This window comes from Rathayibacter sp. AY1A7 (assembly GCF_002930845.1).
Taxonomy (GTDB): domain Bacteria; phylum Actinomycetota; class Actinomycetes; order Actinomycetales; family Microbacteriaceae; genus Rathayibacter.
In genome coordinates, this window is the sequence record NZ_PSTL01000001.1 from 399,568 (window position 1) to 455,015 (window position 55,448).

Sequence of the window (55,448 nt, forward strand, 5' to 3'; positions counted from 1 at the left end):
ATGCACCTGGCCGAGAACGCCCGCCGCTTCGACGTCTCGCCGGCCTGGCAGGCGTTCGCCGGCGCCGAGGCGTCGCTCGCTCTGTTCCGCTCGCTCGACCTCGACGCGGTCTGGGCGCACGCCTCCGGCCTCGGCGACCTGCTGTGCGAGCGGCTGGACCGGGAGCCTCAGCACCGGGCGCTGGTGTCCTGGCCGGACGAGGGGGGAGCGGACCTGGAGCTGCTGCAGGCCGCGGGTCTGCGCGTCTCGGGCCGCGGCGGCCGGCTCCGCATCGCCTTCCACCTCTGGAACGACGAGTCCGACGTGGACGAGCTCGTCCGCGTGCTGCGGGAATAGCGGGGCGCCCCCTCCGTTGTCCTGGGGGTGAGTGCTGAGCCGAGCCCCCTGTCCGTCGACGTCTGGTCCGACATCGCCTGCCCCTGGTGCTACATCGGGAAGCGCCGGTTCGAGCGCGGGCTCGAGGCCTTCCGCGCCGCGCACCCCGAGGCTCCGGAGGTCGTCGTGGAGTACCGCAGCTTCGAGCTCTCGCCGGACACGCCGGAGGACTACCGCGGGGGAGAGGCGGCGTTCCTCGCCGAGCACAAGGGCATCCCGGAGGCGCAGGCGCAGCAGATGCTCGACTCCGTCACGGCGATCGCGGCGAGCGTCGGCCTCGACTACCACTTCGAGTCGGTGCGCCACGTCAAGACGGTCACCGCCCACCAGGCGCTCCACCACGCCAAGGAGAACGGACTGCAGCTCGAGCTCGTCGAGCGTCTCCTGAGCGCGTACTTCGTCGAGGGCCGCGACCTGGCCGATCCGGAGGTGCTCGCCTCGCTCGCCGGCGAGGTCGGGCTCGACCCGGCGGAGACGCGCCGCGCTCTCGAGGACCGGCGCTACCTCGGGCGGGTGCAGTCCGACATCGCCCAGGCCCGCGAGTACGGGATCTCGGGGGTGCCGTTCTTCGTCCTCGACGGGCGCTTCGGCGTCTCCGGCGCCCAGGAGCCGGCGGCGTTCACCGAGGTCCTCGAGCACGTGCTGGAGCAGCGGGCGGCCGTCGCGTGAGCGGGCCGTTCGAGATGCTGGGCGACTCCGGCGTGCCGCTGTGCGAGGACGGCGTCTGCGCCGTGCCGCCGGCCACGGAAGCGGAACCGCAGGCCGAGGTGCCGCCGATCAGCGCGGAGGCTCCTCCACGGTGATGTCGGCCACGGTCGCGCCGTAGGCGGCCACGAGGGCGTCCGCGTCGACGAAGGCGCTGCGCCCGTCGGCGCCGGCTCCCATCGCCACGCGGCGGCCGAGGATCCGCTCGTCGGCGTAGACCGGCCAGTCCGTCGTGGAGCCGATCGGGGTGATGGTGCCGCGCCGGTAGCCGGTCGCCTCGAGGGCGGCCGTCTCGTCCGGGAGGCGGAGCTTGTTCACTCCGACCACCGCGCGCAGCTTCGGCCACGCGATCTGCCGCCCGCCGGGGACGAGGGCGAACAGGTAGCCGCCGTCGTGGCGCTTCACCACGAGCGACTTCACGATGTCGCCGGGCTCGATGCCGAGCAGCGCGGCCGCCTCGTGCAGGCTGCCGGCAGCGGGCCTCCCCACGATCTCGACCGCCAGGCCGCGGGCGGACGCGTCCGCCTCCAGCCGCTGCGAACCGTCCTCCACAGGTGTGCTCCCGTTCATCTCTCCACCTCTCTGCTCGTCACTCCGCCTTCCCCAACACAGGATCTGGGAGAATCGATACCGATGTCCTCCACTCTCACGGCCGCCCCGCCCGCGCGCACCGCGCCGGCGCTCCGGATCGGCCCCCTCGAACTCGACGCGCCGGTGGTGCTCGCCCCCATGGCGGGCATCACCAACACGGCGTTCCGCCGCCTCTGCCGCGAGTTCGGCAACGGCCTCTACGTGAGCGAGATGATCACCTCCCGCGCGCTCGTCGAGCGCACGCCGGAGTCGATGCGCCTCATCCGCCACCACCCCAGCGAGTCGGTGCGCTCGATCCAGCTCTACGGAGTGGACCCGGTCACGGTCGCCGAGGCGGTCACCATGCTCGTCGCCGAGGACCGGGCCGACCACATCGACCTCAACTTCGGCTGCCCCGTGCCCAAGGTCACCCGGAAGGGCGGGGGAGCGGCCCTGCCGTGGAAGCTCCCGCTGTTCCGGCAGATCGTCGAGGGCGCTGTGAAGGCCGCCGGCGACGTCCCGCTCACCGTCAAGATGCGCAAGGGCATCGACCCGGACCACCTCACCTACCTCGAGGCCGCCCGTGCCGCCGAGGGCGCCGGGGTCGCGTCGATCGCGCTGCACGCGCGCACCGCCTCCGAGTTCTACAGCGGGCACGCCGACTGGTCGGCGATCGCCACGCTCAAGGAGACGGTCACGAGCGTGCCCGTGCTGGGCAACGGCGACATCTGGTCGGCCGAGGACGCGCTGCGGATGATGGCCGAGACGGGCTGCGACGGAGTCGTCGTCGGTCGCGGCTGCCTCGGGCGCCCCTGGCTCTTCGGCGACCTCGCCGCCGCGTTCGCCGGCTCCGACGAGCGGTTCCGCCCTTCGCTCGGACAGGTCGCCGAGGCGTTCCGCCGCCACGCGGAGCTGCTCGTCGACTTCTTCGAGAGCGAGGAGCGCGGCTGCCGCGACATCCGCAAGCACGTCGCCTGGTACTTCAAGGGCTACGCCGTCGGCGGCGACCTCCGCGCTCGCCTGGCCACCGTCGAGTCGCTCGCGCAGCTCGACGAGCTCCTGGCGACGCTCGACTGGACGCAGCCCTATCCAGGCGAGGCGGCCGAGGGGCAGCGGGGCCGCGCCGGCTCGCCCAAGGTCCCCTCTCTCCCGGACCGCTGGCTCGAGTCCCGCGAGCTCGACGCCGGGCAGCGCGACGCGGTCTCGGCCGCCGAGATCCACAACAGCGGTGGATGACCGCGCGCTCTGGGGGTACTCGCTCGTCGACACCGAGCGATTCCTGCCGGAGGACCACTCGACCCGCCGCTCCGACTTCGCCCGCGACCGCGCCCGGCTCTTCCACTCCAGCGCGCTCCGCCGCCTGGCCGCGAAGACCCAGGTGCTCAGCCCCACGGCGGGCGTCGACTTCGCGCGCAACCGCCTGACCCACTCGCTCGAGGTGGCGCAGATCGGCCGGGAGCTCGCCACGAGCCTCGACCTCGACCCCGACGTCGTCGACACGGCCTGCCTCGCGCACGACATCGGGCATCCGCCGTTCGGGCACAACGGCGAGCGCGCGCTCAACACCTGGGCCGAGGGGATCGGCGGCTTCGAGGGCAACGCGCAGACCTTCCGGCTGCTCACGCGGCTCGAGCCGAAGGTGTTCGGCGACGACGCCCGCCCCTACGGGCTGAACCTCACCCGCGCCAGCATCGACGCGAGCTGCAAGTACCCCTGGCCCGACACGCGCTCGGTCGCGGACCCGTCGGGGCGCGCCAAGTTCGGGTTCTACGCCGACGACGCTCCCGCGTTCGCCTGGATGCGCGAGGGCGCCCCCGAGGGGGTGCGCTGCATCGAGGCCGAGGTGATGGACCTCTCGGACGACATCGCGTACTCCGTGCACGACTTCGAGGACGCGGTGGTCTCCGGCTACATCGACGTCGAAGCACTCGGCTCCCGCGCCGACCACGAGGACCTCGTGCAGTCGATGCACTCCTGGGTCGGCGGGGAGGTCGGACACGACGAGCTCGTCGCCGCCTTCGACCGTCTCGACTCGCTCGACGTGTGGGTCTCCTCCTGGGACGGCTCCCGCCGCGACCAGGCCCGGCTCAAGAACCTCACCAGCCAGCTCATCGGCCGCTTCGCCGCCGCCGCCACCGAGGCCACCCGCGAGGCGTACCAGCACCCCGACCTCGTCCGCTTCGGCGGCCACGTCGTCGTCCCCCGCGAGCAGCAGGCCGAGATCGCCGTGCTCAAGGGGATCGTCGCGACGTTCGTGATGTCGCGGAACACCCGCCAGCCCATCTACACCCAGCAGCGCGAAGTCCTCACCCGCCTCGCCGACACCCTCCTCGACCGCGGCCCGGGAACCCTCGAGCCCGGCTTCGCCGAGGACTGGCACGCCGCCCCCGACGACGACGCCCGCCGCCGCGTCGTCGTCGACCAGGTCGCCAACCTCACCGACCAGAGCGCCCTCGCCTGGTTCGAGAGGCTGTGCTGATGCGCTGAGCCGGGCGGCGCCCGGCTCAGCTGTGCCGCCGGTCCCTGCTGGCGTCACCGCGGTCGGCTTGTCGAGGTGGTGCGTTCCAGGGAGCGGGGTGCGTCCGCCTAGGGCGATCCGCTGGGACGCGGATCGGCCGTTCGGCGGTGCCGGTGGCACGCCGGTCTCTGCCCGGCTCGGCGCGGTCGGCGGTGCTCGATTCCACGCCGGTCCCTGCCCGGCGTGGCGCGGTCGGCTTGGCGACGTGGTGCGATTCGTGGAGCGGGGTGCGTCCGCCTGGGGCGATCCGCTGGCACGCGGATCGGCCGTTCAGCGGTGCCGGTGCACGCCGGTCACCGCCAGGCGTCACCGCGGTCGGCTTGTCGGGGTGGTGGGTTCCAGGGAGCCGGGTGCGTCGTCTGAGGCGATGTGCTGGTGTGCGGGTCGGACGGTCGGCTCGGAGGGCGGGGAGGGCACCGCACCGCGAGGCGCGGAGGGGCGCGGGGCGGCGGGTACGGTGAGGGCGTGGGAGCGGAGCGGACACGGCAGCGGATCCTCGAGGCGGCGACGGAGGAGTTCGCGGCGCACGGGCTGGCGGGAGCGCCGGTCGACCGCATCGCGGCACGGTCGGGGATGAGCAAGCCGATGCTGTACTCGCACCGGCCGACGGCGCGCGAGGCCGTCGCCGCCGTCGTCCGAGTCAGTGCGGAGGGGTACTCCGCGCCCGGCACTCCTGCCGGCTGCTTCGTGCTGAGCGAGCCGCGGCTCGAGGCCCGTCGCCGCGAGATGGAGGCGCTCGTCGCCGCACGAGTCGAGCGCGGGATCGAGGAGGGCGACGTGCCGCCGGAGACGGACGCCGGATCCGTCGCCGCCTTCGTCGTCGCCGTGCTCAGCGGGATGTCGACGCAGGCCCGCGACGGAGCACCGGCGGACCGCATCGCGGTCATCGGCGAGCTCGCACTCGGCGCGCTGCCGGCGGCCACGGGCGTGCGAGCCGCAGGGCGCACGCCGGGAGCTCCCGGATGAGGCCGCGTCGGCCCCGGCTCGGCCTCCTCGCCCTGGTCGTCGCGGGGCTGCTGCTGATCCAGCCCGCCGCGGCCTCGGCGGCACCGCTGCTCCCTCCCGCGAACGGCGTCCTCGACTACCAGCTGGGAGGCGCCTACGCTCCGGCGTCGAGCGTCACCATCGTCGACCGCGACCGCACGGACGCGCCCGCCGCCGGCCGCTACAGCATCTGCTACGTGAACGCCTTCCAGACCCAGCCCGGCGAGAGCGCCGCCTTCGCGAAGCGGCACCCCGAGCTCCTGGTGAGGCGAGCGGACGGGAAGCCCCTCGCCGATCCGGGCTGGCCGGACGAGTACCTCTTCGACGTCTCGACCTCCGCGAAGCGGACCGCTCTGCTCGCGATCGTCGGCGCCTGGATCGACGGCTGCGCCGAGGACGGCTTCGACGCCGTCGAGGCCGACAATCTGGACAGCTACACCCGCTCGGGCGGGAGGCTGACGAAGTCGCAGGCGCTGGCGTTCGCCACCCTCCTGACGGCGCGCGCTCACCGCTCCGGCCTGGCGATCGGCCAGAAGAACGGAGCCGACCTCGCCGCTGCCGGGAAGAGGACGGTCGGCTTCGACTTCGCCGTCGTCGAGGAGTGCCAGGTCTACGACGAGTGCGCGGCGTACACGGACGTCTACGGGCGCCAGGTCTACGAGATCGAGTACACCGACAACGGCCGGTCCGCCTACTCCGAGGCCTGCGCCGCGCAGGGCCGGAGCATCTCGGTCACCCTCCGCGACCGCGACGTCGTCCCCCGTGGCGCACCGGGCTACGTGAACCGGCACTGCTGACGCCGGGCGGACGCTACCGCAGGGCTCCCAGCACGACGGCCGCGGCTCGGGCGACCAGCGCGTCGTCGTAGTCCGCCTCGGGGTCGTTGCGCGACGAGAGGATCGACAGCACGACCGCGTCCCGCCCGGGAGGCGTCACCACGGCGACGTCGTTGCGGATCCCGCCGGCGCCCCCGGACTTGTCCGCGACGCTCCAGCCGGCCGGAGCGCCCGCCCGGACGAGAGTGTCGCCGGTCGCGTTGCCGCTCATCCAGTCGAGCAGGAGTGCCCGGTCCTCCGCGGACAGCACGTCACCTGTGGCGACCGCGACGAGGTCCGCCGTGAATGCGGCCGGGGTGGTGGTGTCGTCGATGCTGCCGGGCTCGATCGTGTTCAGAGCGGGCTCCTCGTTCACCACCTCGGTGGTGGTGTCGCCGAGAGCCTCCAGTCCTCGGTCGAGGGCGGAGGGTCCGCCGAGGCGCCGGAGGACGAGATTCAGCGCTGTGCTGTCGCTCCGGCGGACGGCCGCCTCGGCGAGCTGCGACAGCGGCAGGCCGGTGGCGGTGCTCTCCTCCGTGACGGGGGAGTAGCCCGCCGCCTCGACGTCGGCCACGGTCCAGGTGACCACCTCGTCCCGCTCGGCGGCGGGGACGGTGCGCAGGAACTCCGCCGCGGCGAGGGCTTTGAGGCTCGAGGCGAAGCCGAAGCGCTCGTCGGCCCGGTGATCGACCCGGCGACCCGAGCCGGTGTCGACGGCGCTGACGCCGATCCGGGCGTCGAACTCGTTCTCGAGCACGGCCAGCTCGGCGGAGACGTCGATCGGAGGAGGGGTGGCGGAGGACGCCGACGACGGCACGGAGGCGGACGACGGCGGCGCGACCGGGGCGTCCGCGGTGGTGGTGCACCCGGCGAGGGCCAGGAGGAGGGCGGAAACCGCGAGTGCGCGGAGGGTCCGCGACGACCCTCTCGAACGGTTCACAGCGCGGAGTAGACGACGAAGAAGGCGACGGCGGCCGCCGCGGTGACGCCGAGCGCCGCGAGCGAGACGAGTGCCCGCGGCCTCCTCCGCACGACGGCCAGGACGAGGAAGCCCGCGCCCAGGACGATCTGGAGCCACCAGTACACCGGACTCGTGGTGTCGGCGACCGCGCCCAGCGCCCAGACGCCCTCGCCGATCAGCACGCCCGAGAGCGGCGCGACAGCCAGGACGCGCCACGTCCTCGAGCCGTGGAGAGTGAGCGCGGCGGCGGCGCCCAGGATCGGCCCGGCGGGGACGGCGAGCAGCCAGAAGACGCCCGTGAAGGGAGGCGAGTAGCCGAAGCCGCGCGCCGCGGTCACCAGGTCGTAGCCCTCGAGAAGCGCCCAGAAGCTCAGCAGGCCGAGCGCGGCCCCCGCTGCCGGTCGGGCGCCGCCGAGGCGCACGAGCGCGAACACGAGCATGGACCAGCCCCCGGAGGAGTTGGCGAACGAGCTCACCGACGGCGGGAGGGAGCCCTGCAGCAGGCTGGTGAGCCCGCCCAGGACGAGACCGCCGAGCAGGGCGACGAGCAGAGCACGCAGGAGAGGCGGGCCGGAGGCGGCAGGGGGCATGGGTCGATTCTCGGAGACGGCGGGCGGGTGCGGATCAGGGATGACCCTGATCTCGGGGTGCGGGTGGATCACAGGTCTCGGGGTGATCCGCGCCGCCCTGGTGCAGTTCGCCCCACCCCGGCTCGGCGGCTCCGGCGGCCGATACGATGGACCCCATGCCTCGGATCCGACAGTCAGATGTCGAGGAGGTCAAGGCGCGGGTGAACATCGGCGACGTGATCGGCGAGTACGTCACGCTGAAGTCGGCCGGCATCGGCTCGCTGAAGGGCCTCTGCCCCTTCCACGACGAGCGCAGCCCCAGCTTCCACGTCCGCCCGCAGGCCGGCTTCTACCACTGCTTCGGCTGCCAGGAGTCGGGCGACGTCTACAGCTTCGTCATGAAGATGGACCACAGCTCGTTCAGCGAGACCGTCGAGCGCCTCGCCGGGCGGATCGGCTTCCCGTTGCAGTACGAGGACGGCGACGGCCGCGCGCCCGAGACCGGCGGGCGAGCGCGCCTCCTCGCCGCGAACGACGCCGCGGAGGAGTACTTCCGCGAGCAGCTCGCGACCCCGGGCGCCGACATCGGTCGGCGCTTCCTCGGCGAGCGGGGCTTCGACCGCGCCGCCGCCGACCGCTTCGGCGTCGGCTTCGCACCCGACGGCTGGGACGGGCTCACGACCGCGCTCAAGCGCCGCGGCTTCTCGGAGGAGGAGCTGACCACGGCCGGCCTGGTCAGCAGCAACAACCGCGGCGGCGTCTACGACCGCTTCCGCGGCCGCCTCGTCTGGCCGATCCGCGACGTGACCGGCCAGACCGTCGGCTTCGGCGCCCGCCGCCTCCTCGAGGAGGACAAGGGCCCCAAGTACCTCAACACCCCCGAGACGCCCGTATACCACAAGTCCCAGGTGCTCTACGGGCTCGACCTCGCCAAGCGGGACATCTCCCGCGGGCACCGGGTGGTCGTCGTCGAGGGCTACACGGACGTCATGGCCTGCCACCTCGCCGGCGTCACCACCGCGGTCGCCACCTGCGGCACCTCCTTCGGCGTCGACCACATCAAGGTGCTGCGCCGGGTGCTGGGCGACGACAGCGGCGTCGGCGAGGTCGTCTTCACCTTCGACCCCGACGCGGCGGGCCAGAAGGCCGCGATGCGCGCGTTCCAGGAGGAGCACCGCTTCGCCGCGCAGACCTTCGTCGCCGTCGCGCCCGAGGGCCTGGACCCCTGCGACCTCCGCCTGAACCGCGGAGACGACGCCGTCCGCCGCCTCATCGACGACAAGAAGCCGATGTTCGAGTTCGTGATCCGGCAGCTGCTGGACCGCTACGACCTCGAGACGGTCGAGGGCCGGATCGCGGCCCTGCGCGCGGCCGCCCCGGTCGTCGCCGAGATCCGCGACCCGGCGCTGCGGCCCGGCTACTCCCGCGAGCTCGCCCGGATGCTCGGCCTGGACATGGCCGAGGTCAACTCCGCCGTTCGCTCCGCCGGATCCCGGCCCCGCTCCTCCGGACCCGAGGGCCGCGACCAGCAGGGCGGGCGGGGCGGCGGCGAATCGTCCGCGGCCGAGGCGCCCCTCGGCGCGCGCATCGCCGACCTCCCCGTCGACGTCGTCACGCGCATCGAGCGCGAGGCGCTGATGGCGATGCTCCAGCTTCCGCAGGCGATGGGTCCGGAGCTCCTGGCCAGGGCGGCGCACGCGGCGGTCACCAACGAGACCCTCCGCGTGGTCCGCGACGCCGTGGTCGCGAACCTCGAGCGGGCGGAGGACCGCGACTGGGTCGAGCACGTCGCCGACGACGTCCCCGGCCCCTTCGCCTCGCTGGTGCGCCAGCTCGCGGTGGCGCCGATCCCGGCCGCCGACGAGGAGGGGCTCGCCCGCTACTCCCGGGACGTGGCGATCTCGCTCATCGAGCGCGATCTGCTCCGCGAGATCGCCGAGCTGCGCGGGGCGCTCCAGCGCGCGTCCGCCGATCCGGTGATGGCGCGCGCGGTGCAGGTGCGCCTGGTCGAGCTCGAGCGCGAGAAGCGGGCGCTGCGCACGGAGTGAGCGTGTTGCGGTCGTGTGAAGAAATCGGCCGCACGCCCGTGCCGGTTCGGAGAGCGCTTCCAACTGTGTTACCTATGAGGAACAGCAATGCGGGCGTCCAGTGTCGTGACGCCACAGCCCACAGGAGATCTGTGCGCCGAGAGTCCGCGCGCCCGGAGCGCGCCCGCATCCCATCCTTGACAGGAAGAGGCAGACGGAGATGAATTCCGCATCCACTCGCGGCACCCGTGCACTTGCCGCCGCCGCAGGCTTCGCCGCGGTCGCGCTCGTGCTGACGGGCTGCGCCGCCGGCGGGAACGACTCGTCCGGCGGCAGCGCCGGAGGGGCCCTGACCATCGGCACCACCGACAAGATCACGACGCTCGACCCCGCGGGCTCCTACGACAACGGCTCGTTCGCCGTGATGAACCAGGTGTTCCCGTTCCTGATGAACACCCCCTACGGCAGCCCGGACGTCGAGCCCGACATCGCCGAGTCGGCGGAGTTCACCGCTCCCACGGAGTACACCGTGAAGCTGAAGGAGGGACTGAAGTGGGCCAACGGCCACGACCTCACCTCCTCCGACGTGAAGTTCTCCTTCGACCGCCAGGTCGGCATCGCGGCCGAGAACGGCCCGTCCTCGCTCCTGGCGAACCTCGACAGCGTCGCGGCTCCGGACGACACGACCGTGGTCTTCACGCTGAAGTCCGAGAACGACCAGACCTTCCCGCAGATCCTCTCGAGCCCCGCCGGCCCGATCGTGGACGAGGAGGTCTTCTCGGCCGACGAGCTGACCGCGGACGCCGACATCGTCTCGGGCGACGCCTTCGCCGGCCAGTACACGATCGCGAACTACGACGTGAACAACCTCATCCAGTACAAGGCCTACCCGGACTACCAGGGCGTTCTCGGCGAGGCGAAGACGGACACCGTCAACGTCAAGTACTACGCGGACTCGTCCAACCTCAAGCTGGACATCCAGGAGGGGAACATCGACGTCGCGTTCCGCAGCCTCTCGGCGACGGACATCGACGACCTCCGCGGCAACGACACGGTCAAGGTCGTGGACGGCCCCGGAGGCGAGATCCGCTACATCGTCTTCAACTTCGACACCCAGCCCTTCGGCGCGACGACCGGTGAGGCCGACAGCGCCAAGGCCCTCGCCGTGCGCCAGGCCGTCGCCGACCTGATCGACCGCGACGAGATCGCCGACCAGGTCTACAAGGGCACCTACAACCCCCTCTACTCCTACGTCCCCGCCGGCCTGACCGGCGCGGTCGAGCCGCTCAAGTCGCTCTACGGCGACGGCAACGGCGCGCCCGACGCCGACAAGGCGAAGGCGACCCTCGAGGCCGCCGGCGTCACCGCTCCGGTCACCCTGAACCTGCAGTACTCGAACGACCACTACGGTCCGTCCTCGGGCGACGAGTACGCGCTGATCAAGGACCAGCTGGAGTCGACCGGCCTCTTCACCGTGAACCTGCAGACCACGGAGTGGGTGCAGTACTCGAAGGACCGCTCGAGCGACGTCTACCCGGCGTACCAGCTCGGCTGGTTCCCCGACTACTCCGACGCCGACAACTACCTCTCGCCGTTCTTCATCAAGGAGAACTTCCTCGCGAACCACTTCGACGACGCCGAGGTGCAGAGCCTGATCGCGCAGCAGGTCTCGACCACCGACGCCGACGCGCGCACCGCGCTGATCGAGCAGATCCAGGAGAAGGTCGCGGCGCAGCTCTCGACCGTCCCCTACCTGCAGGGCTCGCAGGTCGCGGTCGTCGGCAGCACCGTGAGCGGAGCCGAGGACACCCTCGACGCCTCGTTCAAGTTCCGCTACGCGGCACTCAGCAAGGGCTGATCCACCCCCTCGCGGCCGGCGCCTCCCCGACAGGAGGCGCCGGCCGTTCTCCACGAAAGGCATCACGTGACGACAGCCACGACGGCTGCGGCGACGGCGCCCACCCGGCGACCGCGCGGCTCCGGGGGCGGACTCGGGCGCTACCTGCTCGTCCGCTTCCTGCTCATCATCCCCACCGTCTTCATCCTCGTGACGCTGGTGTTCCTCCTCATGCGCTCCACGGGCGACCCGATCACGGCGGCCCTCGGCGGCCGCCTGACCGCGGACCAGCTCGCCGAGCGTGTGGCCGCCGCCGGCTACGACCGGCCGCTGATCGTGCAGTACCTCGAGTACCTCGGCAAGCTGCTGACCGGCGACTTCGGCACCACTCTGAGCGACAACCGCCCCGTGACCGAGGTGCTCCTCACCTACGGCGCCGCGACGGTCGAGCTCGCCTTCTACGCCCTGATCGTGGCGTTCCTGGTCGGCATCCCGCTCGGGATGCTCGCCGCCTACCACCGCGACCGCACCCCCGACGCGGTGCTGCGCATCTTCGCGATCCTCTGCTACGCGACTCCGGTGTTCTTCGCGGGCCTGCTGCTGAAGCTGGTGTTCTCCGTCTGGCTGAAGTGGTTCCCCGTCGCCGGGCGCGCCTCGACGAGCACCGAGCTCTCGCTCCAGTTCCTCGAGAACAAGACCGGCATCTACCTGATCGACGCGATCCAGACCGGCGACCCGGCCGCGATCTCGGACGTGCTCTCTCACGCGGTGCTCCCCGCCGTCGCACTGGGCCTGCTCACCGCGGGCATCTTCCTGCGCCTGGTGCGCACCAACGTGATCGGCACGCTCGGCACCGACTACGTGGACGCGGCGCGCTCGCGCGGCGTCAGCGAGTTCCGGCTCGTCCGCACCCACGCCTACCGGCCGGCGCTCATCCCGATCATCACCGTGATCGGCCTGCAGATCGCCCTGCTGCTCGGCGGCGCCGTCCTCACCGAGACCACCTTCGAGTGGAAGGGCCTCGGCTTCCAGCTCGCCGAGTACCTCCAGGCCCGCGACTTCGTGGCTGTGCAGGGCATCGTCGCCCTGCTCGCCGTCATCGTGGCGCTGACCAACTTCATCGTCGACGTCATCGCGGCGCTCATCGACCCGCGAGTGAGGTACTGAGCATGAGCACCACCTCCCCGGCGCGTCCGCGCCGCCGCCTCGTCGACCGCCTGCCGGTCGTCCACCAGCTCCGGCAGAGCGTCGGTCTCCAGCGGGGGATGCTCGTCACCGGCCTGATCATCACCGGCGCGTTCCTGCTGGTGGCCCTGTTCGCGCCCCTCATCGCGCCCTACGGATACTCGCAGCTGCGCTCGGGCGGCGAGTCGTTCGGCGCGCAGCAGCCGCCGAGCGCGGAGCATCTGCTCGGCACCACCGTGGGCGGCTACGACGTCCTCTCGCGAGTGATCTGGGGAGCGCAGACCGCGTTCCTCGTGATCGTCGTCGCCGTGGTCCTGTCCATCTTCCTCGGCGTCTTCCTCGGCCTCGTCTCCGGCTACCTCGGCGGCTGGCTCGACCGCGTGCTCGTCGTGATCTGCGACGCGATCTACGCGTTCCCGACCCTGCTGCTGGCGATCGTGATGTCGATCGTCATCTCCGGAGGGCAGTCGAACCTCTGGGCCGGCATCTTCGCCGCGGCGGTCTCGATCACCGTGGTCTACATCCCGCAGTACTTCCGCGTGATCCGGGCCGAGACAGTGCGGATCAAGGGCGACGCCTTCGTCGAGTCGGCGAAGGTCATCGGAGCGTCGACGCCGCGGATCATGTTCCGCCACGTCCTGCGGAACGCGACGCGCACGCTGCCGCTGATCTTCACGCTGAACTCCTCCGAGGCGATCCTGACCCTCGCGGGCCTGGGCTTCCTCGGCTTCGGCATCGAGCCGACGTCGGCCGCGGAGTGGGGCTACGACCTCAACAAGGCGCTGTCGGACGTCACGAGCGGCATCTGGTGGACCTCGGTCTTCCCGGGCCTGGCGATCGTGCTCGTGGTGCTGGGCATCACCCTCGTGGGCGAGAGCCTGAACGACCTCGCCGACCCGCGCCTGCGCGGTCGGCGCGCGGTGGCCGCCGGTGCCGGCGACGTCGCCGCGACGTCCGTCGTGCCGGGCGGCGTCCTCGCCGCCGACGGCCTGGAGACGCCGGGGCACGACCCCGTCGCCGGAGTGGAGGAGACGCGATGAGCGACCAGCGCATCGTCCGGGACGCCTCAGCGCGCCCGATCGTGGACATCACCGACCTCGAGGTCGCCTTCGCGAGCGACCGCGGCGCCGTCCGCGCCGTCGCCGGGGTGAGCCTGCGCGTCGAGCGCGGCGAGGTCCTGGCGATCGTCGGCGAGTCCGGCAGCGGCAAGACCGTGACCGCGAAGACCATCCTCGGCCTCCTGCCCGAGACGGCCACCGCCTCCGGGGTGGTCCTGCTCTCGAAGAAGGACGGCAGCGCGGCGACCGATGTCGTCTCCGTGCCGAAGGCCCGCCTCCGGGAGCTGCGCGGCACCGACGTCGCCATGGTCTTCCAGGAGCCGGGAACCGCCCTCAACCCGGTCTTCACGGTGGGCTGGCAGATCGCGGAGGGACTGCGCGCTCACGGCTCCGTCTCGAAGAAGGAGGCGCGCAAGCGCGCGATCGACGTCCTGCGCACCGTCGGCATCCCGGAGCCGGAGAAGCGGGTCGACTACTACCCGCACCAGTTCTCGGGCGGCCAGAAGCAGCGCGTCGTCATCGCGATGGCCCTGGTCCTGGATCCCGGCCTGATCGTCGCGGACGAGCCGACCACCGCGCTCGACGTGACCGTGCAGGCCGAGATCCTCGACCTGCTCCGCCGGTGCCGCGACGAGTTCGGCACCTCGATCGTGCTGATCACCCACAACATGGGCGTCGTCGCCGATCTGGCCGACCGCGTCGCCGTGATGTACCAGGGCGAGCTGGTCGAGGAGGCGACGGTCTCCGAGCTGTTCTCGGCGCCGAAGGCCGAGTACACGAGGAAGCTCCTCGCCGCCGTTCCGCACGTGGGCCAGGGCGTCGAGCGCGCCCGCGTTCGCGCCGTCGAGCGCGCCGAGGCCCCCGAGGCCGAGACGCTCGTCGCCGCCGAGGGCCTGCGGATCCAGTACCCCGGCCGGCTCGGCCGTCCCGGCTTCGTCGCGGTCGACGGCGTCTCGCTGCGCATCCGAGCGGGCGAGGTGCTGGGCCTCGTCGGCGAGAGCGGCTCGGGCAAGACCACCATCGGGCGCGCCATCGCGGGTCTGACGCCGGTGACCGGCGGGTCGCTGAAGGTCCTCGGCAAGGAGATGCGCGGCATCCGCGAGCGCGCCTTCCGGCCGGTCCGCGGCGACATCGGCTTCGTGTTCCAGGACCCGGCGTCGAGCTTCAACCCGCTGCTCACCATCGCGGAGTGCGTGGCCGAGCCGCTGATCGTGCACGGACGGGCCGGCGACGCCGCCGGGGCGCGCTCGCGCGTCGACGAGCTCCTGGAGGCGGTGCAGCTGCCCCGCTCCTACGGCGACCGCTACCCGCACGAGCTCTCCGGCGGCCAGCGCCAGCGCGCCAGTCTCGCCCGGGCCCTCGCCCTCGAGCCGAAGCTGCTGATCGCCGACGAGCCCACCTCGGCGCTCGACGTGTCGGTGCAGGCCCGCGTGCTCGAGCTGTTCGCCGAGCTGCAGCGCGAGTTCGGCTTCGCCTCGCTGTTCATCAGCCACGACCTCGCCGTGGTCGACCTGCTCGCCGACCGCATCGCGGTGCTCTACCGCGGCGAGCTGGTCGAGGAGGGGACGGGGGCCGAGGTGCTCGCCGCGCCGAAGCACCCCTACACGCAGCGCCTGCTCGCCTCCCTGCCCGTGCCCGACCCGGTCGAGCAGGCCTCGAGGCGCGAGCTCCTGCGCAGCATCGTCGAGGCGGAGCGCCGGGCGTGAGCCGGACCGCCGAGGATCCAGCCCCCATCGTCGTCGACGACCTCAGCGTCGAGTACCCGCCGCGCGGCATCAGCCGCCGGTGGACGGCGCTGCGGGGAGTGAGCCTCCGCGTGGAGCCGGGGGAGGTGCTCGGCATCCTCGGCGGCAGCGGCTCGGGCAAGTCCACGCTCGCGCGCGTGCTCGGCGGCGACGGCCTGGGGCACGACGGCGGCCGCACGCGCCCGGTGATCATCGGAGGGGACGCGACGGTCGCGGGGCACCGCCTCCGCTCGCTCCCCGCCCGCGAGCTCAAGCGCTTCACCGTCGACGTCGCGCATCTCGCGCAGGACGCCGGAGCGGCCCTCCGCCCCGAGCTGACCGTCTCGGAGCTGATCGCCGAGCCGATCTTCCTCCGCGACCGCCACTACGACCCGAAGGCCGCGGCGGTGCGGGTGGCGACGCTGCTCGACTCCGTGCACCTGCCGCTGTTCCTGCTGGACCGCTACCCCTACGAGCTCTCCAGCGGCCAGCGCCAGCGCGTGGCCGTGGCCCGCTCGCTCGTGCTCGGGCCGAAGGTGCTGATCGCCGACGAGCCGACCTCGGGCATCGACGCGACGGTGCGCGAGTCGATCGTCGACCTCCTCGCCGACCTGCGGCGCCGGGAGGGATTCGCGGCCGTCGTGGTCAGCCACGACATCGACGTGCTGAGCCGGGCGACCGACCGGATCGCCGTGCTCGTCGGCGGCGAGGTCGTCGCGTACGGGCCGCTGCTGGACGTGCTGATCGAGGCCCGGCACCCCTACGTGCGCGAGCTCGGAGCGGCCTTCGCCGAGTACGAGCGCTTCGACGCCTCCCGAGCGCAGCGCGTCGAGGCGGCCGACCAGTGACCGTCCCGCGCGTCGCGGTGCTCCCGCGGCCGAAGCCGGTGTTCGCCGAGGCGGTCGAGTCGGGCGGGGGAGTGGTCGTCGGACTCGACGGGAGTCCGGACGCGCTGCTCTGGCTGTCCTACGGCCGCACGGACGAGCTGGCCGCTGTGCTGGAGGAGCACCCGTCGATCCGCTGGGTGCAGCTGCCCTGGGCCGGCGTCGACGTCTTCGCGCCCGTGCTCGCCGCGTCTCGCGCGGACGTGGTCTGGACCAGCGCCAAGGGCGCCTACGCGGAGCCGGTGGCGGAGCACGCGCTCGCGCTGGTGCTCGCCCTCCTGCGCTCGCTGCCGGAGCGGGCGCGCGCCGCGTCGTGGGGGCCGAAGAAGGCGGTCACGCTGCACCGCGCCTCCGTGGTGATCGTCGGAGCAGGAGGGATCGCTCGCGAGCTCCTGCGGCTGCTCGCCGTCTTCGACTGCCGGGTGACGATCGTTCGCCGCGGAGACGAGCCGGTGGAGGGCGCGGTCCGCACCCTGCCGGCGTCGCGGCTCGCCGAGGCCGCGGCGGACGCCGACGTGCTGGTCCTTGCCGCCGCCGCCACCGCGGGCACGGAGCGGATGGTCGACGCGGGTCTGCTCGCGCGGCTCCCCGCCCACGCCGTGCTCGTCAACGTCGCCCGGGGGAGCCTCGTCGACACGGACGCGCTCGTCGCGGCCCTCGCCGAAGGCCGTCTCGCGGGCGCCGCGCTCGACGTGACGGACCCCGAGCCGCTGCCGGACGGGCATCCGCTCTGGAGCGAGCCCCGATGCCTGATCACGCCCCACAGCGCGGACACCCCCGAGATCACCGCGCCGCTCCTGGCCGAGCGCGTGCGCGCCAACGTGGCCGCCTGTGCCGCCGGCGGGCCGTTCGTCGGCCGCGTCGACCCGGGCTCCGGCTACTGAGTGCGCGCCCGATTTTGCGTTCGCGGAGAGTTTGCTAAAGTAGTACCGCGCTGATCGCCTCCGGGTGGTCGGATGATCCTCGATAGCTCAATTGGCAGAGCAATCGGCTGTTAACCGGTAGGTTCTTGGTTCGAGTCCAAGTCGGGGAGCGAAGGGTCCGGGACTCCACTCTCGGGCCCTTTTTTCGTGCCCGCGAGCGGTCGCCCTCGAGGGCCCACCCGCTCGGACCGACGATCGGAGGCGCGATGCGCGAGGACGTGCTCGCTCTCCTGCGCCGCCGCCCCGACGTCGAGGCGCCGGATCTCGTCGCCGTCGACGCCAGCGACCGCCTGCTGCTCGACCTCGCCGCCGATCGCGGCCGCCTCGCCGTGATCGGGGACGCCTACGGGGCGCTGAGCCTCGGCCTCGCCGCCGACGGACGTGCCGTGCGCGTCGTGCAGGACTCGATCACCGCCGAGCGCGCTCTCGCGCAGAACCTCGAGACGGTGCGGGGGTCGGGCGTCGATCTCGCGCCGATCGAGATCGTCGACTCCGTCGCGGAGGCCGTCCGCGACGCCGACGCGGTGCTCCTGCGCCTGCCGCGCTCACTCGACGCCCTGGCCGCCGTCGCGGCCGGGACTGCACTCGCGAACCCGGCGGCGACCCTGATCGGCGCCGGCCGCATCAAGCACATGACCCGCACGATGAACGACGTGCTCGCCGTGCGCTACGAGCGGATCGACGTCTCCCTCGCCCGGCAGAAGTCGCGCGCCCTGCTCGCGAGCGGCGCGCTCCCCGACCAGCCGCCCGCGCCCGGGCCCGAGCGGCGCCGTCTGGACGAGCTCGACCTCGAGGTCGTCGCACTGCCGGGAGCCTTCGCAGGTGCACGACTGGACCTCGGCACCCGCGCCCTCCTCGCCGCCCTCGATCTCGACTCCCTCCCCGCGGGCACCGCACTCGACCTCGGCTGCGGAACCGGCGTGCTCGCCGCCGTGGTGGCTAGGGCCCGCCCCGACCTCGCCGTGATCGCGACGGACACCTCGCGTGCCGCGGTCGAGTCCGCCCGGGCGACCGCGGCGGCAAATGGGCTGGCCGTCCGCGTCCTCCGCGACGACAACGCCTCGACGCTGGAGGCGTCCTCCGTCGACGTCGTGCTCTGCAATCCGCCGTTCCACTCCGACGGTGCCGTCACCGACCTCGTCGCCCGGCGCATGCTGCGCGCGGCCGGCCGCGTGCTGCGCCCCGGAGGCGTGCTGTGGACGGTCTTCAACTCCCACCTCGCGCATCCGGCCGAGCTGCGCCGCGCGGTCGGGCCGACCTCGGTGGTGGCGCGCGACCGCCGCTTCACCGTCACCCGCTCCGTGCGCTCCGACGGCTGAGTACGGCTCCGCAACCCCCTCCGCGGCCTCAGGTCCGCTGTCCGCGGCGCGGGTACGATCTCTCTCCGGCGCTCCTGTGCCGAACCCGTCCCGTCCCCCCGGAGGCCGTCGTGCTCGAAGTCGTCCTCGTCCTCGCCCTGATCGCCCTGGTCGCGGTCGTCGTGCTGTGGCGCCGCGCCGTCGGCGCCGAGCGCCGTGCCGCCGAGAGCCGTGCGGAGGAGGCGGCGCGCGTCGTCCGCCTCGAGCTGGCGGTCGGCGAGCAGGAGGCGAGGCTCCGCATCGTCGGCGAGCTCGAGCAGCTCGCGGTCCGCAGCGCCGCGCACGTCGTCGAGGAGGCCGAGAGCGTCCGGCTCACGATCGACCGCGACCCCGCCGCAGCCGCGCGGTCGGCGCAGCGGGCCGTGCGGGCGGCCGAGGCCTCGCTGGCGCAGCTGCGCCGCATCGCGACCGTCGCCTCCGTCGATCCGGGGGAGCTGCCGCGCACCGGCGGCTCCGTCCCCCTGATCGAGGGCGCCCGCGAGCGAGGCCTGAGTGTCCGCGAGGAGTCGTTCGGCGAGCCGTTCCCGCTGCAGGACGGCGCCGAGGTGGCCGTGCTCCGGGTGCTCGAGTACGCCTTCGACTCGGCGCTGGAGACCGGCGGCGCGGGGACCGAGGTCCGCATCAGCTCCCGATGGACGACCACCGGCCTCCGGGTGGAGGTCGACGACGACCGCGAGCAGCACGGCGGGGCGGAGCAGGACGCCAGCGCTCTCGAGGCGGATCTGCGCTCGCTCACCGAGCGCATCGACAGCCCCGCGCTCGCCGAGCTGCGCGAGCGGGCCGCCCTCTTCGGCGGTGACGTGACCGAGAAGCGGACGCCCGGCGTCGGCCGGAGCGTCACCGCCTCGTTCCCCGCGATCCGCCACCACAACGGCGTGCACGGGGTCGACCTGGCCTGAGTCAGTCCTCGAGGTGCTCCACGCCGGGCAGCCACGAGACGCCGGGGCCGCCCCAGCCGCGCTTCCGGGTGATCTTCGCGACCGGCTTGTGGTAGTCGTGCTCGAGGCGGTCGATGTAGAGCACGCCGTCGAGGTGGTCGAACTCGTGCTGGAACACGCGGGCGAACCAGCCGTCCGCGACGATCTCGAACGGCTCCTGCTCGAGGTCGACCGCGCGGAGGATCGCGCGCTCGGAGCGGCGGAGCGGGAAGCGCTCGCCGGGGAAGGAGAGGCACCCCTCCGACTCCGTGTCCTCGGCCGCCTCGCCGAGCGGGGTCGGCGTGACGAACAGCTCGGGGTTGATCGCGACGCCGCGGCGGGGGGTGCCGTCGTCGTCGGCGTAGTCGTAGACGAACAGGCGCAGCGGGACGCCGACCTGCGGGCCGGCGAGGCCGACTCCGGGGGCGGTGTCCATCGTCTCGAACATGTCGGCGACGAGGGTGCGCAGCGCATCGTCGAACTCGGTGACGGGGGCGGCGGGGGAGTGCAGGACGGGGTCGCCGGCGATGCGGATGGGGAGGACGGCCATGGTGGACAGGGTACCGCGGGGCCGCCGACCGGGTCCGCGAGGATCATCCGCTGGGCTCAGCCCCTCACCCGTGCGTCGGAGGACTCCCGGAGGCGTTCTGGGTAGGGTCGACCCCATGCCCGCCGATCTCGCCGAACTCCTCAACGACCCGGCGAAGTTCATCGGCATCCCGATCGCTCTCGTGGGCGCGGTGTTCCTCTCCCTCGGCGCGCAGTTCCAGCACCGGGGAGTGGCGAAGGTGGAGCGGTTCTCGAAGCGCTCCGGCTCCTCCGGGCTCAGCGGCGGCCAGCTGGTCGCGCTGCTCTCGCGCCCCTCGTGGGTGATCGGCACCCTGCTCCTCGGCCTCGCGATCGTCTTCCAGCTGACGAGCCTCGGCTTCTCCCCGCTCATCGTGGTGCAGCCGCTCGGAGCGGTGGCGCTCGTGATCACCGCGGTCGTCAACGCGCGGGTCAGCCGGGTGCGCCTGAACGCGGCGTCGATCCGGGCGATCGTGCTCTGCGTCGGAGGCGTCGGCACGTTCGTCCTCGTGGCGGCGTTCAACGCGGTCGACAAGTCCATCCAGACGCCCGAGCTCATCACGATCCTCGTGATCCTCGCCGTGGTGCTCACGGTCTTCGTCATCGCCTTCCGCGTCTTCCGCCGCGGAGCGAAGGCGATCTTCTACATCGTGGGCGCCGGAGTGGTCTACGGCTTCGTCGCGACTCTCGCGAAGGTCGTGCTCAACCGCATCAAGTACGGCGAGTTCGACCCGCTGACGGTGGTCTGCATCGTGGCGCTCCTGGCCGCGACCGCGCTCGGCGGGTACTTCGTGCAGAACGCCTACTCCTCCGGCCCGCCGGACCTCGTCGTCGCGGGCCTCACCGTCATCGACCCGCTGGTCGCCGTCGCGATCGGCATCGTCGTGCTCGGGGAGGCGCAGTACGCGGCCCCGTGGGCGATCCCGCTCTTCATCGCGGCCGGTGCCGTCGCCATCTACGGCGTCTTCCTCCTCGCCAAGCACCACCCGCAGGCGCGCTGACGGCGCGGGATCCCGAGTGGTGAGGAGTCCTCTGCCTACAATGGGTCCGCGCCGAGAGCCACGAAACCGACCGACCTCCGCCGATCGCTCCCTTCTCTCCCCGAGCGGCACGACACCGATAGGACCTCCCGTGTCAGATCCCCGCGACGCGTCCCGACCGGGATCGCCCGACTCCCGACCGCTGACGGTCGTGATCGGCTGCGACACCTTCGCTCCCGACGTGAACGGAGCCGCGAAGTTCGCCGAGCGCCTCGCCGCCGGTCTCGCGCAGCGCGGCCACGAGGTCCACGTCGTCGCCCCCTCGGCCGACGGCTGGAGCGGCACCCGGGTCGAGACGCACGAGGGCGAGCGGATCATCGTGCACCGGCTCTACAGCTGGCGCTGGTACCCGCACGACTGGCTGCGCTTCGCGATGCCGTGGCGCATCCGGCAGAACAGCGCGCGCATCCTCGACGAGGTGAAGCCCGACGTCGTGCACTTCCAGTCGCACATCATCGTCGGCCGCGGCCTCGGGATCGAGGCGGCCAAGCGCGGCATCCGCATCGTCGGCACGAACCACTTCATGCCCGAGAACATGCTCGAGTTCACCCTCCTGCCGAAGGCCGTGCAGGCCAAGGCCGTGGCGATGGCGTGGCGGGCCGCGCGCCGCACCTTCGGCCGGGCGGAGGCGGTCACCACGCCGACCCGCAAGGCCGCGCAGTTCCTCGAGAAGTACACGGGCCTCCGGGGCGTCCACGCCATCTCCTGCGGCATCGACGCCGACAACTACACGCCCGACTTCACGGCGCGCGCCGGCGACTCGATCCTCTTCGTCGGCCGCGTGACCGGCGAGAAGCACATCGACGTCCTGCTCCGCGCCGTCGCCCTGCTCGACCCGGCGCTCGACGCGAAGCTCGAGATCGTCGGCGGCGGCGACCAGATGCGCAACCTCCAGCAGCTCGCCGCGACCCTCGGCATCGCCGACCGCGTCCGCTTCACGGGCTACGTCTCGGACGCCGAGCTCAAGGAGGCGTACACCCGCGCCACCGTGTTCGCCATGCCGTCCATCGCCGAGCTGCAGAGCATCGCGACGATGGAGGCGATGGCCTCGGCCCTCCCCGTCGTCGCCGCCGACGCGATGGCCCTCCCGCACCTCGTGCACGACGGCGAGAACGGCTACCTCTTCGCGCCGGGCAGCGCCGAGGCCCTCGCCGACCGCCTCACCGCCGTGCTCACGGCCGACCAGGAGGACCTCGAGGCGATGAAGCGCGCCTCCCTCCAAATCGTCGCCGCGCACGACATCAACCGCACGATCAGCACCTTCGAGAGCCTGTATCGTGGGGAGCCGGTGGCCGATCCGGCCTCCGACGCAGCGTCCGCACCCGCCGCCACCTGACGGCCGCTCGGACGGCCGCCGCGGGGCGTTAGCTCAGCCGGTCAGAGCAGCGGACTCATAATCCGTCGGTCACGGGTTCAAGTCCCGTACGCCCTACTCCGCTCTACCCGCGGTGGTTCCTCCTCTCCAGCGCCGGGTCGGGCATCCACCTGATGTCGGTCTCGTCGGGGCGGGCGGTCCGGCCCCGTCAGGCCGACGGGCCGTGCCTCAGGACGGTGCCGACGCGGTCCTCGCCGGCACGCCGACCGCGGACGAGTCGGAGGCGACGTTGCGGACGACGACGGCGCCGGCTCCGACCCGCACACGGTCGCCGACGGTCACGTCCCCGACGATCGTCGCGCGGGCGCCGATGTAGACGTCGTCGCCGATGACGGGCGTCCGACCCTTCGACTCGCCGATGGTGACGCCGTGGTAGATGAACGCGTTCCTTCCGATCACCGTGCGCGGGTGCAGGATCACGCCGCGGCCCCAGTGGGGGAGCCGCAGGCCGGGCCCGACCTGAGCGGCCGGCGGCAGCTCGGCTCCGACGATCATGCGGGTCCAGACGAGATCGACCAGGCGGTAGACGAGGTGGAGGGGGAGCCGGGTCCTCCGAGAGCTCGAGTACTGCCCGAGTCGGAGGACGAGGACGGTGAGCCGGTCGGAGGCGTGGCCCTTGGCGGCCAGGTCCGCGCGGACGACGGCTCGGAGTTCGGCGAGATCCATGCTCCCAGTCTGAGTGGGAGCCTCGCGGGTGAGGGCGGGCCGTCGGAGATCGTCCGGGGCATGGCGAGCATCCGCGAGCGGACGACACGGTGGCTCGATGCGCTAGCACGTCCTGACGCGCCGCGCCCGTACTGGCCGCTCTCCGCTCGACGTGATTGCCTGAACCCGTGCCTGATCTTCCGATGTTCCCGCTCGGCTCCGTGCTCCTGCCGCACATGCCGCTCCCGCTCCGGCTGTTCGAGCCGCGGTACCTGCGGATGCTCGGCGACGTCCTCGAGGACGAGACCCTCGCGTTCGGCGTCGTGCTCATCGAGCGCGGCCAGGAGGTGGGCGGCGGCGACCAGCGGTTCGCGGTCGGCGCCCGCGCGCGCATCCTGAACATCGACGGGGCGGAGTCGTTCGTCACGCTCGACTCCGTGGGCGAGGAGCGCTTCGAGGTCGTCCGCTGGTACGAGGACGACCCGTACCCGCGCGCCGAGGTCCGCCTGCTGCCCGATCTGGAGTGGGACGAGAAGCACGCCCCCGCGCTGGCTGCGGCGGAGTCGGCGGTCCGCACGGCACTGGCGGTCGCGAGCGAGTTCGTCGAGCAGCGCTACGGCGCGGTCGTCGAGCTCGCCGAGGATCCGGCCGCGCACGCCTGGCAGCTCGCCGGCGTCGCACCGGTCACCGAGCTCGACCGCCTCGCGTTCCTCCGCAGCTCCACCATGGAGGAGCTGCTGGAGTCGGTCCGGGAGCGCTCCGCCGAGGCGACCGAGTCGTTCCGCGCCGGCTGGGCCTGAGCCCCGTCCCGGCGTCCCCCGACGAGCCCGTCAGTCCTCGAGGCTGACGCCGCGCTCCTCCGCCAGCTTGACCAGGTCGTCGACGACCACGAGCGCCATCCGCACCGAGCGGTCGCGGCGGTACTCCTCGTCGTCCGGGTCGATCCGCGAGGTGCGGTCGAGGGTCTCCTCGATCGACTGGGCGAGCTCGCGCCACGCGTCCTGACGGGCGTCGTCGACGAGCGTCGCGAGGTACTCCTCGTCCTGCGCACGCCTGTGGAGGGAGTCGGCGACCAGGAGCGAGAGCCGCTCGCGGTGGTCGAGGTTGTCGACGTCGGCCGAGCGGTAGTCGTGCACGTGGTCGGAGCGGCCGCCCACCGAGGTCACGTCGGCGGCGATGCCGCGCAGGCGCTCGGCGGCCGCCTCGGACTCGCGCGCCAGCTTCTCGAGCTCCTCCGCGGCGACGACGGAGTAGCGGCCCGAGTCGAAGGGGACGTCAGCACCGAGGCCGTCCATCAGCACACGGTTCTTCACGGCCATCCGGCTCGCGTACTGCGCGAGCATCAGGCCCTCCTCGGCGGCCTCCTCGACGGAGGCGGGCTCGCGCGACGGGTTCTCATCGGGGTCGTACGGCTCCATCTTGAACCTGCGTCGACGCCGGAACCACACGTGCGTCACCTACATCCCGGAGCAGGCGCCCCGCCCGCCGGAGCACCTCTTCGAGAGTACCCGGCGGGCGGGCGCCGTGGTCGGCGGCTCAGGCCTCGCGCCAGTCGTTCTGCCGGAGGTGGGAGCCGGCCTGCGGCCCCATCTGCAGCATCCCGCCGTCCACGACGTACGAGGATCCGGTGATGTAGGAGGCGGCGGGAGAGGCCAGGAAGGCGACCACCGCCGCGATCTCGCGGGCGTCGCCGGGGCGGCCGAGGGGGATGCCGGGGCGGTCGATCGTGACGGGGTCCACGTCCTCGGCGTCGTTCATCGGCGTGGCGATCTCTCCGGGGGCGACGGCGTTGACGGTGATGCCGAGGTAGCCGAGCTCGAGTGCGGCGACCTTCAGCAGGCCGCCCAGCCCGTGCTTGGCGGCGGTGTAGGCGACGGAGCCGACCCGCGGCTGGTGTTCGTGGACGCTGGTGACCGCGATGATCCTGCCGCCCGTGCCCTGGGCCGCCATGCGCCGCGCGGCGCGCTGGAGGCAGACGAACGCTCCGTCGAGGTTCAGGGCGACGGTCGAGCGCCAGCTGTCGAGGCTCTGCTCGAGGAAGGGCTCGCCTCCGCCTCCGCCCGCATTGCTGACGGCGACGTCGAGCCCGCCCAGTCGATCCGCGAGGTCGTCGACCACGTCGCCCGCGCCCTCCAGATCCGTCGTGTCGAGGCGCGCGATCTCGGCGCGCCGGCCGAGGGAGCGCACCTCCTCCGCCGTGCCCTGCGCGCCCTCCTCGTCGCTGTGCCAGGTGATGCCGACGTCCATGCCCGCCTCGGCCAGTGCCACCGCGGTCGCCCGGCCGATGCCGGAGTCAGAGGCGGTCACCAGTGCACGGGTGGGCCGGAAGTCTCGAGGTCCCTGGGTCATGTCGTCTCCTGTCTCGATCGGGCCGCCGATCCGGCGGACACGGGTCGATCCCATCAGGGGATCCGACGCACTCGGGAGCCGGTTGACAGGTCCGGGCTCGCGCGAGACGCGTGGCGGTGTCCCCGCTGAGCGCCCCGATCGCGTTGACTGGGCGGATGGATCACCGGCGCATCTCGGTCGTCGTCCCCGTGAAGGACGACGCCCGCCACCTCGAGCAGCTGCTCGAGCTCCTCCGCGAGCAGACGCTCGCTCCGTTCGAGATCGTCGTCGTCGACGACGGGAGCACCGACGACAGCGCCGCCGTCGCGCGAGCGGCGGGCGCGCGGGTGGTGCGGCACGACGGAGCCGGGATCCCGGCGAGCACGGCGCACGGCTTCGACGAGGCGCACGGCGACGTCCTCGCACGGCTCGACGCCGACTCCCGCCCGGGACCCGACTGGCTGGCGCGCCTGGCCGGCCACTTCGCCGATCCCGAGGTCGGAGCGGTGACCGGTCCCGGACGCTTCGACGAGCTCGGCCCGATCGCCCGGGTGATCGCGCGGGTCGCCTACATGGACGCCTACTTCGTGCTGATGGGGTCGGCGCTGGCCAACTGGCCGCTCTTCGGCTCCAACTGCGCCGTCCGCCGGTCGGCGTGGGAGGAGATCGCGGAGGAGATGCACCGGCACGACGCCTACGTGCACGACGACGTCGAGATCAGCGTGCACCTGGGACTCCGGCACCGGATCGTGCTCGACCGCCACCTCGAGGTCGGCATCTCGGCCCGCCCCTTCGGCGCCTTCGCCGACATGCTCCGCCGGTTCGACCGCGCTCTGCACACGCTGGCGCGGCACCCCGGGATGGGGTCGTCCCTGCAGCGCTGGACGCACCGGGTGCGCCGCACCCACCGCGACCGACTGCGAGCGACGGCCGCGGCGCGCCGCTCCGGCTGACGAGGAGAACCGACGGCGCCGCCTGACGGCTAGGGCTGGGCCGCGTCCGGCCGGGCCGCGTCGGGCTCGGCCTCCGCCGCCCGATCCTCTCCGGGCGCGGTGCGCCCCTCCTTCGGCATCGCCCAGACCGCGGCGAGCATGCCCACGGCGAGGACCGTGAGCGCGATGCAGACGAAGCGGGTGCCCTCGGCGAGGTCCGCCGGTGCGGGGACGCCGCCGCCCGCCTTCGCGTTCACGATCGCGCCGAACACGGCCACGGCGACGGCGCTGCCGATGTTCCGGGCGAAGAAGTTGGTCGAGGAGACCACTCCGCGCTCGTTCCAGTCGACGCTCGACTGCGCCCGGATCAGCGTCGGAGTCGCCACGAGCCCCATGCCGGCGCCGATCAGCACGCAGAAGCCGGCGATCTCCCACAGCGTCGAGGAGGCGCCGAGCAGGATGGTCAGCGCCGTGCCGATCACGACGAGCCCCGCTCCGAGGAAGCCCGTGTTGCGGAAGCCGATGCGCAGGTAGAGCCGGCCCGACAGGCTCGCCGCGACCGGCCAGCCGAGCGTCATCGCCGCGACGGCGAAGCCCGCGCCGAGGGCGGAGCTGTCGAGCACGCCCTGCGCGAAGGTCGGGAAGTACGAGGTGACGCCGAGCGTGATCGCGCCGACGGTCACCGAGACCAGGCTGGTCGAGATCAGCACGCGCCGCGTGAGGACCCAGAGGGGGAGCACCGGGGCGGCCGCGCGCCGCTCGATCGCGACGAAGCAGGCGAACGCGAGGGCCGAGACGACGAACACGCCGACTCCGGCGGGGGAGAGCCACGGCCAGGCGCTGCCGCCCTCGAGCAGCCCGAGGATGAGCAGCGCGGTGCCCACGGCGAGCACGGAGGCGCCCGCCACGTCGATCCGCTGCTTCTCGCCCCGTGTGGTCTCGCGGAAGCTGCGGATCAGGAGGAACGCCGCCAGGAGGCACAGGGGGATGTTGACGAGGAAGATGCCGCGCCAGGCGCCCAGGTCCGAGAGCACGCCGCCGAGGGTCGGCCCGACGACCGAGGAGATGCCCCAGACGCTCGCGAGGTAGCCCTGGGTCTTCGCACGCTCGGCGACCGTGTAGATGTCGCCGGCGATGGTGATGCCCATCGGCTGGATCGCTCCGGCCCCCAGGCCCTGCAGGGCTCGGAACGCGATCAGCGCGGGCATGCTCCAGGCGAGGCCGCACAGGAGCGAGCCGACCAGGAACAGGGCGATGCCGATCAGCATGATGGGCTTGCGCCCGATCACGTCGGCGAGCTTGCCGTAGAGGGGGACCGAGACGGCCTGGGCCAGCAGGTAGATCGAGAACAGCCAGGGGAACTGCTCGAAGCCCCCCAGGTCGGCGACGATGGACGGCACGGCCGTCGAGAGGATCGTGGCGTCGAGGGCGACCAGAGCGGTCGAGATCATCAGGGACAGCAGGATCGGGCCGCGCTCCGAGCGCAGTCCGACACTCGCGCGGGTGGGGGCGTCGGTCACTCTGCCCAGGCTATTCCACAGCCGGGGGATAGAAGCGGGGAGGAGAGGATCCGCTCCGGGGCTCGGTAGACTGGTGGCATGGAACTCGTTCTCTGGCTCGTCGTGTCCGCCATCGCCGGTGTCGGCCTCGTCTCCGGAGTCGCGGCTCTCATCGCCATGACGCGGGCGCCCTGGTCGGCCGACAAGTAGCCGCCCGGCCGGCCTCGCGCCGGCACTACTCGTAGATCCGCACCACGCTCCACTGCGGCTCCGTCGACGCGACCACGTCGAGCACGAACGCTCCGCCGGTCGCGAGGTCCGTCGCCTGGAAGCGCCAGCCGCCGATGCTCACCGGTGTGCGCCCGAACGTCGGCGGGAACCCCTCGAGGGGCGCCCACCACTCGCTCGTGCAGGTCCACACCGTCGGCCGGTCGGTCACCCGGTAGCTCCCGCCCCGCCACTCGAGCGCGATCGGCACTCCCTCGCCGTCGGTCGAGACCAGCGCCGTCTCGTCGATCACCGCCATCGTCGTGCTCCCGTTCACTCGCCGGACCCGGTTGGCCGTTCGAACATGTGTTCGATAGTCTGCGAGTGTACGCCGCGGCGCTCGTGCTCGCCACGGCCGCGGATCGACCGGTGGGAGGCGCGATGATCGAGTGGAGTCCGCTCCAGATGCTGCGCAGCAGCGGGCAGGACGAGTGGGTGATGGTCGACGCCCTGCGCACCGGCCGGATCGGCCTGGTGCGCCGCATCGAGACCGGCCCGTACCGCGAGACCTGGTTCCGCGCGGTGACGTGGGCGGCGGAGCCGGAGAGGCGGACGCTCGTGGGCTACTCCCGCTCGATGGACACCATCGCGGCCGCCCTGTGGGCCCATCAGCCGCCGACGGCGCAGGAGAAGCCCTTCCCCGGCTACCCGCCCTCGCGGCCGTCGCCGTGACTCCTTCAGCGAGAGGGGGCCCGGCCGTCCCCGCGACGGCGGCCTCCGTGTCCGCCACGGGGGAGAATGGCCCGATGCTCCTCGCACTCGTCGGCGGCCCCACGGGGGCGTGGCGGGCGGTCGACCCCGTCGGCGGCGCCGAGGCCGGGAGCGGCCGGGGTCCGGCCGAGCTGGCGGCGTTCGTCCGGGAGCGGGAGCCGGACCGCCCGCGCTGGGTCTGGGACGACACCGCGCGCTGGTACCCCGTACTGCTGTCGGCCGGCGTGGTCGTCGCCCGGTGCCACGACCTCCGGCTGGCCCGCGCGATCCTCCGCCGCTCGGTCTCCGCCGCCGCATCGGCTCTCGCGCGCTCGCCCCTCGACCCGTGGGACGCGGGAGCCGCGGCCCCCGCCGCGCAAAACACGCTGATCGGGTTCGAGGAGGCGGCGGGCGGCTCCGACGAGCTCGACCCCGTCCTCGAGCTGGCCCGGCAGGAGGAGGCGCTCTCCGGCGCCGCCGAGGCCGGCCGGCTCCGCCTGCTGCTCGCCGCCGAGTCCGTCGGCGCCCTGATCGCTCGCGAGATCGCCCACGCGGGGCTGCCGTGGCGCGCCGATGTGCACGACCGGGTGCTCACCGGGATGCTCGGCTCCCGCCCGCTCTTCGGCGGCCGCCCGGCCCTGCTGGAGGCGCTGGCCGTCCGTCTGCGCGACGAGCTCGGCGCGCCCGAGCTCAATCCCGACTCGCCGGCCGAGCTCCTCAAGGCGCTGCGGCGCGCGGGGCTGCCGGTCGAGTCGACGCGCTCCTGGGAGCTGCAGTCCCTCGAGCACCCCGCGGTGCCGCCCCTCCTGGAGTACAAGAAGCTCTCCCGGCTGCTCACCGCCAACGGCTGGGCCTGGCTCGACGCGTGGGTGCGCGACGGACGGTTCCGGCCGGAGTACGTGGTGGGCGGCGTCGTCACCGGCCGCTGGGCGACCTCGGGCGGAGGGGCGCTGCAGCTGCCGCGGCAGATCCGCGCCGCGGTCACCGCGGATCCGGGCTGGAGCCTCGTGGTCGCGGATGCCGCGCAGCTCGAGCCGCGCATCCTCGCCGCGCTCTCGGGCGACTCGGCCATGGCCGCCGCCGGGCGGGGCCGCGACCTCTACCAGGGCATCGTCGACGCCGGCGTGGTCCCCGATCGGCCGCGGGCGAAGGTCGCGATGCTGGGGGCGATGTACGGGGCGACGAGCGGGGAGGCCGGGCGGCTGCTCCCGAGGCTCGCCCGTGCCTACCCGCGCTCGGTCGCGCACGTCGAGGCGGCGGCTCGGGCGGGGGAGCGCGGCGAGAGCGTCTCGACGTGGCTCGGGCGCAGCTCGCCTCCCGGCCCCGAGGGGCTCTCGGCCGATGCGGCGCGGGCACGCGAGTGGGGACGCTTCACCCGCAACTTCGTGGTGCAGGGGACCGCGGCCGAGTGGGCGCTCTGCTGGATGGGCGAGCTGCGGGCGCGACTGCGCGCCGAGGGTGGCACGGTCGGCCGGGCGCACCTCGTCTACTTCCTGCACGACGAGGTGATCGTGCACGCTCCCGCCGACGTCGGCGAGCGGGTCGCCGCGATCGTCCGCGAGGCGGCGGTGCGCGCCGGACGCTCGCTCTTCGGAGAGGGCGAGGTCGACTTCCCGGTCACCGTCGCCGTCGTCGACTCCTACGACCAAACGAAGTGAGGCGCGGGATCAGTACCAGTGCGGCGAGCGGTTGTTCCAGCTCGACCACGCGTTGCAGGGCGAGCCGTAGGCGCTCTTGATGTACGAGAGGCCCCAGTCGACCTGCGTCGCCGCGTTCGTCTGGTAGTCGGCTCCCGAGTTGGCCATCTTGCTCGCCGGGAGGGCCTGCGGGATGCCGTAGGCGCCGGAAGAGCGGTTCAGCGCGTTCCAGCGCCATCCCGACTCGCCGTTCCACAGCGGGATGAGGCACCGGTCGACCTGGTCGGCGCCCCAGCCGAAGCGACCGACGGCGGTCCGGGCGTAGGCCTGGGCCTGCGCGGGGGAGAGGCCGTCCGTGCGTCCGGCGTAGGTGCCGAGGGCGGCGATGGTCTTGGCGGAGCTGTTGCGCGCGCCGGTCGGGTCGTCGTCGCCGAGCTCGACCGGGCCGCCTCCGCCACCTCCGCTGTTGGAGGGCGCTGCCGGAGCAGCGGCCGCGGCGGGAGCCGACGCGGCGCGCTGGCGGGCGGCCTCGGCCTCGGCGGCGAGGCGGGAGAGGCGCTGCTGCTCCTCGAAGGCCGACTTCGCGTCCTGGCCGTCGGCGTACTCCCGCTCGATCTCGGCGGTGGTGTTCTTGAGCGAGGCGAGCTGGGTGTAGAGCTCCTGGCTGTACTTCTCCTGGTCGGCGACCTTGGCGTCGGCCTCGGCCTGAGCGGAGCGGGCGACCGAGAGCGCGTCGGCCGCGGCGGTGGCGAGGGAGACGCGCTCGCCCCGGGCCTGCTCGGCCTGAGCGGCGAGGGAGACGGCCTGGTTCTCGGTCGACTGCGCCGCGGTCTGGAGCCGGCTGGTCTGCTGGGTGAGCTGCGTCATGGTGCCGAGGCGGTAGAGCAGCTCGCTCGACTCGTCGCCGCCGATGAGGAGGTTGAGCGTCGCATCGGTCCCGCCGTTGCGGTAGAGCTGCGCGGCGAGACGGCCGGCCTGCTCCTTCGCTGCGTCGGCGTCCGAGCGGGCGGCGGAGGCGCGCTCCTCCAGGGCGCTCACGCGCTGGGTCGCCTCGTCGAGAGCGCTCTGCGCGGCGTCCGCCTCGGCGGCCCGGCTGATGGCGGCGTCGGTGAGGGCGGCGGCCTGGTCGCGCAGGTCGGCGAGGAAGGCGGTGATGCGGTCGACCTCGGCGGCGGTGGCGCTCTCGCTCGACTTCGCGGCCTCGACATCGGACCACGAGGGGTAGTCGGACGGGTCGTAGGCGGCGGACGCGGAGAGCGGGGCGGCGAGGGCGGCGCACAGGACGAGGACCGTGCCCGCTCCGGCGGCGACGAGGCGCCGGCGCGCCCGGGAGGGGACGCGGAGACCGAGGGGGGTGCGGGACATGCGAACCACCCTAGGCGACGGCACCCGCGCCTGTCTCGTCCTAGCTCGAGGCTCGACGGCCCCGGCGGGGACGCTCGAGAGCGTATCCGCGGACGCCCCGTCCCGGCCCGTCGCCCGTGAGCTCGTCGCGGGCCGCCTCGAGGAGGCGCCGCAGGGCCTCCTCCCGCACGCGGGCGGCGATCGCGGCGAGGCGGCGCTGCGGGTGCGCGTCCTCCTCCTCCGCCTGCTCGTCGGCGGTGGCGGGCAGCGAGCTCTCGTACGCGTCGAGGACGGCGGCGAGGTCGGCGCCGGACAGGCTCGAGGCCAGCAGCACCCGGTCGAGGACGTCGTCCCAGTCCTCCTCCGGGGACGCTCCGTCACCCGTCAGCCAGGCGGCCGCCTCCGCGCGGCCCTCGCTGGTGAGCGCGTGCAGGGGGAGGCCGTCATCGGTGGACCCGGCCGAGACGACGAGGCCCCGCTCGCGCAGGCGCTCGAGCGTCGAGTAGATCTGGCCGACGTTGACCCGGGGCCGGTGCGCGGCACGGTCGAGGAGCTCGGCGTGCAGCTGGAGGCCGTAGGCGGGGCCGAGCGTGAGCAGGGCGAGCAGGCCGTCGCGGACGGACACGGTGCTCCTCCCGGCGGGCGTCTGGCGGTGTGCGGCGTCCGGCGGCGCGGACGACCCGAGTATAGGCAGGAGCCGCCGGCGGCCGGTCGAGCAGGCGCGGCGAGCCGCCTTGACGGAGGTCCGCCGCTCCTGCATGATCGGGCGTGGTGGCACGTCCACCGTCATAGTCGAAGAAGGCGCACCGCAGAGTGTTCCGTGGTCCGGGTCGTTGGGGAAGACGCACCGGGACGAACGGAGGACACCATGGTGGCGCAGCAGACTCGGGGTGTGCTCTTCGTGCACTCCGCCCCCCGCGCGCTCTGCCCCCACCTCGAGTGGGGGACAGGTCGCGCCCTTGGTCGTGCCGTGAACTTCGCCTGGATCGAGCAGCCCGTGCTCCGCAGCACGTTGCGCGCCGAGTTCGCCTGGGAGGGCCCGGTCGGAACCGGTGCCGTCATCGCGTCCGCTCTTCGCGGCTGGGCCGACGTCCGCTACGAGGTCACCGAGGAGCCCTCTCCCGGCGTCGACGGCGGCCGCTGGATGCACACGCCCGAGCTCGGCATCTTCTACGCGCAGACCGACAGCGCGGGCAACACCGTCGTGCCCGAGGACCGCATCCGCTCCGCTATGGAGCTCGCCGGCGCCGATCCCATCGAGCTGCACCGCGAGCTGCGCCTCGCCCTCGGCCAGGCCTGGGAGGACGAGCTCGAGCCCTTCCGCTACGGCGGCGACTTCGCCCCCGTCGTCTGGATGCACGGGGTCGGCTGAGCTCGTTCGACGCCGCTCCTCGCGCGGCGTCGCGCAGTCGGCTCGGGGAGGTGGTCGGGTTCCGTGGAGCGGCTTGCGTCCGGCGACGCCGATCCGCTGGCACGCGGATCGGCGGATACGCCTCGCGGGGGCCGCTCGCTCCCGCCTCCCTGAACCAGGCGGCCAGCGGACCCCCGTTCCGGCAGAGGCCCGCCTCGAAGTCGCGTCGTCACCTCGCGGTTGCCGCTCGCTGGCACGTCGACCAGACGGTCGGCGGAGCACCGCGTTCCGGCGGAGGGCGTCGGAAGACTCGCGGAGCCGCCCGCACCTCTGTTGCGCCTGATCCGAGCATCCGACCCGAGTCTCGGCGAAGCCCGCGCTCCCACCCGGACAGCTTCGTTGATTGGAGCGTGCAACCCGAGTCGCGGCGAGGCCCGCGCTCCCACCTGGTCGGCTTCGTTGATCGGAGCATCCGACCCGAGTCGCGGCGAAGCCCGCGCTCCCCTCGAGCACAGCTGCTTGAACCGAAGCCTTCTACCCGAGCCGCGGCGAAGCCCGCGCTCCCACCCGGACAGCTTCCGCAATCGGAGTATCCGACCCGAGTCGCGGCGAAGCACGCGCTCCCCACCAGCACGGCGTGCTCACCAGCCCGCACCAGACGGCGGCGCAGATCCCGCGCGGCACGAGGCGTATCCGGGGATCCGCGTTCCAGCGGATCACCGTCGCCGCACCGCACCGGCCCTCGGAAACCCCGCCCCCCTCCCCAGCGGACGCGCCTGCGCCGCGCAAGGAGCGGCGCAGCCCGCTTTCCGCACGGTGGAGCGGGGCTACGCCCCGCTACACCGTCCGGAAAGCGGCAACAGCATTGTGCCCCCCGAACCCGAACGAGTTCGAGATGGCGACCAGCGGTCCGTCGCCGAGGGCGCGGGGGCTGGTGACGACGTCGAGGGGGATCTGGGGGTCCTGCTCGAAGAGGTTGATGGTGGGGGGTGCGGTGCGCTCGTGGAGGGCGAGCACGGTGAAGATGGCCTCGAGCGCGCCGGTGCCGCCGAGGAGGTGGCCGGTGGACGCCTTGGTCGCGGAGACGGCGATGTTCGGGAGGTGGTCGCCGAAGACGCGCAGCAGGGCGCGGTACTCGGCGATGTCGCCGACCGGGGTGCTCGTCGCGTGGGCGTTGACGTGGGTGACGTCGGTGAGCGCGGCTCCGGCCTGCTCGAGGGCGCCGATCATGGCACGGGCGGCGGCGGAGCCCTCGGGGTCCGGCGCCGTGATGTGGTACGAGTCGCTGGTGACGGCGCCGCCGGCGAGCTCCGCGTAGATGCGGGCTCCGCGGGCGAGGGCGTGCTCCTCGGTCTCGAGGATGAGCGTCGCGGCGCCTTCTCCGAGGACGAAGCCGTCGCGGGAGACGTCGTAGGGGCGCGAGGCGGTCGCCGGGTCGTCGTTGCGGCGCGAGAGGGCCTGCATCGACGCGAAGGCGGCGATCGGGAGCGGGTGGACGACCGACTCCGTGCCGCCGGCGACGACCACGTCGGCGAGGCCGAGCTGCATGTGCTCGTAGGCGTTCGCGAGGGCCTCGGTGCTGGAGGCGCAGGCCGACACGTCGGTGCGGGCGTAGGCGCGGGAGGGGATGGCCATGCTGATGGCGGCGGCGGCCGCGTTGGGCATGAGCATCGGGATGGTCATCGGGAGGACCCGGCGGGGACCGCGCTCGCGGAGGGTGTCCCACGCGTCGACGAGGGTCCAGAGGCCGCCGATGCCGGTCGAGTAGTCGACGCCCACGCGGAGCGGGTCGACGTCGGTGATGCCGGAGTCGGCCCAGGCCTCGCGGGCCGAGATGAGCGCGAACTGGCTGGAGGGGTCGAGGCGCTTCGCCTCCGGGCGGGAGAGCACCTCCTCCGGGCGGACCTTGGCCTGGGCGGCGAAGGTGACCGGGATGTCGTACTGGGCGACCCAGTCCTGCTCGAGGGAGCGGACGCCTGATTCGCCGGCGAGGAGTGCGTTCCAGGACTCCCGGGCGGTCCCGCCGAGGGGAGTGCTGGCACCGATTCCGGTGACGACGATCTTCTTGGTCATGACGAGCTTCTCTGTTCCGTGTGGGTGGGTGCCGGGCTCACCCCGGCCGACGATCGCCGGCCGGGGTGTCCGCCACGAGGACGGGGTGCGCGGGCGACGACTACTCGGACGCCTTGACGATGAAGCGGACCGCGTCGCCGACCGTCTTGAGGTTCTTGACCTCGTCGTCGGGGATCTTCACGTCGAACTTCTCCTCGGCGTTGACGACGATGGTCATCATCGAGATGGAGTCGATGTCGAGGTCGTCGGTGAACGACTTGTCCATCTCGACGGAGTCGGTGGCGATGCCCGTCTCGTCGTTGACAAGCTCGGCCAGGCCGGCGAGGACTTCTTCGTTGGACAGTGCCATGGTTCTCTCCTTGGGGGTTCTTCGGGTGTTCGTCAGTGACCGTAGGTCAGTTTAGGGGTGGGGTCGCGCCGGTCACGGGAGCACCACGACCTGCGCGCCGAACACCAGTCCGGCGCCGAAGCCGATCTGCAGCGCGAGTCCGCCGTGCAGCTCCGGGTGCTCCTCGAGCAGGCGGTGGGTGGCGAGCGGGATCGACGCGGCGGAGGTGTTGCCGGTGGTCTCGATGTCGCGGCCGATAGCGACGGTCTCGGGCAGCTTCAGCTGCTTCGCGAGCTCGTCGATGATGCGCATGTTCGCCTGGTGGGGGATGAACGCGGCGAGGTCCTCGGGCTGGACGCCCGCCTCCGCGAGCGCCTGCTTGGCGACCTTGGCCATCTCCCAGACCGCCCAGCGGAAGACCGACGGGCCGTCCTGGCGGAGGGTGGGCCATTCGGCGGTGCCGTCGCGGTAGGCCGCGAGCGGGTTGTCCATGCCGACGGTGTCCCACTTGGAGCCGTCGGATCCCCACACGGTCTTCGAGATGCCGGCGGTGTCGCTGGGGCCGACGACCGCGGCGCCCGCGCCGTCGCCGAGGAGGAAGGAGATGCTGCGGTCGGTCGACTTGACCAGCTCGGACAGCTTCTCGGCTCCGACGACGAGCACGTACTCGGCCAGGCCGGAGCGGATGAAGGAATCGGCCTGGGCGATGCCGTAGGTGTAGCCGGCGCAGGCTGCCGAGATGTCGTACGCCGGGGCGGGGTTCGCCCCGATGCGGTCCGCGAGGAGCGCGGCCAGCGACGGGGTCTGCACGGTGTTGCTGATCGTGGAGACGAGCACGACGCCGATCTGGTCCGGGCGGATGCCCGCCTTCTCGATCGCCTCGAGGGAGGCGGTGGTCGCGAGGTCGACCGCGTGGATGTCGGCGGAGGCCCGGCGGCGCTCGATGATGCCGGTGCGCTGGCGGATCCACTCGTCGGAGGAGTTGATCGGCTCGATCAGGTCGTCGTTCGGGACGACGAGGTCGCCGCGGGCCGCGCCGATGCCGAGGATCCGGGTGTACGCGCTGCCGCTGGACTGGGTGAGGGAAGGGGTCGTCATGGGGTCTCTCCTGCTAGGCGGCGTGCTCGTCGAGGAAGGCGCGGGCGGCGTCCACGTCGTCGGGGGTCGTGATGGCGATGCTCGGCACGCCCTTGAGGCCGCGCTTGGCGAGGCCGACCAGCGCGCCGGCGGGTGCCAGCTCGATGATCCCGGTGACGCCCGCGTCGGCGAAGGCCGCCATGCAGAGGTCCCAGCGGACGGGGGAGGCGACCTGGCCGACGAGCAGCTCGAGGAACGCGGCACCGGAGTCGACGACCGACCCGTCGCGGTTCGTCCAGAGACGGAGCGTCGGGTCGGAGGGGGTCAGCCCGGCGGCGACGCCGGCGAGGGAGTCGCGGGCGGGCGCCATGTAGCGGGTGTGGAAGGCGCCGGCCACCTGCAGGGGGATCACGCGGGTCCCGCGGAGCGGCTCCGCCTTGAGGGCCTCGAGCGCGTCGACCGCGCCGGCGACGACGATCTGACCGCCGCCGTTGTAGTTGGCTGGCTCGAGGCCGAGCTCGTCGAGACGGGCGATCAGGGCCTGCTCGTCGCCGCCGAGGACCGCGCTCATCGCGGTCGGCTCGGCGGCAGCCGCAGCGGCCATGGCACGGGCGCGCTCGCGGACGAACACCAGCGCGTCGGCCTCGGTGAGGACCCCGGCTCCGGCGGCCGCGGTGATCTCGCCGACGGAGTGGCCGGCGATGCCCGCGATGCGCTCGCGCCGTCCGCCCTCGAGGAGGGCGGCGAGGCTCACGAGTCCCGCGGAGACGATCAGGGGCTGGGCGACCGCGGTGTCGCGGATGGTGTCCGCGTCCGAGACGGTGCCGTGCGTGGCGAGGTCGATGCCGACCGCCTCCGAGTGCGCGGCGACCTGCTCGGCCACAGAGGGGATCTCGAGCCATGGGGCGAGGAATCCGGGGGTCTGGGAGCCCTGACCCGGGGCGACGACGACGATCACGGTATCCAGTCTTCCGATCTGCGCTCGCACGTGCGGCGCGTGGAGCCACTGACAAAGCACAAAGAGCTTGTCGCGGGTCTACAAGTGTTCAGGGGCGGGAGGGGTTCGGCGAGCGGAGGGCCTCAGCGGCGGGACGGCTTCCGGCGGACGGCGCCGTCCGGGTCGCTCATGGAGCCGAGGATGAGGGCGGACTGGAGGATGAGCGCCTCGCGGGCGCCCGTCGCGTCCCAGCCGATCACCTCGGCGACCCGCTTGAGGCGGTACCGCACCGTGTTCGGGTGCACGAACAGCTCGCGAGCGGTCGCCTCGAGGGAGCGGCCGTTGTCGAGGTAGGCCCACAGCGTGGTCAGAAGCTCGGTCGAGTGCTTCTGCAGGGGCCGGTAGATCTGCGTGATGAGGCTCTGGCGGGCGAGCGGGTCGCCGGCGAGGGCGCGCTCGGGAAGGAGATCGTCGGCGTTGACCGGTCGCGGCGCGTTCCGCCAGGAGCGGGCGACCGCGAAGCCGGCGAGGGCCGCGCGGGCGCTGCGGGACGCCTCGACCAGGGTCGGCACCTCGTGGCCGAGGACGAGGTGGCCCGTCCCGAAGCCGGGCTCGAGCGCCTCCGCGATCTCGAGGAACGCGACCGGCGGACCGGTCTCCTCCGTGGCGTTCTCGCTCGGCTCGGCGCGGCCGATGACCAGGACGAGCCGGCTGCCCTGCACGCCGATCAGCACGTCGGCGTCCATGTGCCGGGCCGTGCGGCGCAGCTGGTCGACGTCGAGCATCTTGGGGGCGGTGCCCACCAGGACGGCGACCTCGCCGTGGCCGTGCCAGCCGAGGGCGGCGATCCGGCTGGGCAGCTCGTCGTCGGCCTCGCCCGTGAGGATCGAGTCGACGACCAGCGCCTCCAGGCGCGCGTCCCAGAGTCCTCGGGCCTCGGCGGCGCGCGCGTAGACGTCGGCCGCGGCGAAGGCGATCTCGCGCGAGTAGAGGAGGATCGCCTCGCGGAGGTCCTCCCCGCCGTTCTTGATCCGGTCCTCGACGACCTCGACCGTCACCTTGATCAGCTGCAGCGTCTGCGTCAGCGAGACGGAGCGCAGCAGCTCGCGGGGAGCGGCTCCGAACACGTCCGCCGCGATCCACGGCGTGGCCGACGGGTCGTCGAACCACGAGATGAACGAGGTGATGCCGGCCTGGGCGACGAGGCCGACCGCCGAGCGCCGACCGGGGGGCATGCTGCCGTACCAGGGCAGCGTGTCCTCGAGTCGCTTGATCGTCTGCGTCGAGAGCTCACCGGCGAGGGTGCGCAGCCAGGCGAGGGTCTGCTCCTTCGTGCGGGGAGCGCCCGGCCGGGTGGCCGGACGCTCCGCCGCAGGAGCAGGACCCCGCGCACTCGACGGTGCGGGTTCCTGCGAGAGCACGGACTCGTCCGTCAGCTCTCGCCGCCCGCGTTGCCGGTGGTGCCGGCGTTGACGTCGAGGAGGCGGTACTTCTCGATCGCCTGGACGGCGAGCGAGGGGTCGACCTCGCCGCGCTTGGCGAGCAGCTGCAGCGTCCGCACGACGACCGAGGGGCCGTCGATCTGGAAGTAGCGCCGCGCCGCCGCACGGGTGTCCGAGAACCCGAAGTCGTCCGCGCCGAGCGTCGCGAAGTCGCCCGGGATGAACTGGCGCAGCTGGTCGGGGACCTGGTGCGAGAAGTCCGAGACGGCGACGAAGGGGCCCTTCGCGTCGGCCAGCTTCTGCGTCACGTACGGCACCTGCTCGGCGTCCTCGGGGTGGAGGAAGTTGTGCTGCTCGGCCTTGATGCCGTCGCGGCGCAGCTCGTTCCACGAGGTGACCGACCAGACGTCCGCCGAGACGCCCCAGTCCTCGGCGAGGAGCTTCTGCGCCTCGATCGCCCACGGCACGGCGACGCCCGAGGCGAGGAGCTGGGCCTTCGGCCCGTCCCACTGACCCCAGGAGATGCGGTGGATGCCGCGGACGATGCCCTCGACGTCGACGTCCTCCGGCTCCTTCGGCTGCACGATCGGCTCGTTGTAGACCGTGATGTAGTACATGACGTTCGGGTCGGTGTGCTTCCCGCCGTACATGCGCTCGAGACCGGACTGCACGATGTGCGCGATCTCGTACCCGTAGGCCGGGTCGTAGCTCACGACGGCGGGGTTGGTCGCCGCGAGGATCGGGGAGTGCCCGTCCGCGTGCTGGAGGCCCTCGCCGGTCAGCGTGGTGCGTCCTGCGGTGGCGCCGATCATGAAGCCGCGCGACATCATGTCGCCGGCCGCCCAGATCGCGTCGCCCGTGCGCTGGAACCCGAACATCGAGTAGAAGACGTAGACCGGGATGAGCGGCTCGCCCTGCGTCGAGTACGAGGTGCCGATCGCGGTGAACGCCGCGAGGGCGCCCGCCTCGTTGATGCCGACGTGGAGGATCTGGCCCTGCGGGCTCTCCTTGTAGGCCAGGAGGAGCTCGCGGTCGACCGACGTGTAGTGCTGGCCGCGCGGGTTGTAGATCTTCGCGTTCGGGAAGAACGCGTCCATGCCGAAGGTGCGCGCCTCGTCCGGGATGATCGGGACGACGCGGTTGCCGAAGTCCTTCGAGCGGAGGATGTCCTTCAGGATGCGGACGAACGCCATGGTGGTGGCGATCTCCTGCGTCCCGGAGCCCTTCTTGCCGACCGCGTAGGCCGAGTCCTCGGGAAGATTCAGCTGCGTGTACTTCGAGCGGCGCTCGGGGAGGTAGCCGCCGAGCGCGCGGCGGCGCTCCTGCAGGTACTCGATCGCCTCGTCGTTCTGACCGGGGTGGTAGTACGGCGGGAGGTAGGGGTTCTCCTCGAGCTGCGCGTCCGTGATCGGGATGCGCATGGTGTCGCGGAACGACTTGAGGTTGTCCAGCGTCATCTTCTTCATCTGGTGGGTCGCGTTGCGGCCCTCGAAGCTGCGGCCGAGACCGTAGCCCTTGATGGTGTGGGCGAGGATGACGGTGGGCTGGCCCTTGTGCTCCGTCGCGGCCTTCATGGCCGCGTAGATCTTGCGGTAGTCGTGGCCGCCGCGGCGCAGGCCCCAGATCTGCTCGTCGGAGTAGCCCTCGACGAGCTTCTTGGCGCGCGGGTCGCGGCCGAAGAAGTTCTCGCGGACGTAGGCGCCGTCCTCCGTCTTGTAGGTCTGGAAGTCGCCGTCGGGCGTCTTGTTCATCAGGTCGAGCAGCGCGCCCTCGGTGTCGCGGGCGAGCAGGTCGTCCCACTCGCGGCCCCAGATGAGCTTGATGACGTTCCAGCCCGCGCCGCGGAAGTACGACTCGAGCTCCTGCACGATCTTGCCGTTGCCGCGGACGGGTCCGTCGAGGCGCTGGAGGTTGCAGTTGACGATGAAGTTCAGGTTATCGAGGCCGTCGTTCGCGGCGACCTGGAGCTGACCGCGCGACTCGACCTCGTCCATCTCGCCGTCGCCGAGGAACGCCCAGACCTGCTGGTCGGAGGCGTCCTTGATGCCGCGGTTGGTGAGGTACTTGTTCGCCTGCGCCTGGTAGATCGCGTTGATCGGGCCGAGGCCCATCGAGACGGTCGGGAACTGCCAGAACTCCGGCATGAGCCGCGGGTGCGGGTAGCTGGAGAGCCCGCCGCCCCGGTGCGACTTCTCCTGGCGGAAGCCGTCGAGCTGGTGCTCGCTCAGGCGTCCCTCGAGGAAGGCGCGCGCGTACGGGCCGGGGGAGGCGTGGCCCTGGATGAAGATCTGGTCGCCGCCGCCCGGGTGGTCCTGGCCGCGGAAGAAGTGGTTGAAGCCGACCTCGTACAGCGAGGCGCTCGACGCGTACGTCGAGATGTGGCCGCCGACCCCGATGCCGGGACGCTGCGCGCGGTGCACGAGGATGGCCGCGTTCCAGCGGATCCACGCGCGGTAGCGGCGCTCGACGTCCTCGTCGCCCGGGAAGTCGGGCTCGTTCTCGGGCGCGATGGTGTTGATGTAGTCCGTGGTGGGCACCATCGGCACGCCGAGGTGGAGCTCCTTGGAGCGCTTGAGGAGGCTGAGCATGACGTCGCGCCCGCGACCCCGGCCCCGCTCCTCGACGAGCGCATCGAGCGACTCGTTCCACTCCGACGTTTCCTCGGGGTCCGAGTCCACGTGACCGACGGAATACGGGTCCTGATCGTTAACAGTCACCCTCGACCTCTCTCTGGGGGCAGATCGTGCCCGAGACATCACTCTCATGAAGCGGTGCGGATCCGCGGATCCGGGGCTCGGATGACGAGCCGCGCGCGGGCACCTCCGTCAGCCTAGCGATTCCCGTGCCCCGAACCTGGAATCGCACTGTGGTGATCCACGAGGAATGAGCGCCGACGACTGTAGGAGAGCGCCAGACGGGACGCGTCGACCGGCCCGTGATCGGGGGAGACGGGATGTTCCTTGGAGTCTGCGCGGAGCGGGTCTAGCATTGCCCCTCGTGCTCGCGCGACTCTCGTGCGCACGGAAGGACATCGGACCGATGGCTCTCGAGAAGCTGACCCTGGCTCCCGACTTCGAACTCGCGAACCAGTACGGCGAGCGCATCCAGCTGGGCGACTTCCACGGGCGACGCAACGTCGCCCTGGTGTTCTTCCCCCTCGCCTTCTCCGGCACCTGCACGGGCGAGTTCTGCGCGCTGCGCGAGAACCTCTCCCTCTTCGAGCACGCCGACGTGGAGCTGATCGGCATCTCGGTCGACTCCAAGCACACGCTGCGCGCCTGGGGCGAGAAGCAGGGCTACGACTTCACGCTCCTCTCCGACTTCTGGCCGCACGGCGACGTCGCCAAGCAGTACGGCGTGTTCACCGAGGCGAAGGGCTACGCGACCCGCGCGACCTTCCTCATCGACAAGGCCGGCGTCATCCGGGACACGTTCATGACCGCCCCGGGCGAGGCGCGCTCGATCGACGCCTACCGCGCCGCGATCGACGCGCTCGCCCCCGCGCACGTCTGATCCTCCGGAGGCGGACCGCCCCGGTCGTCAGCTGAGGATGTTGACGGCCCGCGAGATCACGAGGGCCAGCAGGACGAATCCGGTGAACGCCTCGGCGATCATCAGGAGCTTCATCCGGCTCGACAGCGGCATCGTGTCGGTCGGGCTGAACGCCATGGTGTTCGTCGTCGAGACCGAGAGGTAGTCCACGAAGCCGGGCCGCCAGTCGGCGCGCTCGGAGGAGGTCGCGGCGACCTCGGGCGCGGTGTCGCGGTAGGTGTCCTGCGGGAAGGCGAAGTCGGCCGCCGGCAGCTCGGTGCGGGGAAGCGTTCCGCGGGCGACCGGACCGCCGCGGTCGAGCTCCCAGAACAGCAGCGCGTACGCGACGACGTTGGTGACCCAGACCTGGAGCGCGGTGAGCAGCAGCGGCGGGCCGTCGGCCGTCCCGTCGACGAGGTCGATCACCACGGCGACCACGTTCACCTGGTTCGCCACGGCGAGCACGACCGCCAGGGCGATGGAGACCCCGCGCGACCAGCGCGTCTCGCTGTCGAGCCGGTGCGGGTTGACGACGAACAGCGGCACGAGCAGCGCGAGCGTGATGCCGGCGGCGACGAGGCGGACCACCGAGGTGTCGGCGCTGTGGCCGGCCACGTTCAGGGCGACGGCCACCAGGATCGCGGCGGAGGCGGGCCAGCGGCTCTCGGCGCGCCGCCTCGCCCGGGAGTCGCTGTCGGCGGTCATGTGCCGAGGCTAGTGCCCGCAGGGGGCCGCTCCGCCTGCCGTAGGATCGAGTCGATCGTCCGCGGGTGCGCCCGCGGCGGGGGCCTTTAGCTCAGTTGGTAGAGCGCCACGTTTACACCGTGGATGTCATCGGTTCGAGCCCGGTAGGGCCCACCACCTCCGGCGATCGGACACTGCGCGTCAGCGGGACTGCCGGCGCTTGTAGGGCTTGGGCTGGCCCTTGACGATCGGCGCGCGCCCGGTCCCCTTGGAGGCCTTGGCCTTGCCTCCCGACTTCGGGGCCGCCTCCGGCTCGTCGCCGAGCGCGGCGAGCTCCTCGCGGGCCGAGGCGAGGCGCTGCCGCCCGGCCGCGGTGAGGGTCGTGGCGGCGGCACCGGGCTCGAAGAGCGGCTTGCCGAGGTCGAGCTCGACGGCGGCGACGGAGGAGTCGAGCTTCTGCCGCGAGATGCCGAGGCGCTCGGCGGCGCGCACGAAGTGCAGCTCCTCGGCGACCGCCACGAAGTGGCGCAGCTGGCTGATCTTCATCCCGAACCCTTCACGGCCGCTCCCTGCGGCACGACCACGGTACGCGGTCCGGGAGGGGGCGCCGACCGCCGGGAGCGCCGTCGGGAGCGGCATCGGTCCGTCGATCCGCGCCAGAGGACCCGGCGGACATTGCCGGACGCAGGCGGGAGGCCTACGGTCGCGCCCGTGGGCGGTCCCGAAGCCGGCCACGGAGAGAGGCCGACGTGGGCGCGCTCATCTACAGCTCGATCGCGTCGCTCGACGGCTACGTGAACGACGCGGACGGAGGATTCGCCTGGGCGGAGCCGCGACCCGCCGTGCACCGCTTCATCACGGAGCGCGAGGGGCGGGTGCGCACGTACCTGTACGGGCGGCGCATGTACGAGGTCATGCGCGCGTGGGAGCAGACCTGGGCCCTCGCGGAGGAGTTCGCGTTCATCCGCGACTTCCAGGAGATGTGGCGGGCGGCCGACAAGGTCGTGTACTCGACGACACTGGAGTCGGCCGAGACCCGCCGCACCCGCGTCGAGGGCGGGTTCGACCCGGTCGTCGTCGCCGCGCAGGTCAGCGCCGCCGACCACGACGTCTCGATCGGCGGGCCGACCCTCGCCCGGCACGCGCTGCTCGCCGGGATCGTCGACGAGGTGCAGGTCTACACGGTGCCGGTGGCGGTGGGCGGCGGGACCCACTTCCTCCCGTGCGGGTTCCACGCGCGCCTCGACCTGCGCGAGGAGCACCGCTTCGCCGACGGCACGGTCTTCACGCGCTACAGCGTGCGGCGCTGAGACCGGCTACTCGGCGCCGACCAGCGCGGCGATCCGCGAGGCGAGCCGGGCGCCCTGAGTACGTCCGGAGCGGGCGGAGGCGGCGCGGACGGCCGGGTCGAGCGAGTTCGGGCCGAAGGCGCGCACCGACTCCTCGTCGGCGTAGAGCACCTCGACCCGCGAGTCCGCGAGGGCGTCGAGCTCGCCGGTCGGGATCAGGCCCGCGCCGGGCGTGCCGACTCCCGGCAGCGGAGTGACGATCAGGACCCAGTCGGCTCCCGCGGCGAGGTCGGCGTTGCTGCCGGAGCGCACGCCGCCGTCCATGTAGCGGACGCCGTCGATGCTGACGGGAGGCCAGACCCCGGGGACGGCGCAGCTGGCGGAGATCGCGTCGACGAGGCCGACACCGCTCTCGCGGTCGAACACGCGCAGCTCACCGGTGGCCGTGTCGACCGCGGTGATGAGCAGGCGCTGCTCGGGCCAGTCGGCGTCGCCCACGCGGGCCGAGATGACGGCCCGGCGCGTGTCCTCGGGGAGCGTCTCGGCCTCGAGCGCGAGGGTGCCGATGCGGCGCCGCGCGTCCTGGGGCGAGGTCGCGCCCTCGACGGCCGCGGCGAAGAGGGCCTGGAGGCGCTCACCGTCGACGTCCGCTCCGATCTCGGCGGACTCCTCCTGGAGCTGGGCCTCGTACGACTCGTCGAGGCCGGTGCCGGTGCTCAGCTGCGCGGCGACCGCGGAGCCCGCGGAGGTGCCGATGAAGGTCGTCGACGGATCGAGCAGGAGGCGGGCCGCCTCGGGGGAGGCGTCGGCGAGGCCGCGGAGGACGCCGAGCTCCCAGGCGATTCCGGCGAGGCCGCCGCCGGCGAGGACGAGTGCACCAGGCATGGGGGAGGTCCTTTCGATCAGGATCAGGAGGGGGCGGGCGCTGCGGAGCGCCGCAGCACCAACGCTGTCACATCGTCGTGCGCGTCGTCTGCGAGAGCATGCAGACGCTCGAAGAGAGCGGGGTCGTCGTTGCTCCGCACCAGCTCGGCGAGACGGTCGAGCGCGTCGAGGCGCCCGCCGAAGACGTCGAGCAGGCCGTCGCTGCAGGAGAAGAGCGCGTCGCCGGGGGCGAGCACGCGCTGCTCCTCCTCCCAGGAGACGTCGGCGGCGATGCCGAGCGGGACGCCGGTGGAGGCGAGCCGCTCCGAGGTGCCGTCGGCGCGCAGCAGGAGGGTGAGGCCGTGGCCGCTGTCCACGAACGCGACGGCGCCGCTCGCGAGGTCGACCCGGGCGATCAGTGCGGTCGCGAACATCCCGGTCGCGGTCAGGTCGGGCAGGAGCTGGCGATTGACGGCCTCGACGGCTGCCGCGGGAGGGAGCTCCGGCCGCGCCTGGAACGCGGAGCGGATCGCGGAGGCGACGATCGCCGCCGAGACCCCCTTGCCCATCACGTCGACCAGCTCGAGGGAGAGGTCGTCCCCGCTGCGGCGCCACGCCGTGTAGTCGCCGGCGACGTCGTGCAGCGGCGTGGTCAGCGAGTCGAGGCTCCACTCGCCGAGGTCGAGGCGCTGGGGCCGGAGCCGCTCCTGCGTCTCGCTCGCGCGTCCGGAGAAGGCGATCTCGCGCAGCTCCCGCTCGGCCCACCGGCCGAGGTCCTCGAGGATCTCGCGCTCCTCCTCCGAGAAGCCGCGCACCTCGCTGTCGATGATGCAGATCGTGCCGACGCGGAGGCCGTCCCCGACGACGAGCGGGCGGCCCGCGTAGAAGCGCACGTGAGGGGATCCGGTGACGACTCCGCGGTCGGCGAACCGCGGATCGGCGGTGGCGTCCTCGACGACGAGGATGTCGCCCTGCTGGACCGTGACGTCGCACATCGAGTCGGCGCGCAGCATCCTGCTCGCCCGCGCCGAGCGCTGGGGCGACTTCGTGAACTGCGTCGACTCCTCGAGGATGTTGATCTCGGCGAGGGGGACGCGCAGGAGCCGGCGGGCGATGCGGGTGATCCTGTCGAAGCGCTCCTGGGGGGTGCTCAGGCCGATCCCGAGCTCGGCGATCGCGGCGAGGCGGGCGCGCTCGGTCGGCTCGCTCACGTGCGGGTCCGGGCGAGTGCCCAGAGGTTCTGCCCGTCGACACGGCGGTAGGAGAACTCGGTGACGAGGGCATGGATGAACGGGATCCCGCGGCCTGCCTCGTCCCACTCGTCCGGCATGTCGCGGGGGTCGGCGACCTCGGCGGGCGCCTCCTCGGCGGAGTCGTTGAGCGAGGCGCGCAGCTCGGTCGCGTCGACGCGGATCTCGACCAGGCAGATGATGTGCCGGTACGACCGGGCGTGCTGGACGATGTTCGAGGTCAGCTCGACCAGCGCGGTCTCGAACGACATCCGGTCGACCGGCGCGACGCCCGGCTCCTCGAGCCACAGCTCCTCGAGCGCCTCGTGGACGGCGGTGACGCCGTCCTCGGGCGGCGTGCGCACGACGAAGGAGCGCTCAGGCACGATAGGCCTCCTCGACGGTCTCGGCGCTCCCGAGCAGGCGGTCGAGGTTGGACAGGCCGAGCACCATGGCGGGCTGCTCGCCGGCGGCGGCCACGCGCAGCTCGCCGCCCGCCTTACGCGCCTCCTTGAGTCCGGCGACGAGGACGCCGAGCCCGGACGAGTCGAGGAACTCGACGGCCGCCAGGTCGACGACCACGCGGACCTCTCCCGCCTCGAGCGCGCGCTGGAGGACCGCTTCGAGCTCCCACGCCGTGGACAAATCGAGCCGGCCGACGGGGCGGATCACCACGATGTCGGGCTCGATCCGCTCGGTGCTGATCCTCGAGCTGGGCTCCATGGTTTCCTCCTGACGGGACGGCACGCGGTTCCGCAGGGCTCGGAGACGTGGTGAGGACGCGGTCGGGGGCGCGACCGAGGGATTCCGGGTCCGGTGCGGGGGTGAATCGGGGAGTTCGTCCGCCTCCGACCGTACAAGGGAACGGGGCGCCCCGTGGGAGGCGTGACCGCATCCGCGCTGCGACACGCGGTCCGCGGCCCCGGGAGGAGGCTCCGCTCAGCCCCTCGCGGCGGCGAGAGCGTCGGCGGCGAGCCGCACGGAGGCGTCCCGGCCGGTCAGCCAGAGCGGCACGGAGCGGGCGCGGAGCCCCGCCGACTCGAGCGCCGGGACCGCGTCCGCGTCCTCCTCGCCGACGAGCCAGGCGTCGAGGAGGCCGCCCCCGCTCCGGGCTCCGTAGTGCCGGCCGACGGCCTCGGCGGAGGTCTCGACGCCGATCGCGGCGAGGCAGGCGTCGGCCATGCCGCGCACCACCGCGCCTCCGATGACGGGGGAGACGCCCACGACGGGTGCGGAGGTCCGGCGGAGGGCGTCCGCGATCCCGGGCACTCCGAGGATCGTGCCGATCGAGACGACGGGATTGGAGGGCGCGACGAGCACCGCGTCGGTGTCGGCGATCGCCTCCAGCACGCCCGGGGCGGGGCGGGCGCTCTCCACCCCCTGCTGGACGAAGCGGCGCGCGGGCGCTGACGCCCGAAGCCGCACCCACCACTCCTCGAAGTGGAGGAGCCGCACGCCCTCGCCGGGAAGGTCGACCTCGACGTGGGTCTCGACGTCCTGGTCCGACATCGGCAGCAGGCGGACCCCCAGCGGCCAGCGGGCGGTGATCCGCGCGGTCGCCTCCGAGAGGGTGAGGCCGTCGCGCAGCATCGAGCTGCGGGCGATGTGGGTGCCGAGGTCGAGGTCGCCCAGGGTGAACCACGGCCAGCCGACGCCGAAGGCGGTGAGCTCGGCCGAGACCCGCTCGCTCTCGCCGGCCCGCCCCCAGCCGCGCTCCGTGTCGTTCACTCCGCCGAGCGCGTAGGTGATCGAGTCGAGGTCGGGGCAGACCTTGAGGCCGGTGAGCCACATGTCGTCGCCGGTGTTGACGACGACGGTGATCTCGCTCGCCTCGCCGCCGGCGGCCTCGAGATCGCGGAGGTGCTCGCGGACCGCCGAGGTGAAGCGGGCGCCGCCGACGCCTCCGGCCAGGATCGTGATACGCATCCGCCCACGCTAGCGGCACCGACGGATTCCTCCCCCGGCGAGCCTTAATGCTGCGGATCCGCGCCGGAAACACCGGGGAAACGTCGAACCCCGACGATGAAGCCCTGTCCCCGGAGCCGGACGGTCCGTCATTGCCTTCGGGCCCGGCGGGGACCACAGTGGGTCCACGTCCCCGGCTCCGCACCGCCCGGCGGAGCACGACCGGAGCCGGACAGGGACGCCCGAGCATGGAGGTACCGATGACCATCGTCCGCGCAGCGATCACCCAGACGACCTGGACCGGCGACAAGGAGTCGATGCTCGACAAGCACGAGCGGATGGCCCGGGACGCCGCAGCCGACGGCGCGCAGATCGTCTGCTTCCAGGAGCTGTTCTACGGCCCGTACTTCGGCATCACCCAGGACAAGAAGTACTACCGCTACGCCGAGCCCGCCGACGGGCCGATCGTGCAGCGCTTCGCGGCCCTCGCGAAGGAGCTGGGCGTGGTGATGATCCTCCCGATCTACGAGGAGGAGCAGACCGGCGTCTACTACAACACCGCGGTCGTGGTCGACGCCGACGGGACGATCCTCGGCAAGTACCGCAAGCACCACATCCCGCACCTGGACCGCTTCTGGGAGAAGTTCTACTTCCGGCCCGGGAACCTCGGCTTCCCGGTCTTCGACACCGCGGTCGGCAAGGTCGGCGTCCACATCTGCTACGACCGCCACTTCCCGGAGGGCTGGCGGGAGCTGGGCCTGAACGGCGCCCACCTCGTCTTCAACCCCAACGCCACCAAGCCCGGCCTGTCGAACCGCCTCTGGGAGGTCGAGGGCCCGGCGGCCGCGGTGGCGAACGGCTACTTCGTGCTGCAGCCCAACCGCGTCGGCCGGGAGGACAACGAGTACGGCGACCTCGCGGTCGACTTCTACGGCACCAGCCAGATCATCGATCCGCGGGGGGAGTTCGTCGGGGAGCGGGGCTCGGGCGAGGCCGAGGAGATCCTGATCCGCGACCTCGAGATGGACATGGTGCAGGAGATGCGCGACGACTGGCAGTTCTACCGGGACCGCCGGCCGGAGTCGTACACCAGCATCCCGAAGCCGTGACCGCAGACCGAGACGGGGAAGACCGATGAAGACCCTCATCACCGGCGGGACGGTCGTCAACGCGACCGGCACCGGAGCCGCAGACGTCCTGATCGACGGCGAGACCATCGCCGCCGTCCTCGCCCCCGGCTCCACGCTGCTGGGCTTCGACCTGGCGGCCCACGTCGACCGGGTGATCGACGCGCGCGGCAAGTACGTCATCCCGGGCGGGGTCGACGCGCACACGCACATGGAGATGCCGTTCGGCGGCACCTCCGCCTCGGACACCTTCGAGACCGGCACGCGCGCCGCGGCCTGGGGCGGCACGACGTCGATCGTCGACTTCGTGGTGCAGTACCCGGGCGAGAGCGTCGTCGACCGGTTCCAGGCGTGGCAGGAGAAGGCGGCCGGCAACTGCGCGATCGATTACGGCTTCCACCAGATCCTCTCGGACGTGCAGGACTCCTCGCTCGTCGCGATGGACGAGCTGATGCGCGAGGGGGTGACCAGCTTCAAGCTGTTCATGGCCTACAAGGGCGTGTTCCTCTCGGACGACGGGCAGATCCTCCGGGCGTTCCAGAAGGGCGCGGAGAACGGCGCGATGATGATGATGCACGCCGAGAACGGCGCCCTCATCGACGAGCTGGTGAAGCAGACCCTCGCCGCTGGGAACACCGCGCCGTACTTCCACGGCACCTCTCGACCCTGGCAGGCGGAGGAGGAGGCGACGCACCGGGCGATCATGATCGCCGACCTCACCGGCGCGCCGCTGTACGTGGTCCATGTCTCCGCGAAGCAGGCGGTGGAGCAGATCGCGCAGGCCCGCGACCGCGGCATGAACGTCTTCGGGGAGACCTGCCCGCAGTACCTCTACCTCTCGCTCGAGGAGCAGCTCGGCGCGCCGGGCTTCGAGGGCGCGAAGTGGGTGTGCTCCACGCCGCTGCGCTCGAAGGCGGAGGGGCATCAGCACCACATGTGGCAGTCGCTCCGCACCAACGACATCCAGATGGTCTCGACCGATCACTGCCCCTTCTGCATGAAGGGCCAGAAGGACATGGGGATCGGCGACTTCTCGAAGATCCCCAACGGCATCGGCTCGGTGGAGCACCGGATGGACCTGATGTACCAGGGCGTGGTGTCGGGGCAGATCTCCCTGCCGCGCTGGGTCGAGCTCACCTCGACCACCCCGGCGCGGATGTTCGGGATGTACGGGAGGAAGGGCGTCATCCAGCCCGGGGCCGACGGCGACGTCGTCGTCTACGACCCGAGCGGGCACACCTCGATCGGGATCGGCGAGGGCCGCAGCCACCACATGAACATGGACTACTCCGCCTGGGAGGGCTTCGAGATCGACGGCCACGTCGACACGGTGATCTCCCGCGGCAGGGTCGTCGTCGACGACGGCTCCTACGTCGGCACGAAGGGCGACGGGGCGTACATCCCGCGCGGTCTGAGCCAGTACCTGATCTGAGCCGGCACCCGATCCGAGCCAGCACCTGATCGAGCAGAAGGAACCCCATGGACTTCGGAGTCGTCCTCCAGACCAACCCGCCCGCCTCGCGCACCGTCGCGCTCGCCGTCCTCGCGGAGACGCACGGCTTCGACTACGCGTGGACCTTCGACTCGCACCTGCTCTGGCAGGAGCCCTACGTGATCTACTCGCAGATCCTCGAGAGGACGCACCGGATCACGGTCGGCCCGATGGTCACCAACCCCGCCACGCGCGACTGGACGGTCATCGCCTCGCTGCACGCGACGCTCAACGAGATGTACGGGAACCGCACGGTGTGCGGGATCGGCCGCGGCGACTCCGCGGTGAGGGTGACCGGAGGAGCTCCGACGACGCTCAAGACGCTGCGGGAGTCGATCCACGTCATCCGCGAGCTCGCCAACAGCCGTCCGGTCGAGTACAACGGCCAGACGCTGCAGTTCCCGTGGAGCCGGGGCTCGTCCCTGGAGATGTGGGTGGCCGCCTACGGCCCGCTCGCCCTGAAGCTCGCGGGCGAGGTCGGCGACGGCTTCATCCTGCAGCTGGCCGACGTGGACATCGCGCGCTGGATGATCGGCGCCGTCAAGGAGGCGGCGGCGAACGCCGGCCGGGATCCCGAGTCGCTGCAGTTCTGCGTCGCGGCGCCGATGTACATCGGCACCGACCGGGAGCACATGCGCGACCAGTGCCGCTGGTTCGGCGGGATGGTCGGCAACCACGTGGCCGACATCGTGGGCCGCTACGGCGCCTCCGGAGCGGTGCCGCAGGCGCTGACGGACTACATCGCCGGGCGCGAGGGCTACGACTACAACGAGCACGGCCGCGCGGGCAACAGCCACACCGCCTTCGTGCCGGACGAGATCGTGGAGCGCTTCTGCGTGCTGGGCACGGCGGACGAGCACATCGAGAAGCTCCGGGCGCTCGCCGACATCGGCGTGACGCAGTTCGCGGGATACCTCCAGCACGACAACAAGGAGGAGACGCTGCGCGTGTACGGCGAGCGGGTCATCCCGGAGCTGCGCGAGCACATCGTGGCCCGCGCATGAGACCGGCCCTCGCGCGCGGGCTCGTGCTCGGCGCCGGCGGGCTCCTCCTGCTCGCGCTCGTGTGGGAGGGCTGGAAGGCGCTCGGGCCCGAGGCCGGGGTGGTCGTCGGAGGAGTCACGGTGCTCCCGCGCACGAGCGCCATCGCGATGCCCCACCTCTGGGAGATCGCGGCCCGGCTCGGCGAGCCGGTCACCGGAGCGCGGAACGCCCCGGCGCTCTGGTCGGCCGTCCTGGGGGCGAGCGCCTTCTCGCTCGGGATCGCCGCGGTCGGCTGGGTCGTCGGCACGGTCGTGGGGCTGCTCCTGGCTCTCCTGATGCAGCGGTTCCGCACGGCGGAGTCGGCGGTGCTGCCCTGGATCGTGCTGAGCCAGACGGTGCCCCTGATCGCGATCGCCCCACTGGTGCGGCGCTGGGGGTCGCAGCTCGAGCTCGGACCGGTGACCTGGGAGAACTGGATGTCGGTGGCCCTGATCGCCTCCTACCTCGCGTTCTTCCCCGTCTCGATCGGGGCGCTCCGCGGGCTCGGCTCGCCGACGGCCCACCAGGTCGAGCTGATGCACGTCTACGGCGTCGGCTGGTGGAAGACGCTGGTGCGCCTGAGGCTGCCGGCGAGCGTGCCCTACCTGCTGCCGGCCCTCCGGCTCGGAGCGGTCAGCGCCGTCGTCGGCACGATCGTCGCCGAGGTCTCGATCGGCCTGCGCGGCGGGATCGGCCGCATGATCATCGAGTTCGCCTCCGCTGCCGGAGGCGACCCCGCCAAGCCCTGGGCGCCGATCCTCGGGGCGGTGCTGGTGGGCCTCGCGGCCGCCGGCGCCGTCGCTCTGCTCGGCACCCTCCTCCGTCCGTACCGCCGAGGGGAGCAGCCCGCATGAGCCCTGCAGGATCCGCGGTCGTCGTCGACTCCGTCACGAGGACCTTCACCACCGCTCGCGCCGCGAGCGTCACGGCGCTCCAGGACGTCTCGCTCGAGGTGGCCGCGGGGGAGTTCGTCTCGCTGATCGGCCCGTCCGGCTGCGGCAAGTCGACGCTGCTGCGGCTGATCGCCGACCTCGACGAGCCGGACTCCGGCTCGATCGCCGTGTTCGGCAAGACGGCCCGGCAGGCGAGGCTCGACCAGGACTACGGGATCGCGTTCCAGCAGGCGGGCCTCCTGCCGTGGCGCACGATCCGGGCGAACATCGCCCTGCCGCTGGAGCTGCACGGCATCGCCGCGACCGCCCGGCGCTCGCGCGTCGACGAGCTGCTGGCGCTGGTCGGGCTCGGCGACTTCGCCGACTCCTACCCGGACCAGCTCTCCGGCGGGATGCAGCAGCGCGTCGCCATCGCGCGGGCGCTCGCCGAGAGCCCGCGTCTGCTCCTCATGGACGAGCCGTTCGGGGCGCTCGACGAGATGACCCGCGAGCGGATGCAGACGGAGCTGCTGCGGATCCGGCGCGAGACCGGCGCCGCCGTCGTCTTCGTCACCCACTCGATCCCGGAGGCGGTGTTCCTCTCGGACCGCGTCGTGGTGATGTCGCCGCGGCCGGGCAGGATCCGCGACGTCCTCCCGGTCGGACTCCCCGGAGCATCCGAGCGCGACGCGGCGGTCAGGGAGGACACGGCGTTCTTCCGCGACGTGAGCGCCGTGCGCGAGCTGCTGCACGGGGATCCCGCCGCCGTGCCGCGCGGAGTGGAGAACCGGTGAGCACGACGGCGCTGGCGCGCAGCGTGCTCGCGCCGCTCGTGCTCGGGATCGCCGCGGTCCTGCTCTGGCAGGCCGGGGTCACCGCTCTGGCGATCCAGCCGTTCGTGCTCCCGTCGCCGCTGGCGATCGGACAGGAGTTCGCCGCGAACCTCGGCTCCGTCGCCGAGGGCAGCGCGGTGACCGGCCGCAACGCGCTGGTCGGCCTGCTGGTCGGCGCGGTGCTGGCGGTCGTGGTCGCCGGACTCTCGGCGCTCGCGCGGGTCTTCGACGGACTGGTCGCGCCGATCGTGGCCGCGGCCGCCGTCGTGCCGATCGTCGCCCTCGCTCCGGTGCTCTACACGATGTTCGGAGCGAACGCCGAGACCGCGAGGCAGCTCGTCGCGGCGCTCGCCGTGTTCGTGCCGGTGTACGTGACGACGCTGCGCGGGCTGCGGCAGGCCGCTCCGGTGCACCGCGACCTGCTGAAGGCCTACGCGGCGACCCCCTGGCAGACCGCCCGCACGATCACGCTGCCGGGAGCGGTGCCCTACGTCTTCACAGGGCTGCGCATCGCCTCCTCGCTCGCGGTGATCTCGGCGCTGGTCGCCGAGTACTTCGGCGGACCCGTGGGCGGGCTCGGCAAGTCGATCACGACGGCGGCCTCGGGCAGCGACTACGCGCTCGCCTACGCCTACGTCCTGGGCGCTGTGCTCGTCGGCCTCGCGTTCTACTGCGTGACGGCCGCGCTCGAGGCGTTCGCGCTGCGCCGCAGCCGGCTGCGCTGAGCGCGGCGCCGCGCGTCCCCGCACCCTCCTCGGTCCTCCCGATTCCCGACTCCCGATTCCCGACTCCACCCGACGCACCATCCGCACCGCCCGCATCATCAGCGCCACCTGCACCACAGCACCACCTGCACCGCCGCACCACGGGGCGCGCCGCACCGGCGACCCCGCAGACCGCACCAGGAGGACCCGTGACCAGACGCACCCGCATCACCCTGACGACGACCGCCGCCTTCGCGGCCGTGGGCCTCGCGCTCACCGGCTGCAGCGCCTCCGGCGGCTCCGACCCGGGGTCGGACTCCGGCTCCGGCGGCCTCACGCCGGTCACCCTGCAGCTGCAGTGGGTGGCCCAGGCGCAGTTCGCCGGGTACTACGCCGCGCTCGACCAGGGCTACTACGAGGACGAAGGCCTCGACGTGACGATCGCCGAGGGAGGCGGCGACATCGTCCCTCAGGACGTGCTCGCCTCGGGCGACGCGGACTACGCGATCTCCTGGGTGCCCAAGGTCCTCGGCTCGATCGAGCAGGGGGCCGGGATCACCGACGTCGCGCAGATCTTCGAGCGCAGCGCCACCACGCAGATCTCCTTCAAGGACAAGGGGATCACCTCGCCCGCCGACCTCGCCGGGAAGAGCGTGGGCAGCTGGGGCTACGGCAACGAGTGGGAGCTGTTCGCCGGCATGCAGAAGGACGGCGTCTCCCTCGACGACATCTCGCTGGTGCAGCAGCAGTTCGACATGAACGGCTTCCTCGCGGGCGACATCGACGCGGCCCAGGCGATGACCTACAACGAGTACGCCCAGGTCCTGGAGACCGTGAATCCCGCCACAGGCGAGCTGTACCAGCCGGACGATCTGAACGTCATCAGCTGGAACGACGTGGGCACCGCGATGCTCCAGGACGCGATCTGGGCGGACGCGGGCAGGCTCGCCGACG

The 55,448-nt window shown here is 72.5% G+C and carries 55 protein-coding genes and 3 tRNA genes (2 of these 58 only partly in view); 34 read left to right on the forward strand and 24 right to left on the reverse strand.

Features of this window, described 5'->3' with window-relative positions; translation table 11 throughout:
* Nucleotides 1-336: the 3' portion of an aminotransferase class V-fold PLP-dependent enzyme gene (locus C5B95_RS01745; protein ID WP_104348335.1), read on the forward strand. The gene continues 723 nt to the left of window position 1, outside the view; the window shows 336 of its 1,059 coding nt (coding positions 724-1,059); its start codon lies off the left edge, out of view; its stop codon occupies nt 334-336.
* Between the two features lie 27 nt (nt 337-363).
* The gene (locus C5B95_RS01750; protein WP_104238217.1) at nt 364-1,044 is read left to right on the forward strand and encodes a DsbA family protein; all 681 of its coding nucleotides are present in this window, start codon (nt 364-366) and stop codon (nt 1,042-1,044) included.
* 108 nt (nt 1,045-1,152) lie between these two features.
* Here the strand turns inward: C5B95_RS01750 and C5B95_RS01755 are convergent, their stop codons facing one another.
* Nucleotides 1,153-1,650 carry an aminoacyl-tRNA deacylase gene (locus tag C5B95_RS01755; RefSeq protein ID WP_104348336.1) on the reverse strand — a complete coding sequence of 166 codons (498 nt, stop codon included), beginning with the start codon at nt 1,648-1,650 and terminating at the stop codon, nt 1,153-1,155.
* A gap of 63 nt (nt 1,651-1,713) precedes the next feature.
* Here C5B95_RS01755 and dusB point away from each other — a divergent pair, with 63 nt between their 5' ends.
* From dusB to C5B95_RS01775, 4 genes are all read left to right on the forward strand, one after another.
* The gene (gene dusB, locus C5B95_RS01760) at nt 1,714-2,886 is read left to right on the forward strand and encodes a tRNA dihydrouridine synthase DusB (RefSeq protein WP_104223437.1); all 1,173 of its coding nucleotides are present in this window, start codon (nt 1,714-1,716) and stop codon (nt 2,884-2,886) included.
* Nucleotides 2,879-4,129 (forward strand): deoxyguanosinetriphosphate triphosphohydrolase, encoded by a 1,251-nt coding sequence (locus C5B95_RS01765; protein WP_104348337.1) that lies wholly within the window; start codon nt 2,879-2,881, stop codon nt 4,127-4,129. Before dusB ends, C5B95_RS01765 begins: the two co-directional genes overlap by 8 nt.
* Before the next feature lie 504 nt (nt 4,130-4,633).
* Complete coding sequence (locus C5B95_RS17770; RefSeq protein WP_181067967.1) at nt 4,634-5,134, forward strand: TetR family transcriptional regulator; 501 nt, start codon at nt 4,634-4,636, stop codon at nt 5,132-5,134.
* Nucleotides 5,131-5,949, forward strand: coding sequence for an endo alpha-1,4 polygalactosaminidase (locus C5B95_RS01775; RefSeq protein WP_104267559.1), 819 nt, complete (start codon nt 5,131-5,133; stop codon nt 5,947-5,949). Before C5B95_RS17770 ends, C5B95_RS01775 begins: the two co-directional genes overlap by 4 nt.
* Before the next feature lie 13 nt (nt 5,950-5,962).
* On the opposite strand, the gene bla is transcribed toward C5B95_RS01775, so the two are convergent.
* Together bla and C5B95_RS01785 are read right to left on the reverse strand one after the other, a co-directional pair.
* Nucleotides 5,963-6,907: a class A beta-lactamase gene (gene bla / locus C5B95_RS01780; RefSeq protein WP_104348339.1), complete on the reverse strand. Its 945-nt coding sequence runs from the start codon at nt 6,905-6,907 to the stop codon at nt 5,963-5,965.
* Complete coding sequence (locus C5B95_RS01785) at nt 6,904-7,518, reverse strand: DUF6518 family protein (RefSeq protein ID WP_181067968.1); 615 nt, start codon at nt 7,516-7,518, stop codon at nt 6,904-6,906. Before C5B95_RS01785 ends, bla begins: the two co-directional genes overlap by 4 nt.
* Before the next feature lie 155 nt (nt 7,519-7,673).
* Between C5B95_RS01785 and dnaG the strand changes: the two genes are divergently transcribed.
* The 10 genes from dnaG to C5B95_RS01835 all read left to right on the forward strand — a co-directional run bounded on the left by dnaG (nt 7,674) and on the right by C5B95_RS01835 (nt 19,392).
* The gene (gene dnaG / locus C5B95_RS01790) at nt 7,674-9,545 is read left to right on the forward strand and encodes a DNA primase (protein ID WP_104348340.1); all 1,872 of its coding nucleotides are present in this window, start codon (nt 7,674-7,676) and stop codon (nt 9,543-9,545) included.
* Nucleotides 9,546-9,744: 199 nt separating this feature from the next.
* A complete protein-coding gene (locus tag C5B95_RS01795) occupies nt 9,745-11,382 on the forward strand; it encodes an ABC transporter substrate-binding protein (protein WP_104348341.1) in 1,638 nt (545 codons plus the stop codon).
* A gap of 66 nt (nt 11,383-11,448) precedes the next feature.
* Nucleotides 11,449-12,528, forward strand: coding sequence for an ABC transporter permease (locus C5B95_RS01800; protein ID WP_104223444.1), 1,080 nt, complete (start codon nt 11,449-11,451; stop codon nt 12,526-12,528).
* Nucleotides 12,529-12,530: 2 nt separating this feature from the next.
* Nucleotides 12,531-13,586, forward strand: a complete 1,056-nt coding sequence (locus tag C5B95_RS01805) for an ABC transporter permease (protein WP_104348342.1) — start codon at nt 12,531-12,533, stop codon at nt 13,584-13,586.
* Entirely contained in the window at nt 13,583-15,310 is a 1,728-nt protein-coding gene (locus C5B95_RS01810; protein ID WP_104226684.1) for an ABC transporter ATP-binding protein, read from the forward strand. The genes C5B95_RS01805 and C5B95_RS01810 overlap by 4 nt, the downstream gene beginning before the upstream one ends.
* On the forward strand, nt 15,307-16,176 hold the full coding sequence (locus C5B95_RS01815; protein ID WP_104348343.1) for an ATP-binding cassette domain-containing protein: 870 nt from the start codon (nt 15,307-15,309) through the stop codon (nt 16,174-16,176). Before C5B95_RS01810 ends, C5B95_RS01815 begins: the two co-directional genes overlap by 4 nt.
* Nucleotides 16,173-17,096, forward strand: a complete 924-nt coding sequence (locus C5B95_RS01820; protein ID WP_258059733.1) for an NAD(P)-dependent oxidoreductase — start codon at nt 16,173-16,175, stop codon at nt 17,094-17,096. Before C5B95_RS01815 ends, C5B95_RS01820 begins: the two co-directional genes overlap by 4 nt.
* Nucleotides 17,097-17,172: 76 nt before the next feature.
* Nucleotides 17,173-17,245 (forward strand) — tRNA-Asn (locus C5B95_RS01825).
* Between the two features lie 96 nt (nt 17,246-17,341).
* Complete coding sequence (locus C5B95_RS01830; protein WP_104348344.1) at nt 17,342-18,454, forward strand: class I SAM-dependent methyltransferase; 1,113 nt, start codon at nt 17,342-17,344, stop codon at nt 18,452-18,454.
* A gap of 110 nt (nt 18,455-18,564) precedes the next feature.
* Nucleotides 18,565-19,392, forward strand: coding sequence for a hypothetical protein (locus C5B95_RS01835; RefSeq protein WP_104297522.1), 828 nt, complete (start codon nt 18,565-18,567; stop codon nt 19,390-19,392).
* Nucleotide 19,393: 1 nt separating this feature from the next.
* On the opposite strand, the gene def is transcribed toward C5B95_RS01835, so the two are convergent.
* Nucleotides 19,394-19,960: a peptide deformylase gene (gene def, locus C5B95_RS01840; RefSeq protein ID WP_104317216.1), complete on the reverse strand. Its 567-nt coding sequence runs from the start codon at nt 19,958-19,960 to the stop codon at nt 19,394-19,396.
* 115 nt (nt 19,961-20,075) lie between these two features.
* On the opposite strand from def, the gene C5B95_RS01845 reads away from it, so the two are divergent.
* The 3 genes from C5B95_RS01845 (at nt 20,076) to C5B95_RS01855 (ending at nt 22,449) form a co-directional block, all read left to right on the forward strand.
* Nucleotides 20,076-20,978 carry a DMT family transporter gene (locus C5B95_RS01845; RefSeq protein ID WP_104223451.1) on the forward strand — a complete coding sequence of 301 codons (903 nt, stop codon included), beginning with the start codon at nt 20,076-20,078 and terminating at the stop codon, nt 20,976-20,978.
* 130 nt (nt 20,979-21,108) lie between these two features.
* Nucleotides 21,109-22,353, forward strand: a complete 1,245-nt coding sequence (locus C5B95_RS01850; RefSeq protein ID WP_258059734.1) for a glycosyltransferase — start codon at nt 21,109-21,111, stop codon at nt 22,351-22,353.
* Nucleotides 22,354-22,375: 22 nt separating this feature from the next.
* Nucleotides 22,376-22,449: transfer RNA gene (locus tag C5B95_RS01855), tRNA-Ile, on the forward strand.
* Between the two features lie 111 nt (nt 22,450-22,560).
* Here the strand turns inward: C5B95_RS01855 and C5B95_RS01860 are convergent.
* Nucleotides 22,561-23,058: a DapH/DapD/GlmU-related protein gene (locus C5B95_RS01860; RefSeq protein WP_104295890.1), complete on the reverse strand. Its 498-nt coding sequence runs from the start codon at nt 23,056-23,058 to the stop codon at nt 22,561-22,563.
* A 167-nt stretch (nt 23,059-23,225) separates the two neighbouring features.
* Between C5B95_RS01860 and C5B95_RS01865 the strand changes: the two genes are divergently transcribed.
* Nucleotides 23,226-23,837, forward strand: coding sequence for an LON peptidase substrate-binding domain-containing protein (locus C5B95_RS01865; RefSeq protein ID WP_244229436.1), 612 nt, complete (start codon nt 23,226-23,228; stop codon nt 23,835-23,837).
* Between the two features lie 30 nt (nt 23,838-23,867).
* Here C5B95_RS01865 and C5B95_RS01870 read toward each other — a convergent pair whose 3' ends face one another.
* Nucleotides 23,868-24,455: a hypothetical protein gene (locus C5B95_RS01870; protein ID WP_104223455.1), complete on the reverse strand. Its 588-nt coding sequence runs from the start codon at nt 24,453-24,455 to the stop codon at nt 23,868-23,870.
* A 118-nt stretch (nt 24,456-24,573) separates the two neighbouring features.
* Entirely contained in the window at nt 24,574-25,386 is an 813-nt protein-coding gene (locus C5B95_RS01875; RefSeq protein WP_104348376.1) for an SDR family oxidoreductase, read from the reverse strand.
* Between the two features lie 155 nt (nt 25,387-25,541).
* On the opposite strand from C5B95_RS01875, the gene C5B95_RS01880 reads away from it, so the two are divergent.
* Nucleotides 25,542-26,318 (forward strand): glycosyltransferase family 2 protein, encoded by a 777-nt coding sequence (locus C5B95_RS01880; RefSeq protein WP_104223456.1) that lies wholly within the window; start codon nt 25,542-25,544, stop codon nt 26,316-26,318.
* Nucleotides 26,319-26,347: 29 nt separating this feature from the next.
* On the opposite strand, the gene C5B95_RS01885 is transcribed toward C5B95_RS01880, so the two are convergent.
* Nucleotides 26,348-27,748, reverse strand: a complete 1,401-nt coding sequence (locus C5B95_RS01885) for an MDR family MFS transporter (RefSeq protein WP_104348377.1) — start codon at nt 27,746-27,748, stop codon at nt 26,348-26,350.
* A 283-nt stretch (nt 27,749-28,031) separates the two neighbouring features.
* Entirely contained in the window at nt 28,032-28,340 is a 309-nt protein-coding gene (locus C5B95_RS01890; RefSeq protein ID WP_104226677.1) for a hypothetical protein, read from the reverse strand.
* Between the two features lie 47 nt (nt 28,341-28,387).
* Between C5B95_RS01890 and C5B95_RS01895 the strand changes: the two genes are divergently transcribed.
* Together C5B95_RS01895 and C5B95_RS01900 are read left to right on the forward strand one after the other, a co-directional pair.
* The gene (locus tag C5B95_RS01895; RefSeq protein ID WP_104223458.1) at nt 28,388-28,735 is read left to right on the forward strand and encodes a hypothetical protein; all 348 of its coding nucleotides are present in this window, start codon (nt 28,388-28,390) and stop codon (nt 28,733-28,735) included.
* A 74-nt stretch (nt 28,736-28,809) separates the two neighbouring features.
* On the forward strand, nt 28,810-30,411 hold the full coding sequence (locus C5B95_RS01900; RefSeq protein WP_104348346.1) for a bifunctional 3'-5' exonuclease/DNA polymerase: 1,602 nt from the start codon (nt 28,810-28,812) through the stop codon (nt 30,409-30,411).
* Between the two features lie 9 nt (nt 30,412-30,420).
* Here C5B95_RS01900 and C5B95_RS01905 read toward each other — a convergent pair whose 3' ends face one another.
* Nucleotides 30,421-31,755 (reverse strand): hypothetical protein, encoded by a 1,335-nt coding sequence (locus C5B95_RS01905; RefSeq protein ID WP_104269256.1) that lies wholly within the window; start codon nt 31,753-31,755, stop codon nt 30,421-30,423.
* A gap of 40 nt (nt 31,756-31,795) precedes the next feature.
* Nucleotides 31,796-32,359 (reverse strand): PadR family transcriptional regulator, encoded by a 564-nt coding sequence (locus C5B95_RS01910; protein WP_181067969.1) that lies wholly within the window; start codon nt 32,357-32,359, stop codon nt 31,796-31,798.
* A gap of 243 nt (nt 32,360-32,602) precedes the next feature.
* Between C5B95_RS01910 and C5B95_RS01915 the strand changes: the two genes are divergently transcribed.
* Entirely contained in the window at nt 32,603-33,106 is a 504-nt protein-coding gene (locus C5B95_RS01915; protein ID WP_104226674.1) for a DUF3145 domain-containing protein, read from the forward strand.
* Between the two features lie 816 nt (nt 33,107-33,922).
* Here the strand turns inward: C5B95_RS01915 and C5B95_RS01920 are convergent.
* The 6 genes from C5B95_RS01920 to aceE form a co-directional block, all read right to left on the reverse strand.
* Nucleotides 33,923-35,158, reverse strand: coding sequence for a beta-ketoacyl synthase (locus tag C5B95_RS01920; protein ID WP_104226673.1), 1,236 nt, complete (start codon nt 35,156-35,158; stop codon nt 33,923-33,925).
* A gap of 100 nt (nt 35,159-35,258) precedes the next feature.
* Nucleotides 35,259-35,507, reverse strand: a complete 249-nt coding sequence (locus C5B95_RS01925) for an acyl carrier protein (protein ID WP_104223463.1) — start codon at nt 35,505-35,507, stop codon at nt 35,259-35,261.
* 72 nt (nt 35,508-35,579) lie between these two features.
* On the reverse strand, nt 35,580-36,584 hold the full coding sequence (locus tag C5B95_RS01930) for a beta-ketoacyl-ACP synthase III (protein ID WP_104223464.1): 1,005 nt from the start codon (nt 36,582-36,584) through the stop codon (nt 35,580-35,582).
* A 13-nt stretch (nt 36,585-36,597) separates the two neighbouring features.
* Complete coding sequence (locus C5B95_RS01935; RefSeq protein ID WP_104348348.1) at nt 36,598-37,521, reverse strand: ACP S-malonyltransferase; 924 nt, start codon at nt 37,519-37,521, stop codon at nt 36,598-36,600.
* Nucleotides 37,522-37,643: 122 nt separating this feature from the next.
* Nucleotides 37,644-38,810 (reverse strand): CdaR family transcriptional regulator, encoded by a 1,167-nt coding sequence (locus C5B95_RS01940; RefSeq protein WP_181027189.1) that lies wholly within the window; start codon nt 38,808-38,810, stop codon nt 37,644-37,646.
* A gap of 122 nt (nt 38,811-38,932) precedes the next feature.
* Nucleotides 38,933-41,659, reverse strand: coding sequence for a pyruvate dehydrogenase (acetyl-transferring), homodimeric type (gene aceE, locus C5B95_RS01945; RefSeq protein ID WP_104223467.1), 2,727 nt, complete (start codon nt 41,657-41,659; stop codon nt 38,933-38,935).
* Between the two features lie 322 nt (nt 41,660-41,981).
* Between aceE and C5B95_RS01950 the strand changes: the two genes are divergently transcribed.
* Nucleotides 41,982-42,455: a peroxiredoxin gene (locus C5B95_RS01950; RefSeq protein WP_104223507.1), complete on the forward strand. Its 474-nt coding sequence runs from the start codon at nt 41,982-41,984 to the stop codon at nt 42,453-42,455.
* Nucleotides 42,456-42,482: 27 nt separating this feature from the next.
* Here C5B95_RS01950 and C5B95_RS01955 read toward each other — a convergent pair whose 3' ends face one another.
* On the reverse strand, nt 42,483-43,178 hold the full coding sequence (locus C5B95_RS01955; protein WP_104226669.1) for a hypothetical protein: 696 nt from the start codon (nt 43,176-43,178) through the stop codon (nt 42,483-42,485).
* 80 nt (nt 43,179-43,258) lie between these two features.
* On the opposite strand from C5B95_RS01955, the gene C5B95_RS01960 reads away from it, so the two are divergent.
* Nucleotides 43,259-43,334: transfer RNA gene (locus C5B95_RS01960), tRNA-Val, on the forward strand.
* A gap of 24 nt (nt 43,335-43,358) precedes the next feature.
* On the opposite strand, the gene C5B95_RS01965 is transcribed toward C5B95_RS01960, so the two are convergent.
* Nucleotides 43,359-43,703, reverse strand: coding sequence for a LysR family transcriptional regulator (locus tag C5B95_RS01965; protein WP_104223469.1), 345 nt, complete (start codon nt 43,701-43,703; stop codon nt 43,359-43,361).
* Between the two features lie 203 nt (nt 43,704-43,906).
* Here C5B95_RS01965 and C5B95_RS01970 point away from each other — a divergent pair, with 203 nt between their 5' ends.
* Nucleotides 43,907-44,467, forward strand: a complete 561-nt coding sequence (locus C5B95_RS01970) for a dihydrofolate reductase family protein (RefSeq protein ID WP_104226668.1) — start codon at nt 43,907-43,909, stop codon at nt 44,465-44,467.
* Between the two features lie 6 nt (nt 44,468-44,473).
* Here C5B95_RS01970 and C5B95_RS01975 read toward each other — a convergent pair whose 3' ends face one another.
* From C5B95_RS01975 to cofD, 5 genes are all read right to left on the reverse strand, one after another.
* A complete protein-coding gene (locus C5B95_RS01975; RefSeq protein ID WP_104348349.1) occupies nt 44,474-45,331 on the reverse strand; it encodes a patatin-like phospholipase family protein in 858 nt (285 codons plus the stop codon).
* Between the two features lie 23 nt (nt 45,332-45,354).
* Nucleotides 45,355-46,521, reverse strand: coding sequence for a PP2C family protein-serine/threonine phosphatase (locus C5B95_RS01980; protein WP_181065545.1), 1,167 nt, complete (start codon nt 46,519-46,521; stop codon nt 45,355-45,357).
* Complete coding sequence (locus tag C5B95_RS01985) at nt 46,518-46,925, reverse strand: ATP-binding protein (RefSeq protein ID WP_104223473.1); 408 nt, start codon at nt 46,923-46,925, stop codon at nt 46,518-46,520. The genes C5B95_RS01980 and C5B95_RS01985 overlap by 4 nt, the downstream gene beginning before the upstream one ends.
* Nucleotides 46,918-47,262, reverse strand: coding sequence for an STAS domain-containing protein (locus C5B95_RS01990; RefSeq protein ID WP_104223474.1), 345 nt, complete (start codon nt 47,260-47,262; stop codon nt 46,918-46,920). Before C5B95_RS01990 ends, C5B95_RS01985 begins: the two co-directional genes overlap by 8 nt.
* Nucleotides 47,263-47,478: 216 nt before the next feature.
* Nucleotides 47,479-48,465 (reverse strand): 2-phospho-L-lactate transferase, encoded by a 987-nt coding sequence (cofD, locus tag C5B95_RS01995; protein ID WP_104234201.1) that lies wholly within the window; start codon nt 48,463-48,465, stop codon nt 47,479-47,481.
* Nucleotides 48,466-48,704: 239 nt separating this feature from the next.
* On the opposite strand from cofD, the gene C5B95_RS02000 reads away from it, so the two are divergent.
* From C5B95_RS02000 to C5B95_RS02030, 7 genes are all read left to right on the forward strand, one after another.
* The gene (locus tag C5B95_RS02000) at nt 48,705-49,553 is read left to right on the forward strand and encodes a nitrilase-related carbon-nitrogen hydrolase (RefSeq protein ID WP_104223476.1); all 849 of its coding nucleotides are present in this window, start codon (nt 48,705-48,707) and stop codon (nt 49,551-49,553) included.
* A 25-nt stretch (nt 49,554-49,578) separates the two neighbouring features.
* The gene (gene hydA / locus C5B95_RS02005; protein ID WP_104348352.1) at nt 49,579-51,003 is read left to right on the forward strand and encodes a dihydropyrimidinase; all 1,425 of its coding nucleotides are present in this window, start codon (nt 49,579-49,581) and stop codon (nt 51,001-51,003) included.
* A 47-nt stretch (nt 51,004-51,050) separates the two neighbouring features.
* Nucleotides 51,051-52,067: a TIGR03842 family LLM class F420-dependent oxidoreductase gene (locus tag C5B95_RS02010; RefSeq protein ID WP_104238194.1), complete on the forward strand. Its 1,017-nt coding sequence runs from the start codon at nt 51,051-51,053 to the stop codon at nt 52,065-52,067.
* Nucleotides 52,064-52,939 carry an ABC transporter permease gene (locus C5B95_RS02015; protein WP_104223479.1) on the forward strand — a complete coding sequence of 292 codons (876 nt, stop codon included), beginning with the start codon at nt 52,064-52,066 and terminating at the stop codon, nt 52,937-52,939. The genes C5B95_RS02010 and C5B95_RS02015 overlap by 4 nt, the downstream gene beginning before the upstream one ends.
* Complete coding sequence (locus C5B95_RS02020; protein WP_104273344.1) at nt 52,936-53,751, forward strand: ABC transporter ATP-binding protein; 816 nt, start codon at nt 52,936-52,938, stop codon at nt 53,749-53,751. The genes C5B95_RS02015 and C5B95_RS02020 overlap by 4 nt, the downstream gene beginning before the upstream one ends.
* Nucleotides 53,748-54,515, forward strand: a complete 768-nt coding sequence (locus tag C5B95_RS02025; protein WP_104226660.1) for an ABC transporter permease — start codon at nt 53,748-53,750, stop codon at nt 54,513-54,515. The genes C5B95_RS02020 and C5B95_RS02025 overlap by 4 nt, the downstream gene beginning before the upstream one ends.
* Before the next feature lie 188 nt (nt 54,516-54,703).
* Nucleotides 54,704-55,448, forward strand: the 5' portion of a protein-coding gene (locus C5B95_RS02030; RefSeq protein WP_258059735.1) for an ABC transporter substrate-binding protein. It continues 407 nt past the right edge of the window; the window shows 745 of its 1,152 coding nt (coding positions 1-745); it begins with the start codon at nt 54,704-54,706; its stop codon lies off the right edge, out of view.

What these genes read in the sequence shown, in the direction of transcription:
- C5B95_RS02000 (WP_104223476.1), top strand. Translation starts at nt 48,705, where the DNA reads ATGACCATCGTCCGCGCAGCGATCACCCAGACGACCTGGACCGGCGAC.
- C5B95_RS01785 (WP_181067968.1), bottom strand. Translation starts at nt 7,518, where the DNA reads ATGCCCCCTGCCGCCTCCGGCCCGCCTCTCCTGCGTGCTCTGCTCGTC.
- C5B95_RS01990 (WP_104223474.1), bottom strand. Translation starts at nt 47,262, where the DNA reads ATGGAGCCCAGCTCGAGGATCAGCACCGAGCGGATCGAGCCCGACATC.
- dusB (WP_104223437.1), top strand. Translation starts at nt 1,714, where the DNA reads ATGTCCTCCACTCTCACGGCCGCCCCGCCCGCGCGCACCGCGCCGGCG.
- C5B95_RS01885 (WP_104348377.1), bottom strand. Translation starts at nt 27,748, where the DNA reads ATGATCTCGACCGCTCTGGTCGCCCTCGACGCCACGATCCTCTCGACG.
- C5B95_RS01965 (WP_104223469.1), bottom strand. Translation starts at nt 43,703, where the DNA reads ATGAAGATCAGCCAGCTGCGCCACTTCGTGGCGGTCGCCGAGGAGCTG.
- def (WP_104317216.1), bottom strand. Translation starts at nt 19,960, where the DNA reads ATGGCCGTCCTCCCCATCCGCATCGCCGGCGACCCCGTCCTGCACTCC.
- C5B95_RS01955 (WP_104226669.1), bottom strand. Translation starts at nt 43,178, where the DNA reads ATGACCGCCGACAGCGACTCCCGGGCGAGGCGGCGCGCCGAGAGCCGC.
- C5B95_RS01920 (WP_104226673.1), bottom strand. Translation starts at nt 35,158, where the DNA reads ATGACCAAGAAGATCGTCGTCACCGGAATCGGTGCCAGCACTCCCCTC.
- C5B95_RS01870 (WP_104223455.1), bottom strand. Translation starts at nt 24,455, where the DNA reads ATGGAGCCGTACGACCCCGATGAGAACCCGTCGCGCGAGCCCGCCTCC.
- C5B95_RS01930 (WP_104223464.1), bottom strand. Translation starts at nt 36,584, where the DNA reads ATGACGACCCCTTCCCTCACCCAGTCCAGCGGCAGCGCGTACACCCGG.
- C5B95_RS01845 (WP_104223451.1), top strand. Translation starts at nt 20,076, where the DNA reads ATGCCCGCCGATCTCGCCGAACTCCTCAACGACCCGGCGAAGTTCATC.
- hydA (WP_104348352.1), top strand. Translation starts at nt 49,579, where the DNA reads ATGAAGACCCTCATCACCGGCGGGACGGTCGTCAACGCGACCGGCACC.
- C5B95_RS01900 (WP_104348346.1), top strand. Translation starts at nt 28,810, where the DNA reads ATGCTCCTCGCACTCGTCGGCGGCCCCACGGGGGCGTGGCGGGCGGTC.
- C5B95_RS01950 (WP_104223507.1), top strand. Translation starts at nt 41,982, where the DNA reads ATGGCTCTCGAGAAGCTGACCCTGGCTCCCGACTTCGAACTCGCGAAC.
- C5B95_RS01795 (WP_104348341.1), top strand. Translation starts at nt 9,745, where the DNA reads ATGAATTCCGCATCCACTCGCGGCACCCGTGCACTTGCCGCCGCCGCA.
- C5B95_RS02020 (WP_104273344.1), top strand. Translation starts at nt 52,936, where the DNA reads ATGAGCCCTGCAGGATCCGCGGTCGTCGTCGACTCCGTCACGAGGACC.
- C5B95_RS01830 (WP_104348344.1), top strand. Translation starts at nt 17,342, where the DNA reads ATGCGCGAGGACGTGCTCGCTCTCCTGCGCCGCCGCCCCGACGTCGAG.
- C5B95_RS01810 (WP_104226684.1), top strand. Translation starts at nt 13,583, where the DNA reads ATGAGCGACCAGCGCATCGTCCGGGACGCCTCAGCGCGCCCGATCGTG.
- C5B95_RS01805 (WP_104348342.1), top strand. Translation starts at nt 12,531, where the DNA reads ATGAGCACCACCTCCCCGGCGCGTCCGCGCCGCCGCCTCGTCGACCGC.
- cofD (WP_104234201.1), bottom strand. Translation starts at nt 48,465, where the DNA reads ATGCGTATCACGATCCTGGCCGGAGGCGTCGGCGGCGCCCGCTTCACC.
- C5B95_RS01975 (WP_104348349.1), bottom strand. Translation starts at nt 45,331, where the DNA reads ATGCCTGGTGCACTCGTCCTCGCCGGCGGCGGCCTCGCCGGAATCGCC.
- C5B95_RS02015 (WP_104223479.1), top strand. Translation starts at nt 52,064, where the DNA reads ATGAGACCGGCCCTCGCGCGCGGGCTCGTGCTCGGCGCCGGCGGGCTC.
- C5B95_RS02010 (WP_104238194.1), top strand. Translation starts at nt 51,051, where the DNA reads ATGGACTTCGGAGTCGTCCTCCAGACCAACCCGCCCGCCTCGCGCACC.
- dnaG (WP_104348340.1), top strand. Translation starts at nt 7,674, where the DNA reads ATGCCTCGGATCCGACAGTCAGATGTCGAGGAGGTCAAGGCGCGGGTG.
- C5B95_RS01775 (WP_104267559.1), top strand. Translation starts at nt 5,131, where the DNA reads ATGAGGCCGCGTCGGCCCCGGCTCGGCCTCCTCGCCCTGGTCGTCGCG.
- C5B95_RS01925 (WP_104223463.1), bottom strand. Translation starts at nt 35,507, where the DNA reads ATGGCACTGTCCAACGAAGAAGTCCTCGCCGGCCTGGCCGAGCTTGTC.
- C5B95_RS01880 (WP_104223456.1), top strand. Translation starts at nt 25,542, where the DNA reads ATGGATCACCGGCGCATCTCGGTCGTCGTCCCCGTGAAGGACGACGCC.
- C5B95_RS01915 (WP_104226674.1), top strand. Translation starts at nt 32,603, where the DNA reads ATGGTGGCGCAGCAGACTCGGGGTGTGCTCTTCGTGCACTCCGCCCCC.
- C5B95_RS01905 (WP_104269256.1), bottom strand. Translation starts at nt 31,755, where the DNA reads ATGTCCCGCACCCCCCTCGGTCTCCGCGTCCCCTCCCGGGCGCGCCGG.
- C5B95_RS01860 (WP_104295890.1), bottom strand. Translation starts at nt 23,058, where the DNA reads ATGGATCTCGCCGAACTCCGAGCCGTCGTCCGCGCGGACCTGGCCGCC.
- C5B95_RS01875 (WP_104348376.1), bottom strand. Translation starts at nt 25,386, where the DNA reads ATGACCCAGGGACCTCGAGACTTCCGGCCCACCCGTGCACTGGTGACC.
- C5B95_RS01755 (WP_104348336.1), bottom strand. Translation starts at nt 1,650, where the DNA reads ATGAACGGGAGCACACCTGTGGAGGACGGTTCGCAGCGGCTGGAGGCG.